The sequence below is a fragment of the Enterococcus sp. DIV1758 genome, from assembly GCF_051711985.1.
GTDB classification, from domain to species: domain Bacteria; phylum Bacillota; class Bacilli; order Lactobacillales; family Enterococcaceae; genus Enterococcus; species Enterococcus faecalis.
Genome location: NZ_JBIOOA010000001.1, coordinates 2,372,501 through 2,430,171, shown reverse-complemented (window position 1 = coordinate 2,430,171; position 57,671 = coordinate 2,372,501). Strand labels below are relative to the sequence as shown.

General features: G+C 38.3%; 55 protein-coding genes, 2 rRNA genes and 1 other annotated feature (2 of these 58 running past the window's edge). Of the genes, 47 read left to right on the top strand and 10 right to left on the bottom strand.

Annotation, left to right across the window (positions count from 1 at the left end; all coding sequences use genetic code 11):
- The 6 genes from IGJ52_RS11855 to IGJ52_RS11830 form a co-directional block, all read left to right on the top strand.
- Positions 1–223: the final stretch of a DUF916 and DUF3324 domain-containing protein gene (locus IGJ52_RS11855; RefSeq protein WP_002419331.1), read on the top strand. Its footprint begins 911 nt before the window's first position; only the last 223 of its 1,134 coding nucleotides appear in the window; the start codon falls outside the window, past its left edge; the stop codon is at positions 221–223.
- Complete coding sequence (locus IGJ52_RS11850; RefSeq protein ID WP_002419330.1) at positions 204–605, top strand: LPXTG cell wall anchor domain-containing protein; 402 nt, start codon at positions 204–206, stop codon at positions 603–605. Before IGJ52_RS11855 ends, IGJ52_RS11850 begins: the two co-directional genes overlap by 20 nt.
- A 46-nt stretch (positions 606–651) precedes the next feature.
- Positions 652–876, top strand: a complete 225-nt coding sequence (locus IGJ52_RS11845) for a hypothetical protein (RefSeq protein ID WP_002415869.1) — start codon at positions 652–654, stop codon at positions 874–876.
- 165 nt (positions 877–1,041) lie between these two features.
- Positions 1,042–3,051, top strand: a complete 2,010-nt coding sequence (locus IGJ52_RS11840) for a BglG family transcription antiterminator (RefSeq protein ID WP_438792127.1) — start codon at positions 1,042–1,044, stop codon at positions 3,049–3,051.
- 1 nt (position 3,052) lies between these two features.
- Positions 3,053–3,352, top strand: coding sequence for a PTS sugar transporter subunit IIB (locus tag IGJ52_RS11835; protein WP_002355095.1), 300 nt, complete (start codon positions 3,053–3,055; stop codon positions 3,350–3,352).
- 14 nt (positions 3,353–3,366) lie between these two features.
- Positions 3,367–4,734 (top strand): PTS ascorbate transporter subunit IIC, encoded by a 1,368-nt coding sequence (locus tag IGJ52_RS11830; RefSeq protein ID WP_002355097.1) that lies wholly within the window; start codon positions 3,367–3,369, stop codon positions 4,732–4,734.
- A gap of 64 nt (positions 4,735–4,798) precedes the next feature.
- Here IGJ52_RS11830 and IGJ52_RS11825 read toward each other — a convergent pair whose 3' ends face one another.
- A complete protein-coding gene (locus IGJ52_RS11825) occupies positions 4,799–5,773 on the bottom strand; it encodes an alpha/beta hydrolase (protein WP_033601105.1) in 975 nt (324 codons plus the stop codon).
- A gap of 211 nt (positions 5,774–5,984) precedes the next feature.
- Between IGJ52_RS11825 and rbsR the strand changes: the two genes are divergently transcribed.
- From rbsR to rbsU, 4 genes are all read left to right on the top strand, one after another.
- Complete coding sequence (gene rbsR, locus IGJ52_RS11820; RefSeq protein WP_002370032.1) at positions 5,985–6,980, top strand: ribose utilization transcriptional repressor RbsR; 996 nt, start codon at positions 5,985–5,987, stop codon at positions 6,978–6,980.
- Between the two features lie 91 nt (positions 6,981–7,071).
- Positions 7,072–7,989, top strand: a complete 918-nt coding sequence (rbsK, locus tag IGJ52_RS11815) for a ribokinase (protein WP_002381157.1) — start codon at positions 7,072–7,074, stop codon at positions 7,987–7,989.
- A gap of 15 nt (positions 7,990–8,004) precedes the next feature.
- Positions 8,005–8,400, top strand: a complete 396-nt coding sequence (gene rbsD / locus IGJ52_RS11810) for a D-ribose pyranase (RefSeq protein WP_002355102.1) — start codon at positions 8,005–8,007, stop codon at positions 8,398–8,400.
- A gap of 20 nt (positions 8,401–8,420) precedes the next feature.
- Positions 8,421–9,308 carry a ribose/proton symporter RbsU gene (gene rbsU / locus IGJ52_RS11805; RefSeq protein WP_002359154.1) on the top strand — a complete coding sequence of 296 codons (888 nt, stop codon included), beginning with the start codon at positions 8,421–8,423 and terminating at the stop codon, positions 9,306–9,308.
- A 19-nt stretch (positions 9,309–9,327) separates the two neighbouring features.
- Here rbsU and IGJ52_RS11800 read toward each other — a convergent pair whose 3' ends face one another.
- Positions 9,328–10,212: a LysR family transcriptional regulator gene (locus IGJ52_RS11800; RefSeq protein ID WP_002365269.1), complete on the bottom strand. Its 885-nt coding sequence runs from the start codon at positions 10,210–10,212 to the stop codon at positions 9,328–9,330.
- A gap of 107 nt (positions 10,213–10,319) precedes the next feature.
- On the opposite strand from IGJ52_RS11800, the gene IGJ52_RS11795 reads away from it, so the two are divergent.
- From IGJ52_RS11795 to IGJ52_RS11765, 7 genes are all read left to right on the top strand, one after another.
- Entirely contained in the window at positions 10,320–10,901 is a 582-nt protein-coding gene (locus IGJ52_RS11795) for a DapH/DapD/GlmU-related protein (protein WP_002355105.1), read from the top strand.
- Complete coding sequence (locus IGJ52_RS11790; RefSeq protein WP_010816787.1) at positions 10,901–11,638, top strand: SDR family oxidoreductase; 738 nt, start codon at positions 10,901–10,903, stop codon at positions 11,636–11,638. Before IGJ52_RS11795 ends, IGJ52_RS11790 begins: the two co-directional genes overlap by 1 nt.
- Before the next feature lie 181 nt (positions 11,639–11,819).
- Complete coding sequence (locus tag IGJ52_RS11785; protein WP_002355107.1) at positions 11,820–13,133, top strand: NCS2 family permease; 1,314 nt, start codon at positions 11,820–11,822, stop codon at positions 13,131–13,133.
- Positions 13,134–13,292: 159 nt separating this feature from the next.
- On the top strand, positions 13,293–14,507 hold the full coding sequence (gene thiI, locus IGJ52_RS11780) for a tRNA uracil 4-sulfurtransferase ThiI (RefSeq protein ID WP_002359156.1): 1,215 nt from the start codon (positions 13,293–13,295) through the stop codon (positions 14,505–14,507).
- Between the two features lie 129 nt (positions 14,508–14,636).
- A complete protein-coding gene (locus tag IGJ52_RS11775) occupies positions 14,637–15,284 on the top strand; it encodes a redox-sensing transcriptional repressor Rex (protein ID WP_002365189.1) in 648 nt (215 codons plus the stop codon).
- Positions 15,285–15,347: 63 nt separating this feature from the next.
- Complete coding sequence (gene tpx / locus IGJ52_RS11770; RefSeq protein ID WP_002367321.1) at positions 15,348–15,836, top strand: thiol peroxidase; 489 nt, start codon at positions 15,348–15,350, stop codon at positions 15,834–15,836.
- A gap of 49 nt (positions 15,837–15,885) precedes the next feature.
- Positions 15,886–16,125 (top strand) — a binding site (T-box leader).
- A gap of 102 nt (positions 16,126–16,227) precedes the next feature.
- Positions 16,228–18,870: a valine--tRNA ligase gene (locus tag IGJ52_RS11765; protein WP_002415875.1), complete on the top strand. Its 2,643-nt coding sequence runs from the start codon at positions 16,228–16,230 to the stop codon at positions 18,868–18,870.
- A 46-nt stretch (positions 18,871–18,916) separates the two neighbouring features.
- On the opposite strand, the gene IGJ52_RS11760 is transcribed toward IGJ52_RS11765, so the two are convergent.
- Positions 18,917–19,516: a TVP38/TMEM64 family protein gene (locus IGJ52_RS11760; RefSeq protein ID WP_002355114.1), complete on the bottom strand. Its 600-nt coding sequence runs from the start codon at positions 19,514–19,516 to the stop codon at positions 18,917–18,919.
- A complete protein-coding gene (locus tag IGJ52_RS11755; RefSeq protein ID WP_438792126.1) occupies positions 19,509–22,073 on the bottom strand; it encodes a YfhO family protein in 2,565 nt (854 codons plus the stop codon). Before IGJ52_RS11755 ends, IGJ52_RS11760 begins: the two co-directional genes overlap by 8 nt.
- Before the next feature lie 248 nt (positions 22,074–22,321).
- Here IGJ52_RS11755 and IGJ52_RS11750 point away from each other — a divergent pair, with 248 nt between their 5' ends.
- The 4 genes from IGJ52_RS11750 (at position 22,322) to IGJ52_RS11735 (ending at position 25,396) form a co-directional block, all read left to right on the top strand.
- Complete coding sequence (locus IGJ52_RS11750; RefSeq protein ID WP_438792125.1) at positions 22,322–23,644, top strand: bifunctional folylpolyglutamate synthase/dihydrofolate synthase; 1,323 nt, start codon at positions 22,322–22,324, stop codon at positions 23,642–23,644.
- Entirely contained in the window at positions 23,628–24,287 is a 660-nt protein-coding gene (locus IGJ52_RS11745) for an HAD family hydrolase (RefSeq protein WP_002385286.1), read from the top strand. The genes IGJ52_RS11750 and IGJ52_RS11745 overlap by 17 nt, the downstream gene beginning before the upstream one ends.
- A gap of 56 nt (positions 24,288–24,343) precedes the next feature.
- The gene (gene radC, locus IGJ52_RS11740) at positions 24,344–25,042 is read left to right on the top strand and encodes a RadC family protein (protein WP_002419144.1); all 699 of its coding nucleotides are present in this window, start codon (positions 24,344–24,346) and stop codon (positions 25,040–25,042) included.
- A gap of 153 nt (positions 25,043–25,195) precedes the next feature.
- Complete coding sequence (locus IGJ52_RS11735; protein ID WP_002355121.1) at positions 25,196–25,396, top strand: cold-shock protein; 201 nt, start codon at positions 25,196–25,198, stop codon at positions 25,394–25,396.
- A gap of 105 nt (positions 25,397–25,501) precedes the next feature.
- Here the strand turns inward: IGJ52_RS11735 and rnjA are convergent, their stop codons facing one another.
- The 3 genes from rnjA to IGJ52_RS11720 form a co-directional block, all read right to left on the bottom strand.
- Positions 25,502–27,187, bottom strand: coding sequence for a ribonuclease J1 (gene rnjA / locus IGJ52_RS11730; protein ID WP_002355122.1), 1,686 nt, complete (start codon positions 27,185–27,187; stop codon positions 25,502–25,504).
- A 1-nt stretch (position 27,188) separates the two neighbouring features.
- Positions 27,189–27,401 (bottom strand): DNA-directed RNA polymerase subunit epsilon, encoded by a 213-nt coding sequence (locus tag IGJ52_RS11725; protein ID WP_002355123.1) that lies wholly within the window; start codon positions 27,399–27,401, stop codon positions 27,189–27,191.
- A 304-nt stretch (positions 27,402–27,705) separates the two neighbouring features.
- On the bottom strand, positions 27,706–28,092 hold the full coding sequence (locus tag IGJ52_RS11720; RefSeq protein ID WP_002355126.1) for a YbaN family protein: 387 nt from the start codon (positions 28,090–28,092) through the stop codon (positions 27,706–27,708).
- A 228-nt stretch (positions 28,093–28,320) separates the two neighbouring features.
- Here IGJ52_RS11720 and efrA point away from each other — a divergent pair, with 228 nt between their 5' ends.
- From efrA to IGJ52_RS11625, 19 genes are all read left to right on the top strand, one after another.
- A complete protein-coding gene (gene efrA / locus IGJ52_RS11715; protein WP_010707113.1) occupies positions 28,321–30,048 on the top strand; it encodes a multidrug efflux ABC transporter subunit EfrA in 1,728 nt (575 codons plus the stop codon).
- Positions 30,045–31,814, top strand: coding sequence for a multidrug efflux ABC transporter subunit EfrB (efrB, locus tag IGJ52_RS11710; RefSeq protein WP_192445242.1), 1,770 nt, complete (start codon positions 30,045–30,047; stop codon positions 31,812–31,814). Before efrA ends, efrB begins: the two co-directional genes overlap by 4 nt.
- A gap of 242 nt (positions 31,815–32,056) precedes the next feature.
- Positions 32,057–32,548, top strand: coding sequence for a gamma carbonic anhydrase family protein (locus tag IGJ52_RS11705; protein ID WP_002367316.1), 492 nt, complete (start codon positions 32,057–32,059; stop codon positions 32,546–32,548).
- A gap of 13 nt (positions 32,549–32,561) precedes the next feature.
- Positions 32,562–33,713, top strand: coding sequence for a non-hydrolyzing UDP-N-acetylglucosamine 2-epimerase (gene wecB, locus IGJ52_RS11700; RefSeq protein WP_438792124.1), 1,152 nt, complete (start codon positions 32,562–32,564; stop codon positions 33,711–33,713).
- A 74-nt stretch (positions 33,714–33,787) separates the two neighbouring features.
- Positions 33,788–34,465 carry an HAD family hydrolase gene (locus IGJ52_RS11695; RefSeq protein ID WP_174092496.1) on the top strand — a complete coding sequence of 226 codons (678 nt, stop codon included), beginning with the start codon at positions 33,788–33,790 and terminating at the stop codon, positions 34,463–34,465.
- A 207-nt stretch (positions 34,466–34,672) separates the two neighbouring features.
- Complete coding sequence (mltG, locus tag IGJ52_RS11690) at positions 34,673–36,058, top strand: endolytic transglycosylase MltG (protein WP_002419146.1); 1,386 nt, start codon at positions 34,673–34,675, stop codon at positions 36,056–36,058.
- A 260-nt stretch (positions 36,059–36,318) separates the two neighbouring features.
- Complete coding sequence (gene greA / locus IGJ52_RS11685; protein WP_002355133.1) at positions 36,319–36,798, top strand: transcription elongation factor GreA; 480 nt, start codon at positions 36,319–36,321, stop codon at positions 36,796–36,798.
- A gap of 150 nt (positions 36,799–36,948) precedes the next feature.
- Entirely contained in the window at positions 36,949–37,680 is a 732-nt protein-coding gene (gene liaF / locus IGJ52_RS11680) for a cell wall-active antibiotics response protein LiaF (protein ID WP_002381168.1), read from the top strand.
- Positions 37,677–38,780, top strand: coding sequence for a sensor histidine kinase (locus IGJ52_RS11675; protein WP_002365182.1), 1,104 nt, complete (start codon positions 37,677–37,679; stop codon positions 38,778–38,780). The genes liaF and IGJ52_RS11675 overlap by 4 nt, the downstream gene beginning before the upstream one ends.
- On the top strand, positions 38,755–39,387 hold the full coding sequence (locus IGJ52_RS11670; protein WP_002355137.1) for a response regulator: 633 nt from the start codon (positions 38,755–38,757) through the stop codon (positions 39,385–39,387). The genes IGJ52_RS11675 and IGJ52_RS11670 overlap by 26 nt, the downstream gene beginning before the upstream one ends.
- 103 nt (positions 39,388–39,490) lie before the next feature.
- A complete protein-coding gene (locus tag IGJ52_RS11665; RefSeq protein ID WP_002355139.1) occupies positions 39,491–40,156 on the top strand; it encodes a potassium channel family protein in 666 nt (221 codons plus the stop codon).
- A gap of 54 nt (positions 40,157–40,210) precedes the next feature.
- Complete coding sequence (locus IGJ52_RS11660) at positions 40,211–40,540, top strand: HesB/YadR/YfhF family protein (protein WP_002355140.1); 330 nt, start codon at positions 40,211–40,213, stop codon at positions 40,538–40,540.
- Between the two features lie 203 nt (positions 40,541–40,743).
- The gene (locus IGJ52_RS11655) at positions 40,744–41,682 is read left to right on the top strand and encodes a glycosyltransferase family 2 protein (RefSeq protein ID WP_002355141.1); all 939 of its coding nucleotides are present in this window, start codon (positions 40,744–40,746) and stop codon (positions 41,680–41,682) included.
- Between the two features lie 209 nt (positions 41,683–41,891).
- The gene (locus IGJ52_RS11650) at positions 41,892–42,962 is read left to right on the top strand and encodes an ABC transporter ATP-binding protein (protein ID WP_002375727.1); all 1,071 of its coding nucleotides are present in this window, start codon (positions 41,892–41,894) and stop codon (positions 42,960–42,962) included.
- Complete coding sequence (locus IGJ52_RS11645) at positions 42,962–43,837, top strand: carbohydrate ABC transporter permease (protein ID WP_002355143.1); 876 nt, start codon at positions 42,962–42,964, stop codon at positions 43,835–43,837. The genes IGJ52_RS11650 and IGJ52_RS11645 overlap by 1 nt, the downstream gene beginning before the upstream one ends.
- 4 nt (positions 43,838–43,841) lie before the next feature.
- The gene (locus IGJ52_RS11640) at positions 43,842–44,660 is read left to right on the top strand and encodes a carbohydrate ABC transporter permease (RefSeq protein ID WP_002355144.1); all 819 of its coding nucleotides are present in this window, start codon (positions 43,842–43,844) and stop codon (positions 44,658–44,660) included.
- Positions 44,644–45,933, top strand: a complete 1,290-nt coding sequence (locus tag IGJ52_RS11635; RefSeq protein ID WP_002359171.1) for an MBL fold metallo-hydrolase — start codon at positions 44,644–44,646, stop codon at positions 45,931–45,933. The genes IGJ52_RS11640 and IGJ52_RS11635 overlap by 17 nt, the downstream gene beginning before the upstream one ends.
- 23 nt (positions 45,934–45,956) lie before the next feature.
- Complete coding sequence (locus tag IGJ52_RS11630) at positions 45,957–47,237, top strand: extracellular solute-binding protein (RefSeq protein WP_002359172.1); 1,281 nt, start codon at positions 45,957–45,959, stop codon at positions 47,235–47,237.
- 97 nt (positions 47,238–47,334) lie between these two features.
- The gene (locus IGJ52_RS11625) at positions 47,335–48,888 is read left to right on the top strand and encodes a bifunctional metallophosphatase/5'-nucleotidase (RefSeq protein WP_438792123.1); all 1,554 of its coding nucleotides are present in this window, start codon (positions 47,335–47,337) and stop codon (positions 48,886–48,888) included.
- A gap of 63 nt (positions 48,889–48,951) precedes the next feature.
- On the opposite strand, the gene IGJ52_RS11620 is transcribed toward IGJ52_RS11625, so the two are convergent.
- Together IGJ52_RS11620 and IGJ52_RS11615 are read right to left on the bottom strand one after the other, a co-directional pair.
- Positions 48,952–49,914, bottom strand: coding sequence for a phosphoglycerate dehydrogenase (locus tag IGJ52_RS11620; protein WP_010715421.1), 963 nt, complete (start codon positions 49,912–49,914; stop codon positions 48,952–48,954).
- Between the two features lie 148 nt (positions 49,915–50,062).
- Positions 50,063–51,073: an NAD(P)/FAD-dependent oxidoreductase gene (locus tag IGJ52_RS11615; RefSeq protein ID WP_002368301.1), complete on the bottom strand. Its 1,011-nt coding sequence runs from the start codon at positions 51,071–51,073 to the stop codon at positions 50,063–50,065.
- A 204-nt stretch (positions 51,074–51,277) separates the two neighbouring features.
- Between IGJ52_RS11615 and IGJ52_RS11610 the strand changes: the two genes are divergently transcribed.
- Together IGJ52_RS11610 and IGJ52_RS11605 are read left to right on the top strand one after the other, a co-directional pair.
- Positions 51,278–51,868: a peptidylprolyl isomerase gene (locus IGJ52_RS11610; protein ID WP_002361120.1), complete on the top strand. Its 591-nt coding sequence runs from the start codon at positions 51,278–51,280 to the stop codon at positions 51,866–51,868.
- 164 nt (positions 51,869–52,032) lie between these two features.
- Positions 52,033–52,239 carry a DUF3955 domain-containing protein gene (locus IGJ52_RS11605; protein ID WP_002355151.1) on the top strand — a complete coding sequence of 69 codons (207 nt, stop codon included), beginning with the start codon at positions 52,033–52,035 and terminating at the stop codon, positions 52,237–52,239.
- Positions 52,240–52,272: 33 nt separating this feature from the next.
- Here IGJ52_RS11605 and IGJ52_RS11600 read toward each other — a convergent pair whose 3' ends face one another.
- Positions 52,273–53,439, bottom strand: coding sequence for a MalY/PatB family protein (locus IGJ52_RS11600; RefSeq protein ID WP_438792122.1), 1,167 nt, complete (start codon positions 53,437–53,439; stop codon positions 52,273–52,275).
- Between the two features lie 183 nt (positions 53,440–53,622).
- Between IGJ52_RS11600 and IGJ52_RS11595 the strand changes: the two genes are divergently transcribed.
- The 5 genes from IGJ52_RS11595 to IGJ52_RS11575 form a co-directional block, all read left to right on the top strand.
- Positions 53,623–53,991, top strand: coding sequence for a CvfD/Ygs/GSP13 family RNA-binding post-transcriptional regulator (locus IGJ52_RS11595; protein ID WP_002365178.1), 369 nt, complete (start codon positions 53,623–53,625; stop codon positions 53,989–53,991).
- A 64-nt stretch (positions 53,992–54,055) separates the two neighbouring features.
- On the top strand, positions 54,056–54,427 hold the full coding sequence (locus tag IGJ52_RS11590) for a hypothetical protein (RefSeq protein WP_002385270.1): 372 nt from the start codon (positions 54,056–54,058) through the stop codon (positions 54,425–54,427).
- A complete protein-coding gene (locus IGJ52_RS11585) occupies positions 54,411–54,659 on the top strand; it encodes a hypothetical protein (protein ID WP_002415841.1) in 249 nt (82 codons plus the stop codon). Before IGJ52_RS11590 ends, IGJ52_RS11585 begins: the two co-directional genes overlap by 17 nt.
- A 434-nt stretch (positions 54,660–55,093) precedes the next feature.
- A 16S ribosomal RNA gene (locus IGJ52_RS11580) occupies positions 55,094–56,654 on the top strand.
- Between the two features lie 226 nt (positions 56,655–56,880).
- Positions 56,881–57,671 (top strand): 23S ribosomal RNA (locus tag IGJ52_RS11575); it runs 2,122 nt beyond the window's last position.
- Together the 16S and 23S rRNA genes form the textbook arrangement of a ribosomal RNA operon.

The following is a 57,671-nucleotide window of genomic DNA, read 5'->3' as shown; positions in this document are numbered from 1 at the left end:
CAAGAAATTAAACAAAGAAGCAGTAGTGAAATTGGTCCTACCGACTTGGTGGAATCAAGCTTTTTATGGATTGTTAGCTGCAACAATTGTGAGTCTAATTCTAGCTATTTGGCGTTTTACACAACAGAAAGCAATACTAAAACAACAAGCCTATTTACAACAAGAAAAACAGGCAGCCTTGAAAAATAGACAAGGAGTGCGCGATGATGACAGCGAAAAGTAAAGGGTCACTTCTGGTGACATTAGGAATGCTTTTAATCATCGCCAACGCGAGTCTGACCGCTTCTTCTGAGAGCTTTGCAGAAGAAGCGGGACAAACGAATATCGGTGTGACGCTTTATAGAGGGAAGGCACCCCTAAAAACGGAAGGTGATACTAAGTCAACAGAACAACCAGTCACTAATAAAGATAAAAAAACGTCACAACAACAAGACAAAGTGATCAGAAAAAACACTGCTAAGACGAATCCGACTATTGCACAGACGTCCTTACCAAGGACAGGTGAACGAAATAGCACATGGCTTTACAGCCTTGGTATTGCCTGTTTACTTGTAGCACTAATAAGTTTCTATTATTTGAATAAAAAAAGGAAAAAGGAAAAATAATGTGCTGTTTTTATAAACAGAGTCAATTGTAGAAGGAGGAATATAGATGGAGATTACGATGTGGATTTGGATTTGTGCTGGCTTGGCCGTCCTTTGTTTTGCTTTATTTTTACTGTTCTTAGTAAGTAGCATGAATTTTGTTCATCAAGCAAAGCCTAAGCAGTCTTTAGTAAAACAATCAATGTTTAGTTGGCTGCTTCTGGTGATGTGTGGTGGCTGGGTAGCAATAGCTATCTTGCTGAATATCGCATTACAAACACAATTAACATAAAGACAACCCGTTGTAAGTTTTTGAGAAACTTGCAACGGGTTTTTGTTAACTTTAAAATAAAGAACGGTACAATTTATCAAAAAAGTACAGTAGACATTTGTACCCAACTTAGATAGAAAATAAAGCGCTATCATTATATGATGATTACAGGAGGAGGACACAGCTGTGAATTATAAAATAAGTTATCTCCTTGACGAGTATGCAGGGCAAAAAATTGCGCTCTCTTTGGCTCAACAAATAACCGATCTTTCGCAACGAGAATTAGTGACACAACTTTCGACAATAGGCGGAGAAGTTCAAAAGAATACCGTCAGCATTCCAAACCTTTCCGCAAATGAATGGGGAAAACAACTTTTTCAACAACGTCAAGTGATTTATAGCGAAACAGAAAGACAAGCACTCATTTTTTTACTCACTTATTCAGAAATCGAAGAACTATCGGTGTATCATTACCAAAATTTTTTAGATGTTTCGAAAGGTACTATTTTAGCGGACATCAAAAAAGTACGACACCAACTAGCGACTGAAAACATTGCTTTATCCTACGAACGAAAACGAGGGTTTTACCTAGAAGGAGATGAATTTCGGATTCGTCGTTTCGGGAAAAATTGGCTTGCCCGCCTCTTACAACAAAAGTCGGGCACCTTCGCTTTATTTTGCTGGCTCAGCCAGCATCAAATGAGCCAATACGCAAAAATGCGTGACGGCATTCAATTAGCCGTCCAGGAAGCACAGCTTCAACTGGTACCCAGCAGATTGGATGAAATTAGTTACTTTCTTGCTTTCTCTCAAAAAAGATTAGGCAAATATAAAACAGTCGTCTGGCCTGAGAACCAGTTAATTCAGTCCTTACGCGCTTATCCCGTCAGTCGTCGTATTTTAAGTGATTTAGTTGGGCCAGTGGCGAATGTAGAAACTGAGAGTCTTTTTTTAACGATTTGTTTAATGACAGCCTTGCAAGGAGAATTGCGAGATACGAAGTTAGAGTTTTTATTAGATATTTCTGGTGAAATTATTCGGAAAATGGAATTATTGGCCGTCGTTCAATTTGAACAGCCTCGTGAATTGCTCATGAATGTGTATTATCATCTGGTTCCTGCTTATTTTCGGATTAACTATGGCTTTTACTTACCGAATGTTTTAATCAAGGATATTCGACAATCGTATCGGTCGCTTTATCATCTTTGTGAACAAGCGTTAGCTCCTTTAGAAAAATTAACGAAACGTTCAATCCCGTCAGAGGAAATTGGTTTTTTTACCATATTATTTGGTGGAGAAATTTTCGGCCAAAAAAATGAACAGCGGCAAGAAAAGCTAAAAGCGCTAATTGTTTGTCCCAGTGGTATCAGTTCTTCGTTGATTTTGCAATCGGAATTGCGTCGGCTATTTCCAATGATTGAATTTAAAGAAACAAATGCGGTGAGGGAAATAGAGAATGTGTCTGAAAAAAGCTATGACATCATTTTCTCAACGGTCCCTATTGAAACAGCCAAAAAGGTTTATCTTACCAAGCCCATTATGAGCTCTTTGGAGAAAAATCAATTGATGCACCAAGTTCAATCAGATTGTCTATTGCCAGGTATTTCCATGCCAGATGTTAAAGATATTTTAGATGCGTTAAAACCTTACATTTCCTTAAAAAAAGGAGTCACAGAAGCGCAGTTATATCGTGTCTTGCATCGTAAAATGAACAAAATTTTAGAAAAAGAGGAGGATCTGCGTCCAATGTTATCGGAATTATTAACAACAGAAACAGTCCAAGTCCTGCCTGAAGTTGCAGACTGGCGAGCGGGAATTACAGAAGCTGCCAAGCCGTTATTAAAAAATGGCAGTATTACGGAAAAGTACATTGATGCAATGATTCAAAAAGTCGAATCGTTTGGGCCATTTATCCATATCTGTCCAGACGTAGCATTGCCTCATGCGCGACCAGAAGATGGCGTTAATCAGTTAGGCATGTCATTACTAAAAATCCAAAAAAGTGTCGATTTATTGGAAGATCCTAAGCATGAAATTCACCTTTTTATTTGTTTAGCTGCTTCAGATAACGAAACACATTTACGGGCCTTATCTAGTCTGACAAAAATTCTATCAAAAAAAGAATCATTACATCGCTTAGTGGCGGCTGAAACCGTCCCAGAAATATTATCAATTATCCAAGAAGGAGAGAAATAAGATGAAGATTTTTACAGTTTGTCAAAGTGGTTTAGGAACAAGTTTTATGGTGCAAATGAATATCCAACAAATTTTAGAGGAAGTCGGTGTTGATACAGATAATTTTCAAATTGATCACACAGATGTCGGGAGTGCCAGTGGTGATATGGCTGATTACTTCTTTGTCGAAAAAACATTGCAAGATGCTTTAGGGTCAATTCCTGATGAAAAAATCATTCCTTTAAATGCGATTATTGATTACGATGAAACGAAGGAGAAAGTCTTGAAAGTTTTAGATGACAATGGCATTGCACATCAATAAGAAGGAGGAAAAACATGGAAACTTTATTGAATTTATTTGTTTCAATTGTTAGTCAGCCAGCGATTCTGGTTTCATTAATTGCTTTGTTGGGATTAGTTTTACAGAAAAAGAAATTTTCTGATGTTGTTCAAGGAACGTTGAAAACATTCGTCGGCTTCTTAGTTTTAATTGGTGGCGCAGGGCTATTGGCGAACTCATTAACGCCCTTTGCGGAGATGTTCCAAACCGCATTAAATACACAAGGCGTGGTGCCTAGTAATGAAGCGGTTGTAGCGATTGCCTTGCAACAATATGGGACACCAACTGCTCTGATTATGTTGGTGGGCATGGTTGTTAATATTCTGTTGGCGCGTTTTACACGTTTTAAATATATCTTTTTGACAGGTCAAGCGATGATGTACGTTTCGTGTTTGACAGCCGTTATTTTAGTTGGGGCCGGTTTTAGCGTTAGTTTGCCAATGATTCTTTTAGGTGGTTTATTTGAAGGAACTTTATTAACAGTGACACCTGCTCTTTGTCAGCCCTTTATGAAACAAATTACTGGAAATGATAAAGTAGCAATGGGGCATACAGGGAATATTGGTTATGCTGCAAGTGGCTTTATTGGAAAAGTCTTTGGGAATAAAGAAAAGTCAACGGAAGATATTAAAATTCCTAAAAGTTTTGGTTTTTTAAGAGACTCAACCATCTCAATTATGATTTTGATGTCGATTGTCTATGTGATTTTGGCTTTGCTGGCTGGGACAGGCTATGTCGAGCATGAGTTAAGCAATGGCGAAAATGCGATTATCTTTTCATTAATTCAAGCAGGAACCTTTACGGCTGGTTTCGTAGTGGTTTTACAAGGTGTGCGGATGGTTTTAGGAGAAATTGTACCAGCTTTCCAAGGAATTGCTAAAAAATTAGTGCCTAATTCTAAACCAGCACTTGATGTTCCAATTATCTTTCCTTATGCGCCAAATGCTGTCTTGATTGGGTTCTTTGTGAGCTTTATTGTGGGAACTATTTCAATGTTAGCGATGGTTGGTCTGAATACCACCGTGATTATACCAGGCGTTGTTGGGCACTTTTTCTGTGGTGCCGCGGCAGGCGTTTTTGGAAATTCCACAGGGGGACGTCGGGGAGCGATTTTAGGGGCTGCGTTTAATGGCTTATTAATTAGTTGGTTACCGTTATTTATTTTACCAGTCTTGGGTGATCTACAGTTAGCATCCTCAACGTTTGCGGATACAGATTATTTAATCCCAGGCCTATTTTTAGGTAAATTAGGTGAGGCAGGTCCGAGTCTTTTAGTAGGAGGAATCATTGCTTTTGTAGTGGTTGTTCTTTTGGCTAGCGCTGTTTTGACTATGCGGGAGAAAAAAGTCGCCGAAGAAAACTAAGTGTTTTGTTCTAAAAAAAGGCAAGTGGGACAGAAGTCGTTTTGACTTCTGTCCCATTTGCCTTTTACCATTGTTCTTGGATAAACTGTGCAATTTGTTTCCGCACTTGTCGTCCTTCGGGCAAGTATTGTTTCATTGCGAAAACGTGTTGCATGCCAGGCACCAATCGGCAAGTATCTTGTGGTCGTGGCCCTAATTGTTTTAAAAATTGGTGATAGGAAGGACAAAAAACTTCATGTGTGCCGCCCACGAAAAAAAGTGGCGGAAATTTTTGATAATCAAAGGACAAGCAATTTAAAGAAAGCGTGGAGTGATTAGCCGTGTCATCAATCTCTTGGGCAATTAATTGTAAATAGTTCATGCCAATCATTTTGTCCTTTTTTTGATAACTTTTGGCAACAGGAATGTCTAAATGTCCATCTAACCAAGGAGAAATTAAAACAGCAGCTTTGGGTAAGCGTTCAGGGAAATCGATGGCTAAATTCTGCAATACGTTTAAAACCAATGTGCCACCAGCAGAATCACCTAATAAAATAACGTCTTCGGGATCATAATGCTGTAAAATTTCTTGATAAGCAGCATAGCAATGATCATAAATATCAGCAAAAGACTTATTTGGTGCTAATGGATATACAGGGATAAAATAATCTGTTGCAAAAGAGAGATCTTCAATTAGTTTATAACTAAAGTCTAATTGGCTATAGGCGAGATTCAATGTAAAGCCCCCACCATGCAGGTACAGTACAGCTTTCTTGGTAGGTGCAATAACGGAGTTTGACATGCGATACATCGTAGGAAATTGAGTCATTTCTTGAAGAGGAAAAAGATGACGTAAATGTTTTGGCAAAGTCACTTGTTCATTTAATGATCGTTGCCAATGATAAAAAGCCTTGGTGACTTTCGGATTTCGTTCAAGTCGAGCAATTTGGGAAAGACGTAAAGAATCTTCAAAAAGACAGGCTTTTAAGGATTTTTGACGAGAACGTGCGTGAAATAAATATGCGCTAGCTAACAACAAACCAATCGATTTCTTTTTCAATTAAGGCCCTCCATTCAGCAAAAAGTAAATCATTTTTTCTACAGTATAACATTTTAAAAGTAGAACAACGAAATTTGTTGAAGGGATGAAAGGACGGTTTAAACGAATGTACGTATTTATTTGTGGTTGCGTAAAGTAAATGATTGTAGTAAATTAAATGAGATTAAGAGGTCCGGTGAATGGGCGCGTTCACGGCAAGGAGAGAAGTAGGATGACAAATAAAAAGGTTACAATTAAAGATGTTGCCAATGACTCAGGTGTCTCCATTACTACCGTTTCACAAATTTTAAACGGGAATGGGGCACGGTTTAGTGGGAAAACGGTCGAAAAAGTATTGGCTGCAAAAGAGCGATTAAACTATCAGCCCGACTATTTTGCGCAACGTATGGTGATGAAAAAAAGTAAGACGATTGGCGTAATCGTACCTGATATTACCAACCCATTTTTCGCGCAATTGATTCGAGGAATTGAAAGTGTTTTATACAAAGAAAATTTTATACTGATGTTATGCAATGCGGACCAAGATGTTACAAGAGAACATGAATATTTAACAGAGTTGATTCGTCGTAGTGTCGATGGCTTTGTGATTGCAAGTTCTGAAATTTCCAATCAAACGATTAATGAAACGCTACGTGCGAAAAAGATTCCGTTTATTGTACTTGACCAAAAAAAAGCAGAAGGCTTTAGCGATGCTGTTTTGACAGACGATTATAGAGGTGGGCAACTAGCAGCAAAGCATTTACAAGAGCAACGACATAAACAGGTCGTCGTGGTAATGCCACCACATGCGCCAGTCAATATTCAGCAACGTTTAAAAGGTTTTTGTTCTGTTTATACGGAAAAGGTCCAGTTGATCGAAACAGAATTATCAAAAACCGGCGGCTACCAAGCTGTCCCCGAAATTTTAAAAACAGAGAGCACCGGAATTTTTGCTATCAATGATGAAATTGCTTTTGGTTTATATCGAGGATTAGCAGAAGCGGGCAAAAAAATTCCTGAGGATTATAGTATTATTGGTTATGACAATGTTGATATGTGCGAGTATGTTTCGCCGCCGCTAACAACAATTGCTCAACCTGTTTTTCAATTGGGGCAAACTACGGCGACTTTATTATTGGAAAGAATCCATCAGCCTGCAAAAGATTGGGAGGAGCAAACCTTGCCTGTCCAACTGATTGAACGATTTTCGACAGCACCCTTGAAATAGCTTTCAAGGTGTGCTATATTTTTGTTGTGGAATTAAAACGTTTTACTAAAACGTTTTAATTAGAATGAAAAAATAAATTTTATTGAGGTGGATGAAAATGAACGCGGTTACAATTATCGGAAGTATCAATTTAGACACAACATTAAGAGTCAAAGAAATGCCAAAACCAGGCGAAACAATTCACGCCATTGAACATTTTACAGCGGGTGGTGGTAAAGGAGCAAACCAAGCAGTCGCAGCGAAACGTTCAGGCGCAGAAACATATTTTATTGGTGCTGTGGGAAATGATGGCGCTGGAGCTATGATGACTGATTTAATGAGTCAAGATGAAATTAATTTAACTGGGGTCACCACTTTAGAGAAAACAGCTACTGGCCAAGCCTTTATTATGGTAGATAACGCTGGTGAAAATAGCATTATGATTTACGCAGGAGCCAATAACGCCTTTACGCCAAAACAAGTACAGGAACATCAAGAAATTATTGAAAAAAGTGATTTTGTGATTGCCCAATTTGAAAGTGCGATTGATAGTACGATTGCAGCGTTTAAAATTGCTAAAAAAGCAGGCGTCAAAACGATTTTAAATCCCGCACCTGCGTTAGAACAAGTTCCTGAAGAATTACTAAACGTGACAGATATGATTGTACCAAATGAAACAGAAACCGAAATTTTAACAGGCATTAAAATCACAGATGAAGCTAGTATGCGTAAAGCCGCAGAAGCACTTCATCAATTAGGGATTGAAGCAGTAATTATTACAGTAGGTAGTAAAGGCGCCTTTTATGACGTTAATGGACGAAGTGGTATTGTGCCTGCTTTTAAAGTGAAAGCGGTTGATACAACGGCTGCTGGCGATACTTTTATTGGCGCATTAAGTAGTATATTAGAGAAAGACTTTAGCAATTTGGAAGAAGCTATTCGTTATGGAAACAAGGCGTCCTCGTTGACTGTTCAACGTTTTGGAGCCCAACCTTCGATTCCTTATCAACACGAATTGGCAGACAAATAAAAAGGAGCGAGCGACATGAAAAAAACAAAAGTTATTAATTCAGATATTTCCCGCGTCATCGCACAAATGGGTCATTTTGATAAATTAAGTATTGGTGATGCAGGCATGCCTGTGCCTCGGACTACAGAAAAAATTGATTTAGCTGTTACTAATGGTGTCCCTAGTTTTATGGAAGTTTTAAACAATGTTCTTGAGGAATTGGCAGTTCAACGAATTTATTTAGCAGAAGAAATTAAAACAGAAAATCCTGATATGTTGACAGCAATTAAAACTCGTTTACCAGAAACTCCCATCAGTTTTATTCCTCATACAGAAATGAAACAAGAATTAAACAACTGCCATGCATTTATTCGGACAGGGGAAATGACCCCTTACGCAAATATTTTATTAGAAAGTAACGTTGTCTTTTAAACGAGAGAGGAGAAATAGAGATGAATGCGACTGCATTATTAATCGGTTTAGGACCGCTTCTAGGTTGGGGGCTTTTCCCAACAATCGCTTCCAAAATTGGTGGTCGTCCAGTGAATCAAATTCTTGGTACCAGTTTAGGAACATTAATTTTTGCCGCTATTTTTTCAATGATTAATGGTTTAGCTTTTCCAACGGGCATGGATTTATTCTTTTCAATTTTATCTGGTGTCGGTTGGGCCTGTGCGCAAATCATTACGTTTAAATGCTTCACGATGATTGGGTCATCACGTGCTATGCCAGTAACGACCGCGTTCCAACTTTTAGGTGCTTCTCTCTGGGGTGTCTTTTTCTTAGGAAACTGGCCAGGTGCGACAGCCAAATTGTTAGGCGCATTTGCCTTAGTGTTAATCATGATTGGTGCCAAAATGACGGTCTGGTCGGAAACGGAGTCCGCTGAGAGTGCTGGGATTATGAAAAAAGCAGTTCTTCTATTAGCCGTTGGTGAAATCGGCTATTGGGCGTACTCTGCAGCACCCCAAGCGACGGCAATTGATGGCATGCATGCCTTTTTACCACAAGCAATAGGCATGGTAATTGTCGCAGTTATTTATTCAGCAGTTGTCACTATTAAGGGTGGGGAAACATCTCCATTTATAGAAGCTGTTTCTTACAAACAAATTTTTTCAGGCTTTTTCTTCGCCTTTGCAGCGTTAACTTATTTAATTTCAGCGCAGCCAGATATGAACGGCTTGGCAACGGGCTTTATTCTATCCCAAACATCAGTTGTGCTTGCAACGTTGACAGGTATTTGGTTCTTAGGTCAAAAGAAAACAGCCAAGGAAATGACCGTAACGATTATCGGCTTAGTTTTGATTTTGGCAGCAGCTACGATCACAGTGATGATTTAAAAAAGTATTCAACGACCTATTATTCAGGGCGTTGAATACTTTTTTTTATTTGTTCTAAAAATAATGCAGCAGCTGTGGAAAGAACCGTATTTTTGCGCCAAATTAAACTAATTTTGGCTGTTAAAGCAGGATATAGCGGGATAAAACGTAAATTTGTTTGCTTTGTTTCTAGAATACCATCAATGCTTAGGGCGCTACCTAGCCCAGCTTCTACCATCAGTGAAGCGTTGTAAAGTAAGTTGTAGGTCCCAACGATTCGGAACTGATCTAGACTTGCTTCGAGCCAATCAGAGAGTTGGCTCGGAACTTGTGCTTGTCGAGAAATAAATAAAGGTTCTTCTTTTAAATCGGCTGCAGTAATAACATTTTTAGTGGCTAAGGGATGGTCCTTTACAGTAATTAAGCCCCATGTATCTACAATTGGTAATGTTAAATAGCTATATTTTTGTTTAGGTGCAGGCTCAATAATTAAACCAAAATCTAATAATCCTTTGTCTAGCCGTTCTATTACATCATCTGCATTCCCACTGTATAAATGAAGGTGAATATCAGCTGAGTGCTGGCTTGTTATTTGTTGTAGTGCATTCGCTAAAAAAGACATAGCTTTTGTTTCGCCGCCACCAATCGTGATTTCGCCATTAATGAATTCATTTTGCGACAAGTTGGTGACTGTTTTATTCGCTAAGCTTAAAATATCTTGCCCTTGTTTAGCTAAATATTCTCCTTCAGGTGTTAGTTGTATTTGTCGATTTCCTCGTATAAATAATGTCACGCCTAATTCTTCCTCTAATTCTTTTAATTGCTTAGATAATGTTGGTTGTGATACATGCAATTGTTTGGCTGCGCCACTAATCGTTTTTTCTTGGACCACTGCTAAGAAATAGTGAATCACTCGTAATTCCATTACTTTCCCTCCTATAACTAAAACGCATACTTATCTATTTATTATAAGTATTAGACAGAGGAGTTGTCACGTATTACGATAAATTTAGCAAAAGGAGGCGATTAGGAATGCTTACAAAAAATCTCCAAGAACTAATTGCAACAGGTAGCATTGATAAAGATGAACCACTATTTCAACTTATTCATCAGATTCAAGAGGAAAATAGTCGCTATTTAATAGAATTAAATCAACAAGCCTACACACATAATGAAGTAAGGAATCTTCTTGCCACGATTATCCAAGACAAAATTGACGAAACCGTTACGATTTTATTGCCTTTTTATACAGATTTTGGACGCAATATACATTTTGGTAAAAATATTTTTATTAATCGGGCAGCTATGTTTGTTGATTTAGGGGGCATTATAATTGAAGACAATGTTTTAATTGGGCCGCGCGTTAATCTCTTAAGTGTCAATCATCCGGAACTGCCAATGAAACGGCGAGGTGTATTGCTAGCACCAATTACCATTAAAAAATTTGCGTGGTTAGGCGCGGGTGTCACTGTTTTACCAGGTATTACGATTGGTGAAAATGCTATCGTAGCAGCTAATGCGACTGTAACTAAAGATGTGCCAGCTAACGCTATTGTTGCAGGAACACCAGCTAAAATTATTCGTTGGATTCAGGAAGATAAGGAGGAAATATAATGAAATCATTATCAGAAAAAGTTATTATTATCATGGGCGCTTCCAGTGGCATCGGTGAGGCAACAGCCCGTTTACTTGCCAGAAAAGGAGCGAAGTTAGTCATTGCAGCACGTCGACAAGAACGTTTAATTGCTATAAAAAAAGAACTTCCTGAAGCAACGATTCTCGTGCAACAAGCAGATGTAACGAAAGAAGAGGAAGTTCAGCGTGTAATCAAGCTTACAATGGAAAAATATGGACGAATTGATGTTCTTTTTAACAATGCAGGAGTTATGCCAACGGCGCCTCTTATTGAAGCACCAAAAGGAGAATGGCGTCAAATGCTAGATATTAATATTATGGGTGTTTTAAATGGCATTGCGGCAGTTCTTCCAATTATGGTTGAACAAAAATCAGGGCAGATTATTGCTACTGATTCTGTGGCAGGACATGTCGTTTATCCAGATTCGGCTGTCTACTGTGGAACAAAGTTTGCTGTTCGAGCAATTATGGAAGGATTGCGACAAGAACAAAGAGAGAATAACATTAAATCAACGATTATTTCACCAGGTGCTGTACAAACAGAACTTTATCAAACAATTTCTAATCGAGTAGTAGCTGAAACGTTACATCTAGAACAGTTAAGTTGGGGCTTAAAGGCGGAAGACATTGCGCAAGCGGTGGTCTTTGCCATAAACACGCCAGATCGTATGTCAATCAGTGAAATGGTTGTTCGCCCGACAACACAAACGATTTAATTTAAAAAGTATTCCTAGAAAGGAATACTTTTTTTTAATCGTGATTGTTCGTTTTTTACAGAATTTAGAATTTGATATTTACTTATTTGTTGGTTTATTATATGATTAAACACGTTGTTTCATTAATAAATTGAATATTTTACGAACATTGTAAAATATTTAGATTTTAGGAGGACGGAACATGAAAGAAAAAATAAGTTCATATTTTGAACTTGAACAATTGAATACGAATATGAAACGAGAAATGTTAGCTGGTTTCACCACATTTATCTCAATGGCGTATATTTTGTTCGTTAATCCAACCGTACTTGGTGCTTCTGGCATGGACGAAGGCGCTGTTTTTACTGCCACCGCTTTAGCGAGTGCCTTAGGTTGTATTTTAATGGGTGTGTTGGCGAAATATCCGATTGCGACAGCACCAGCTTTAGGAATTAATGCATTCTTTGCTTATTCAGTCTCTGTTGGTATGGGGATTCCTTGGCAAACGACATTAGCAGGCGTTTTTGTGGCTTCATTGATATTTATTTTAATTACAATTTTTAAATTACGCGAGCTAATTATTGATGCAATTCCTGCAGACTTGAAATTTGCCATTTCAGGTGGGATCGGGTTGTTTATTGCTTTTCTTGGTTTAAGCCAAGGTGGCTTAATTGTGGCTAATGATGCGACACTCGTTGGCTTAGGACCTTTGAACGTTGGCTCAACGTGGGTCACCATTGTCGGCTTAGTCGTAACTGCAATTTTGTTAGTTCGTCGAGTGCCTGGTGGTATTTTTATTGGGATGGCAATTTCAACGATTGTTGGTTTAGCGACAGGGGTTATTCCAATGCCTGATAAGATTATTTCAAGCGCGCCAAGTTTAGAACCAACATTTTTAGTGGCGTTAGGACATGTGAAAGATATCAATACGATTCAAATGTGGGTCGTGGTTTTAACGTTCCTATTAGTAACATTCTTTGATACGGCTGGTACGTTGGTGGGCTTAGCCAATCAAGCAGGTTTTATGAAGGACAATAAAATGCCGCGTGTGGGGAAAGCTTTAGCCGCTGATTCAACAGCGATGTTAGCTGGTTCTCTACTAGGGACATCGCCAGTTGGCGCATATGTCGAATCATCTGCGGGGATTGCTGTGGGTGGTCGTTCAGGAATCACAGCTATTACAACCGGGATTTTATTTATTTTCAGCTTGCTATTTTCTCCTTTGTTAGCAGTTGTCACTTCGCAAGTTACAGCACCAGCGTTGATTATTGTTGGCGTTTTGATGGCACAATCCTTAAGCAAAATTAAATGGAACGAGATGGAAATTGCAATCCCTTCCTTCTTAATCTTGTTAGGAATGCCATTGACATATAGCATTTCAGATGGGATTGCCTTAGGCTTTATCTTCTATCCAATTACAATGATTGCGGCAAAACGTGGGAAAGAAGTTTCACCAATTATGTATGGCTTGTTCTTTGTTTTTGTCGGATTCATGTGGATCCTGAATGCGCAATAAGTAAGAGAGAAAGTTATCAAATAGTTGATTCATAAGACAATGAACTTATGAATCAACTATTTTTTTTCGACTAAGCACTAGAAAAACGCCCCTTATTTGATGTATAATTTGCAAAGACATTGACCTGTGAAGATACAGGAACAGAGAGGAATTAATTGAGTGAAATATACAGAAATTATGGTTCGCTATGGCGAATTATCAACTAAAGGAAAAAATCGTAAAACGTTTATCATGCAGTTAGCACAAAATGTGAAACGTGCGTTAGCTGATTTTCCAGCATTGAAAATCCATGCAGATCGAGACAGAATGCATATTTTATTAAATGGGGAAGATAGTGAAGAAGTGATTCCGAAACTAAGTAAAGTGTTTGGGATTCAAAATTTTTCGCCAAGTATTCGTATTGAAAAAGAAATGCCAGCGATTCGTGCAATGGTTCAAGAGGTTGTTCGGGAAGTTTATACGCCAGGTAAGACGTTTAAAATTACTGCTAAACGTTCGGACCATTCATTTGAACTTGATTCAAATGGCTTGAATCAAGAATTAGGTGGGGCTGTTATTGAAGCCATCCCGGAAATTCAAGTACAAATGAAAAAGCCTGATATCAACTTAAGAATTGAAATTCGTAAAGATGCGGCGTATTTATCTTATGAAACGATTCGTGGTGCGGGTGGATTGCCAGTGGGCACCAGTGGTCGTGGTATGTTGATGTTGTCAGGAGGCATTGATTCACCAGTTGCAGGTTATTTAGCTATGAAACGTGGCGTGGAAGTGGAAGCTGTCCATTTTGCTAGTCCACCTTATACAAGTGAACAAGCGTTACAAAAGGCCAAAGATTTAGCTGAAAAATTAGTCCCTTATGTAGGAACTATTCAATTTATTGAAGTGCCCTTTACAGAAATTCAAGAAGAAATAAAACGAGTTGTTCCCCAAGGCTACTTAATGACCATTACACGACGTTTAATGTTACGCTTAACAGATGCAATTCGTGAAATGCGGAAAGGTTTAGTCATTATTAATGGTGAATCGTTAGGACAAGTGGCTTCGCAAACACTTCAAAGTATGGTAGCAATTAATGAGGTTACCTCAACACCGATAATTCGCCCCGTTGTTTCAATGGATAAGACAGAAATTATCGAAATTGCCGAAAAAATTGACACGTTTGAATTAGCCATCCAACCCTTCGAAGATTGTTGTACAATTTTTGCGCCACCGCAACCGAAAACACGACCTCGCTTAGATAAAGCGCAAGATTATGAAGCGCGCTTAGACTTGGAAGGTTTAATGGCTCGGGCCTTAGAAGGGCTCAAAATTACAGAGATTTCAGCAGAAACAGCGAAAGATAAACAAGAAGACGAATTTGCAGATTTTCTATAAGAAATAAATACAGTGACGGTCGCTTAGACGTCACTGTATTTATTTTGTACTTATTTCACAAACAAGTTGCTCGGAGAGGGGAACCGTGATAAACTGAATATGTGAAGTAGGTAACAAGGAGGACAGAGGATGGAGAAAAAAATGCCTAAAGCAACGGCAAAACGTTTGCCGGTTTATTTACGTTATTTAAAAATGTTAGGGGATTCTGGTGTTAAACGTATTAAATCACGAGAGTTTAGTGAAATGATCCAGATTCCTTCTGCAACGATTCGGCGTGATTTTTCCCATGTTGGTGAACTGGGCCGAAGCGGTTATGGTTACGATGTGCCGTATTTAATTGAGGTATTTAGTAATATTTTAAATACGCAAGAAGAAAAAAGAATTGCTCTGATTGGTTGTGGCAATTTAGGCAAGGCATTATTAAAAAATAATTTTAGACGCAACGAGAATTTGAATATTGTTTGTGCTTTTGATAATGATTCAGCTTTAGTTGGCACCACGATTAATGGATTATTAGTTCATGATATGTCTGAGTTAGAAGCATTCGTTCGACAAGAAGGGGTCACGGTAGCCATTTCTACAGTGCCAAGTCACCATGCCCAAAAAGCCATCGACAAAATTGTTCAAGCGGGTGTGACTGCGATTTTAAATTTTGCGCCAGACCGTGTCAGTGTGCCAGCCAACGTTAGTGTGCAGTATATTGATTTAACAACGGAACTGCAAACACTGATTTATTTTAATGAAACTTTTTCACTAGCAAATAGCCCAAAGCAATAAAATTGTCTTCATAAAAATCCTCTACTATACTTATTATTGAAAGTGGAAAAGGAGGATTTCAGAATGAATGTTACAAGAAAAGGGCACGTATTAGAATTGACAGGTGAACAGCCCGAAGTTGGCACAAAAGCCCCCGTCTTTTCTTTGAAAAATTTAAACAACCAAGAAATCAACTTGGCAGATTATAAAGGTAAAACGGTTTTAATTAGTGTGGTTCCTGATATCGACACACGTGTTTGTTCACTGCAAACGAAACGTTTCAATCAAGAAGCGGCGAAATTAGACGGTGTTCAGATTATCACGATTTCCAATAACACAGTTGAAGAACAAGCAAATTGGTGTGCCGCTGAGGGTGTCGAAATGGAAATGCTTCATGATACTGAAGACTCATTTGGTGCAGCTTATGGTTTGTATATTCCAGAAATGGGCCGTTTAGCACGTGCTATTTTTGTGATTGACCCAGAAGGAACGTTAGTTTATGAAGAAATCGTCTCAGAAGTTTCGTCGGAACCCGATTATCAACAAGCGTTAGAAGCTGCAAAAAAAGTGTAATCCCTCTAGATTACAAATTGACTTTGCTTGCGCTTCATTGTAGAATGAAGCAAAGACAGCGAACAAGAGGAGTATCATTGGCGTCGTTTTAGAGAAAAAGTCGTTCAGGTGCAAGACTTTTACACAACCAGTGAGAAGGTAGCTTGTGAGTCAATGGTTTGAACACAGTACGTTAGTAGAACGATTCGTTTCGTGAACGTTATCTCACGAATGAGTGGCATTTGAATGAATTCAATTCAAATGCAATTTAGGTGGTACCGCGTAAATAAGATGAATCTACGCCCTAAAATACGAAAGTATTTTAGGGCGTATTTTAGTGTTTAGCTCAAAAAACTCATTTGTAAAATAATTACCGCTCCAAATCGCGTATTTTAAGAAAGAAGGGGAAAAAATGTCAGAAGAAAAAAACTTACCAACGAAATATCAACCGACAGAAATCGAAGCTGGCCGTTATCAAAAATGGCTAGATCAAGATTTATTTAAACCAAGTGGCGACAAAAAAGCGAAGCCCTATTCAATTGTTATTCCACCACCTAATGTAACAGGGAAGCTACACTTAGGGCATGCTTGGGATACAACATTACAAGATATGATTATTCGCCAAAAAAGAATGCAAGGCTTTGATACGTTATGGCTACCAGGAATGGACCATGCCGGAATTGCCACGCAAGCAAAAGTAGAAGAGAAACTAGCACAACAAGGAGTTTCACGTTACGACTTAGGTCGTGAAAAATTTGTTGATCAAGTGTGGGAATGGAAAGAAGAATATGCTTCTCACATTCGTGAACAGTGGGCAAAAATGGGTCTTTCTTTAGATTACAGCCGTGAACGTTTCACTTTAGATGAAGGGCTATCTGAGGCTGTTCGTAAAGTGTTTGTCTCTCTTTACGAGAAAGATTTGATTTACCGTGGTGAGTATATCATTAACTGGGATCCGAAAGCGAAAACAGCATTGTCTGATATTGAAGTAATCCATAAAGATATTGAAGGAGCTTTTTACCACATGAGCTACCCATTATCAGATGGTTCTGGTGTTGTTGAAATTGCGACAACGCGTCCTGAAACAATGTTGGGAGATACGGCGATTGCGGTCCATCCAGAAGATGAACGGTATCAGGAACTTATTGGTAAGACAGTTGTCTTGCCATTAGTCGATAAAGAAATTCCAATTATTGCAGATGACTATGTAGATATGGAATTTGGAACAGGGGTTGTAAAAATCACACCTGCCCATGATCCAAATGACTTTGAAGTCGGTAATCGTCATGACTTACCTCGAGTAAATGTTATGAACGAAGACGGCACGATGAATGAACTGGCTGGAAAATATGAAGGAATGGATCGTTTTGCTGCACGTAAAGCGATTGTCTCTGACTTGAAAGAACTAGGTCGCTTAATTAAGATCGAAACAATGAATCACAGCGTGGGCCATTCAGAACGAACAGGCGTTGTCGTGGAACCACGTTTATCGACCCAATGGTTTGTAAAAATGGGACCACTAGCTGAAAAAGCAATGAAAAATCAAGAAACAGAAGACGCTGTTGAATTTTATCCACCACGCTTCAATCAAACATTTTTACGTTGGATGGAAAATGTACATGATTGGGTTATTTCGCGACAATTATGGTGGGGCCATCAAATTCCTGCTTGGTATCACAAAGAAACGGGCGAGATGTATGTTGGAATGGAAGCACCAGCCGACAGTGAAAACTGGGTTCAAGATAGTGATGTCTTAGATACATGGTTTAGTTCTGCATTATGGCCATTTTCAACGATGGGCTGGCCGGACGAAGCAAGCGAAGATTATCAACGTTACTTCCCAACAAGCACATTAGTTACTGGCTATGACATCATCTTCTTCTGGGTGAGTCGTATGATTTTCCAAAGTTTAGAGTTTACAGGTGAACGTCCCTTCCAAAATGTCTTAATTCACGGCTTAATTCGTGATGAGCAAGGACGCAAAATGAGTAAATCATTGGGGAATGGGATTGATCCAATGGATGTCATCGAAAAATATGGTGCAGATGCGTTACGTTGGTTCTTATCAAATGGTTCAGCTCCAGGTCAAGATGTTCGTTTTAGTTATGAAAAAATGGATGCTTCTTGGAACTTTATCAATAAGATCTGGAATGCAAGTCGCTTCGTTATCATGAATGTAGAAGGTATGACTGCTGCAGATATTGACTTTAGTGGTGAAAAGACTGTCGCTGATCGTTGGATTTTAACGCGCTTAAACGAAACAGTCGCCCGTGTGACAGAATTATTTGATCGTTTTGAATTCGGTGAAGCAGGTCGTCAATTATACAACTTCATCTGGGATGATTTCTGTGATTGGTATATTGAAATGAGTAAAGAGATTCTTTACGGAGACAATGAAGTAGCTAAACAAACAACACGGAGCATCTTGGTGTACACATTGGATCAAATCTTACGCTTATTGCATCCAATTATGCCGTTTGTAACAGAAGAAATTTGGGAAAAAATTCCGCATCAAGGTGAGTCATTGGTTGTGGCAGAGTATCCAGTTGTGCATGAAGAATTTAACGATGAAGCAGCAGCTCGAGGAATGGAAGTTCTGAAAGAAGTCATTCGTTCAGTTCGGAATATTCGAGCAGAAGTGAATACACCACTTTCTAAACCAATTACCTTGTTAATTAAAACAAACGATACAGAAGTAGAAGAATTTTTAACAGCTAATACTAGCTACTTAGAACGCTTCTGTAACCCAGAGGAATTAGTCATCAGTCGTGAAATAGAAGCGCCAGAATTAGCCATGTCCGCTGTATTAACAGGCGCAGAACTATTCCTACCATTAGCTGGGTTGATTAATATCGAGGAAGAAATTGCTCGCTTAGAAAAAGAATTAGACAAATGGACAAAAGAAGTCAAACGTGTGCAAGGCAAGCTTTCAAATGAACGTTTTGTGTCAAATGCACCAGATGAGGTCGTGGAAGCAGAACGTGCAAAAGAAAAAGACTACCTTGAAAAACAAGAGGCTGTCAAAGAACGGATTGCCCAATTACGTTCAATCTAAAAAAGAAAAGACAACAAAACCAAACGTTGGTTTTGTTGTCTTTTTATTATAATTTGCCAAATAATTGAAACAAATACAACATTAAATAGCTGTAAGTAGCCACAGACCAGAATTTCAATAAAAGAACAATTTTCATGAATTCCTTTAAAGATATATCTGTAATTCCCGCCACTAAACAAACAATATCATCTGGAGCGAAGGGGACTAACATAGTAAAGATTAAGAGCTTTTTGACATTGTGTTCATTTTTGTCTAAAATCTCTTCAAATTTTTTGTATTTATTGGGTGAAAGGATTATTTTTACAAAGCTACGTCCATAGTAACGAACCAGTAAAAAGCCAATAAACTCACCAATAATCAACCCAAGATAGCTATACAAAAGGCCTTGCAAATTGCCAAACATCAACATTCCTGCAACAGAAGAGATTCCTCCAGGTAGAATAGGAATAATCACTTGGACGATTTGTAAAAGAATGAAACACAGAACCGCATAGTTACCAAACTGTTTAATAAAAGCTTGCAAGGAAGCAACAGAATGAAAAATTCCTCTGGAATATCCCCATAAAATTAAGCCGAAGAAAAGCACCAGTCCAACTAGGGGTAACCACCGAATGAGTCCATTTAAAAATTTTTTCTGATTAGTCATGAGTGGCCTCCTGACGTTTTCGACGGTATTTTTTAAACCCAAGATAACCAGCCGTCCCCAGTAAAATCGTTCCGCTGACGGCAGTGCCGAGATAAATCATTCTTGGATGATAGGCAAAGGTTAACTGCTGTTTGCCAGCTGGGACTTCAACAGCTAAAAAGCCACCTAGAATGCGTTGTGTTTTTAATGGTTCTTTTTGTAGCGACGATTTGACTTGCCAATCTTGGTCATAAGGAATGGACGTATACAGTAACTGAGTGTCATTTCCAGGTACATTCAGTGCGCCATTTAAATGGCCTTTTTTAGTTGCATTCACGTGAAGAGCTTGTTGGCGTAATTTGTCAACCGCAAGATTAAAGGCTGTTTGGTCTAAAGTTTGAAGCTGCCAATTAGTTAAATCAACCACTTGTTCAGCAGTTAGTGACAGGGTCACGGTAGTTCCTTTTTCAAAATGCCCTAAATTGAACAGCTGATTGGTTGCAATATAAATTGGCGTCGAGATAACTTGTTGGTTTACCTTCAATTGTGTAACCTTTTTCCATTTTAAATTCGGAATATAAAGATGCAAGTCGCCAGTGCTATTCACTTTAAAGGTTGCTTCAATTGTTTCGTTGGTATGATGAGGTTCATTTATCAACGAAGCTGTTTTAAAGTAAGGTTTATCCGTCGGCACGAGCATTTGCAGGAGTTCTTCTTGGGCATCTAAAGGATTATTTTTTGCTAATTTTAACTTGGTTAATGCGGTTGGCGCCAAAAAGCCCATACCGATCGCTTCATCATTTTCCATGATTTTCGTGGAACCAACTGTTTTTAGCAATTTTTCACTCGTAGGTTTTTCAATTGGTAAAAAGTCATATTTCACATTTAAAAGTAAATTGGTTAGTTGTGAATTATCCACATAAGCAATCCGGCGATCATTTTTTCGATACAAACCTAGCGCACTTAATGTGTCTTGGGTAGTGGCAGTTAAAGTCGAAGTATAGCTAGAAACGCCAGCGTAGCCATAAAGTAAAGGATTGTTGTAGCCGTTATTGATTTCACGGAACCCTGTTTCTTTGGAAGGAATGACTTGTTTCATGCGATAAAGTTCTGGTGCTGAGGCCATTTTTTCATCGATTAATTGGCTGTGTTTTCGGTAATCTTGGGCAAATGTTGCTTGGCTACCAAAGGGCATATGTTTAAAAGAAATCCAGAAATTCGTTGTTAATTCCGTGCTGACAAGTAAGAATAAAGCCACGACTACATAGTTTCTTAAGGCCTTTTTGTGTGCTAAACGCAAGCAAACGAAAATCAACCAAATAAAAAGTAAACTTAGCCATAAATAATTGATCGAAATTAAGAGATTCTTTTGTGGACCATAATACAAAGATCCGTAGCCAATGACTAACAGCAGACTAAAAATAATAGGTGCGGACCAAGGAATGGTCACTCTTTTAAGCCAAGCTTCATAGGCAAAGACAATCAATAAAAAGCTAAAGAAAAAGACATTTCGGTAAGGGAACCCAGCTGGGCTTTGAAACATGTGCCACACAGTGTTAAAGGCTTCTAACCAAAAGCTTAAAAAGAGAATGAATAAAAGAATTGCTGAAGCTATTCTTTCTTTTAACGCAATTTGTTTCGTTTGAAAATAGGCAACACAGAGGAGTGTCACAAATAATCCAGCAAAAACGGTTGGTAAATGGTCTAAACGCAACTCATAATTAATAGAACCTAAGCCTAATTGCGAGAAGAACGAAGTGTTGAACTTAGGCGTTAAAAAGAACGTCGAGACATCAAAATCTGCTTTTTTTGTATAGAGCATCCCTTCTGCTGCAGGTAATAATAAAAAGCTAGTTGCAGTTCCTGTTAAAAAAGAAACGAGGATGAATAACGGACTTTGTTTAAAAAATTGCCGAATAGCATGGGCTTGGGTATTCTTTTTAAAGAACCAATAGATACTGTACAAAACAGCAAAGAGACAAATCATATAACCCATGTAGTAATTCGTCACAATGGCTAAAAACAGGGTTATACTGTATAAGCCCCATTTGCGTTGATCCCATAAACGTTGGAGTCCCAATAAGATAAGCGGGAATAGAATCAGTGCATCCAACCACATAAAGTTTTGGCTATAGACGGTGACAAAGCCACAGAAACTATAGGAGGTTGAAAAAAGTAACGTGGTGCCATCAACTTTTTGATAGGTGTATTTTAAATAGCTAAACATCGTAGTACCCATCAAGGCAAGTTTTAAGGTAATAATCCATAAAATTGCTATAGGTAATTGTTCATAAGGAAAAAAGAAAGCCAACACATTAAAAGGGCTCAGTAAGTAATAGGCTGCCAAAGGAACAATCGACTCACCAATCTCATTGGAAAAAGAGTAGAATGTAGTTATTCCCTCGTGAAAAGAGCGTTTTAAAAAACTCAAGAAAGGCATGTATTGTGTGCCTAAATCACTAACTAATAAGTTGTTGTCACCAAAAGGCGCAAGTTGTAATGTCATCCATACAAGCAACAGAAGTAAAAACGGCAAGAAAAAACTTCCTAACCATAAAAGCTTCGATTTGTTTTTCATCAAAATAAGTCCACCTTTATAAAAAAATCATGAATAAGCGTGTTGAACGCTCTAAAAATAGTTTTTAATTGGCTGGCTGGAACGAACCATCCAGAATGTTAGTTTACCATAAGTTCATTAATGTATCCGCTAATAACGCAAAATTATGAAAAATGCAAAAAGTTTTCAAGAAAAAGTTTCAATTGGTTATTAGTGAAAAAGTCACCTAACTTAGTTATAATGTAGAAGAAGACAAGGAGTTGGACAAGATGCAATTAACAATAGAAGAAGCCATTGAATGGATTCATAGCCGGTTATCCTTTGGTTCAAGACCTGGTTTGGATCGGATTAATGCGTTATTAGAAAAAATTGATCATCCAGAAAACAAAGTGTCAACGATTCATATCGCAGGAACCAATGGTAAAGGCTCAACCGTGACATATTTACGCTGTCTATTAGAAGAAATGGGCTTGAAAGTCGGAACCTTTACCTCTCCTTATATTGAATCATTTAATGAAAGAATTGCGATAAATGGTCAACCAATTTCAGACGAACAATTGATTACCTATGTGGAAAAGTATCAACCAATCATTAAAGAATTAGACCAAATCACTGAAGTGGCTGGAATTACAGAATTCGAAACATTGACAGGAATGGCCTTGGACTATTTCGTGAATGAACAAGTGGATATCGCCGTTGTTGAAGTTGGCTTAGGTGGATTACTTGATAGCACCAATGTCGTGAAGCCATTATTGACGGGAATTACGACAATTGGGAAGGATCACACAGAAATTTTAGGTGAAACAATTGCTGAAATTGCCTATCAAAAAGCGGGTATTATTAAAGAAAAAGTCCCAGTAGTAACAGGCAATATTTGTGCTGATGCGCTAGCAGTCATTGAAAAAGTCGCACAAGAAAAACAGAGTCCAATTTTTCGTTTTGGCAAAGAGTATCAAGTGGAATATCTACATCCTGACACACAATGGGGGGAAATATTTAATTTCTATGGAGAAATGGGCAAACTGACAAAGATTAAAGTTCCCTTGTTGGGGCGTCACCAAGTAGAAAACGCGGCGGTAGCTATTCAATTATTTGACAAGTATTGCCAACTACAACATTTGCCGTTTAAAGAACGAGACATTACTCAAGGGTTAGCTAAAGCGCAATGGCCAGCTCGAATGGAACGTCTTAGTGATGAACCGTTGATTGTTTTAGATGGTGCCCACAATGATCACGCAGTAAAACGCTTAGTTGAAAACTTGCGCAAAGAGTTTCCACAACACACGATTCATATTTTATTTTCAGCTTTAGCAACTAAAGATGTGGATGAGATGATTCAGGACTTAAAGCAAGTATCGAATGCGCATCTTTACTTAACTAGCTTCGATTATCCTAAAGCTATTGCACTTACAGAAATGGAAAAATATGAAGACGATTTAACAGAAATTGTGTCTTTATGGCAATTTGGCTTAGGCGAAATTTTAGAAAAAATGTCGACAGATGATTTATTATTAGTAACAGGTTCATTATATTTTGTTTCTCAAGTAAGAGAATTACTTTTAACTATAGGAGGAAATGATGAAGAAATTTGATGGCGTAATTTTTGATATGGATGGGTTGCTTTTTGATACGGAGTTGATTTACTATACATCTACTCAAAAAGTAGCAGATGCAATGGGGTTACCATATAGTAAAGAAGTCTATTTAGACTATGTTGGGATTTCCGATGAAGAAGTACAAGAGAATTACCGACGTATTTATGCATCTTATGGTCACGACACAGTGGAAGAATTTATCCGCCGTTCTTATGATGATACCTTGCAAGAGTTTCGATCTGGTAACGTCCCTTTAAAACCAGGGGTGGTGGAATTTCTCGACTTTTTAGATGATCAAAAAATTCCTCGATTGGTTGCTTCAAGTAACGTCCGTCCAGCAATTGAAATGTTATTAAGCCATGCTGGGATTCAGGATCGTTTTGTAGGGATCGTTTCAGCAGAGGATGTTAAACGAGCAAAACCGGACCCAGAAATTTTTCAAAAAGCTCGTCAACTTTTAGGAACAGAAGCCCCGAAAACCTTGATTTTCGAAGACTCATTTCATGGGGTAAGTGCGGCTCATAGTGCGGGCATTCCAGTGATCATGGTACCTGATTTATTGCAACCAACTGAAGTTATCCAAGAGAAAACATTACATGTCTTGGAGAGTTTACATCAAGCGCCACATTATTTAAAATAATAAAAACAACACTCCTTTGCGTAGTTTATTAATGACTAGCAAAGGAGGTTTTTTTTATGCAAGTATCGGATCTGTTTATTCGCGATATGCCGAGTGATTGTTTACCACGAGAACGGCTCTTAGCGATAGGAGAAAAAGCATTATCGAATCAAGAGTTGTTGGCGATTCTGTTACGAACTGGCTCAAAAGAAGCAGACGTGATGACTGTTGCCGCAACGCTATTAAAACAGTTTAAGCAACTTTCTTATTTGCAGCAAGCCACGTTGAACGAGTTAATGGCTATTAAAGGTATTGGACAAGTGAAAGCCATTGAATTACGTGCGGCCATTGAATTGGGGTGTCGAATTTATCAAAGTAGTCAAATCAAATTTGGCAAAGTTACGTCCAGTCAACAAGTCGCTCAACGATTACTCCAAGAGATGAAGGGGCTGCAACAAGAACATTTAATTTGTATTTACTTGAATACCAAGAATGACATTATCCAACAGAAAACGATTTTCAAAGGATCACTGAATCAAAGTATTGCTCATCCACGCGAAATTTTTCGGGAAGCGGTTAAATATTCTTCTGCTCGCATACTATTAGCTCATAATCATCCATCTGGCAATCCGACACCGTCTCCACAAGATATTCAATTTACCAAACGAATGGAAGAATGTGGCGAAATGATGGGGATTCAATTGTTGGATCATATTATTGTTGGTGATAGCGGATACATTAGTTTGAGAGAAGAGAATTTTTTTGCTTCAGAATGAGGACAATTCTTGCAAAAATATTTTATCACGTGTAAAATGAAAGGGTAATCTTGTTTGGAATTATGTAGACTTTTTAAATTTTTTTAAATATTCTATTGGAAGCGAGCAAAGTTACGACTATTTATGTGCAAATGCACGAGGAGGAACAAAAGAATGGAACAAGGAACAGTAAAATGGTTTAACGCAGAAAAAGGTTTTGGGTTTATCTCACGCGAAGACGGAAGCGACGTATTCGTACACTTCTCAGCTATCCAAGGTGATGGTTTCAAAACTTTAGAAGAAGGTCAAGCAGTGACTTTCGATGTTGAAGATTCAGACCGTGGCCCTCAAGCAGTTAACGTAGAAAAAAACTAATAAAAAATAATCCAAAAACACCTAACGCATGTTAGGTGTTTTTTTGTTAGAAAAAATAGAGAAGAAAAATGGACAAACATTTTTCTTCTCTATTAAATGAGAGCTTTATTGATCACTAACTGTGGCAGTCATAATCATTGGCAGAATCATTGGATGACGTTCTGTTTGTTCAAACAAGAAAGGCTGTAAAGCGGTCGTCATGGCTTCGCCTAATTTTGCTTCGGTACAGTTTTTATCTTTCATTGCTTCACGTAAAGCATTGAATAAAAGACGTTGGCCTTCATGAATCATATCACCAGACTCACGCATGTAGACAAAACCACGGGAAAGAATGTCTGGACCAGCCATAATTTCTTTATTTTTAATATCAACTGTTGCTACCGCTAAAACTAAACCTTCTTCAGATAAGATACGACGATCCCGTAAAACAACATTCCCGATATCGCCGACACCATTTCCATCAACGTACACGTCATTAGCATTGAAGTGACCAGCAGGACGTGCGCTATCAGCCGTTAAAGCTAAGACATCGCCGTTGCCCATGATAAAGCAATTTTCTTCAGGAACCCCTGTATCTTGAGCGAGCGAAGCATGGATTTTTAACATTCTAAATTCACCATGAACAGGCATGAAATATTTAGGCTTCATCAAGCGAAGCATTAATTTTTGCTCTTCTTGTCCACCGTGACCAGAAGTATGGATATTATTGATTTTTCCGTGGATAACTTCCGCACCGGCTTCAGATAATAAGTTGATTAAACGGTTAACGCTTGTCGTATTCCCAGGAATTGGTGAACTTGAGAAAACAACCGTATCGCCTGGTTGAATACTAATTTGGCGATGTGTACCGTTAGCAATCCGACTAAGCGCGGCCATAGGTTCTCCTTGAGAGCCAGTACATAAAATCATTGTTTCATTTGCTGGCAATTGATTCAGTTCCGCCGCATCGACAAACGTTCCTTTTGGCACTTTGATGTAGCCTAAGCGTTCGCCATTGACAATGGCATTTTCCATGCTACGACCAAAAACAGCAATTTTGCGACCGGTTTTCACGGCTGCATCAGCAGCTTGTTGTAAACGGAAAATGTTTGAAGCAAAACTGGCAAAGATAATCCGACCATCAATTTTTTCAAAGATTTTTAAAATAGAGGTCCCGATTGTTTTTTCGGATTTTGTAAAGGTGGGTATTTCAGCATTGGTACTGTCTGAAAGAAGACAAAGGACGCCTTCTTCACCTAATTTTGCCATTCTGTGCAAGTTAGCTGGCTCGCCAACGGGTGTAAAGTCAAACTTAAAGTCACCTGTTGCGACAATGTTACCAGAAGGCGTTTTAACCACAACGCCCAAGGCATCAGGAATACTGTGAGTCGTCCGGAAAAAGCTAATCGCTGTTTTTCTAAAACGAATCACCGTATCTTCATTAATTTCGTGTAATTCCGCTTCTCGCAATAAACCATGTTCATCTAGTTTGTTGGTAATTAAAGCCAAGGCTAGTGGTCCCGCATAGATTGGGATATTCGCTTGACGTAAAAGATAAGGAACGCCACCAATATGGTCTTCGTGACCGTGGGTAATAACGAGTGCTTTGACTTTATGCAAATTTTGAACGATGTAGCTATAATCTGGAATCACGTAGTCAATCCCAAGTAAATCATCTTCTGGGAATTTGATCCCAGCATCAATAATGATAATTTCATCTTGGAATTGTACCCCATATGTGTTTTTTCCAATTTCGCCTAAACCACCGATTGCAAAAACGCCAGTTTCGTTATTTTTTATGTTTACTTTCATGTTAAAACTCCGTTAGAGTGAAGTCCGCATGTTCTTGCTCGTAAGCAAGATGTTTTTCGTCTAATAATTGAACGTATTCAATATTGTATGGGGTATTTTCTTCAACTAATTGGCGCACGATTACATCGCTATCGGCTTCCATGTAAAGAGATTTTGTGTCTTCTCTTTTTGGGTTTCTGATTTTTGTTTCTTGATAGTATACTTTGTAAATCATCGATTCATTTCTCCTTCAGCTACTAATAGTAGCAATTTATAGTTTTTTTCATTTTAAGACAGAAAATTAAACACAACAAAACGAGGTGCTGATCACCTAAAAAAGAATGCTCATCAAAAACATCTGTTAATGATGAAATGAAGCCTCGACTTTGCTTCATTCTGGGTATTTGATTTTATGTGTTCTTTTTCAACCGTCCCGTGTGTTGTGAATAACAACAATTAAGCTTATTTTATCATAGAATGATAAGGAAGTATAGAAACACTCACTGGACTTTTAAAAAAAACAAACTTCTTGTTTCACCTTATTCTTGATCCAGTTCGAGTGCCTTTTTTTTAGGACGCCAATACCAACTTAAGCCAATCACGTGAGCTAAATAAACAATCGCTAAAGTCGTAGTCATCAACGTATTTCGGACAATTAAACACGGAATGGCAAATAAAAGAAACATGGAAATAAATAGTTTCCATTTGCCTTTACGAGTAATTTTTTTCTCAAAGAAGGCTTCTTGGATATATTTTTGATAATAAGAAGAAGCTAAAAATTTGTTATAAAGTTTATCTGAACTACGCATCCAAAAAAAGGCCGTTAATAAATAAAAACCAGTGGTGGGTAAAAGCGGCAAAAAGATTCCTAACGTGCCTAAAGCAAACGTACAGGAACCGAGAAAAATGAAGAATAATTTTTTCATTCAAAGGGTCCTTTCAGTTTTTCCCAATTATGGCACAATCAAAAGGAAGTAGCAATTTTAATCGTATAAGTAAATCATTAAAATTATCTATTTTTTAGAAAATCTAAAAGAGAAAGGATAGAAAGAGAAAGGCTGTTTTTTCTAGCCAGACAGCTTGTATTACCGATTTCTTTTTGATACAGTGGGAGTACTAGAAAATTTAAAGTAAGATAAGAAGGAGATGATTAATTGAAGTTAATGTGGCGTTACACAATGCGTTATAAGAAATTACTTTTCGCTGATTTTATTTGTGTGTTTGGTTTTATTTTAATTGAATTAGGCTTGCCGACCATTTTAGCACGAATGATTGACAAAGGAATTATTCCTAAAGATATGGACTATATTTATCAGCAAGGGATTTGGATGGTTGTAATTACGATTATTGGTGTCGCAATGAATATTTTGCTGGGGTACTTTGGTGCCAGAATTACAACAAACATTGTTCGTGATATTCGTGATGATTTATTTGAAAAGATTCAAACTTTCTCACACAGTGAATATGAAAGTATTGGGGTTTCTTCCTTAATTACGCGAACTACCAATGATGCATACCAAATTATGCTCTTCATGGGAAATATTTTACGTCTTGGCTTTATGACGCCAGTGATGTTTATTGCCAGTCTTTACATGGTGATGCGAACGAGTCCGTCGTTAGGAATGTACGTTTTAGGTGCCTTGCCTTTTCTGCTGCTAGCAGTTGTCGGAATTGCTCGTTTGTCAGAACCGTTATCTAAAAAGCAACAAAAGAACTTAGATGGAATCAATGGGATTTTAAGAGAAAATCTTTCTGGATTGCGGGTAATACGCGCATTTGTTAATGAAAAATTTGAAGAATCTCGTTTTAATAAAGTCAATGAAACTTACACTAAAAGTTCAAAAAGTTTGTTTCGTTTAATGGCAGCAGCCCAACCAGGCTTCTTTTTCTTATTTAATATTGTGATGGTCTTAATCATTTGGAGCGGGACTGTTCAAATCAGCCACGGGGATTTAGAAGTTGGGAATTTAATAGCTTTTATTGAATATATTTTCCATGCGCTGTTCTCGTTTATGTTATTTGCCAGTGTCTTTATGATGTATCCTCGGGCTGCGGTTTCGGCTTCACGGATTCAAGAAGCCTTAGACATGGAACCAGCTATTCGTGAAGAAGAAGGCGTAACAGAAACAGCTACTAAAGGCTATCTAGAGTTTAAAAATGTAACCTTTGCCTATCCTGGACATGCGGAAAGCCCAGTTATCCGCAATGTAAGTTTTAAGGCGTCACCTGGTGAAACAGTGGCCTTTATTGGGAGCACAGGTAGTGGGAAATCAACATTAATTCAATTGATTCCACGGTTTTATGATGTATCAGAAGGTGAAATTTTAATCGATGGAGTGAACGTAAAAGATTACCAACTTAGTGCATTACGCAATAAGATTGGCTATATTCCACAAAAAGCGCTACTTTTTACTGGTACAATTGCTGATAATCTTCGCTACGGTAAGGAAGATGCGACGTTAGAAGAAATGGAACGAGCAATTGACATTGCTCAAGCTACAGAATTTGTTTCACAAAAACCGCAAGGCTATGATGAACCTCTTTCAGAAGGTGGCACGAACTTTTCTGGTGGTCAAAAACAACGTTTAGCTATCGCACGGGCGATTATTCGCAATCCGGAAATTTATATATTTGATGATAGTTTTTCTGCGTTAGATTATCAAACAGATGCAAATTTACGAGCGCGTCTGAAAAAAGAAACAACAGAATCCACTGTTTTAATTGTGGCACAACGTGTTGGAACAATTATGCATGCGGACCGCATTGTTGTTTTAAACGAAGGCGACGTGGTCGGAATTGGCACACATCGTGAATTACTTGAGACTTGTCCAATTTACTATGATATTGCGGCTTCTCAATTGTCAGAGGAGGAATTAGCATGAAACACGCCTTTTCTTCTATGAAACGAATCGGTCGCTATATTAAACCGTACCGAGTGACGTTTTATTTAGTTATTTTATTTACAATATTAACCGTTGCCTTTAATGCAGCGTTGCCTTATTTGACTGGATTACCAACGACAGAAATTAGCCGTAATATTGTGGCCGGTGAATCAATCAACTTTGATTATGTAATCCAATGTTTAATTTGGATTTTAGTTGTGGGAACAGGTTATTGTGTGGCACAATTTTTGTCAGGCTTTTTAATGACGAATGTCGTTCAACAATCCATGCGCGATTTACGTCGAGATATTGAAGAAAAAATCAATCGTTTGCCAGTTTCTTATTTTGATAAGAACCAACAAGGAAATATTTTGTCACGGGTGACGAACGATGTGGATGCTGTCAGCAATGCGATGCAACAAAGTTTTATCAACATTGTTTCAGCAGTCTTAGGGATTGTGATGGCTGTAGTGATGATGTTCTTAATCAATCCGCTGATGGCGATTTTTTCAGTGATTATGATTCCGTTGTCGCTGATTATTTCCAGAACAATTGTTAAAATCTCCCAGAAATATTTCCAAGGAATGCAAAATTCTTTAGGAGACTTAAATGGTTATGTTCAAGAAAATATGACTGGGTTCAGTGTCTTAAAACTATATGGTCGGGAAAAAGAAACCCTTGAAGGCTTTAAACAAGTCAATCATCGCTTAAATGGTTTTGGTTTCAAAGCATCCTTTATCTCAGGATTAATGTTGCCATTGGTTCAAATGACTGCTTATGGGACCTATATCGGGGTAGCTGTCCTTGGTAGTTACTATGTGGTTGCTGGTGTGATCGTAGTGGGGCAATTACAAGCGTTTATTCAATATATTTGGCAAATTAGCCAACCAATGGGGAATATTACGCAGTTGTCTGCAGCTTTACAAAGCGCTTCAGCTTCGACCATGCGGATTTTTGAAATCCTAGATGAGCCAGAAGAAGAACTTAACGAACAAGATGTTCCTTTGTCAGAACCTATTTTAGGCTCTGTTGAATTTGAAAATGTCAGCTTTAGTTATGACCCAGAAAAACCGTTAATTCGTAATTTGAACTTTAAAGTTGATGCGGGCCAAATGGTTGCGATTGTGGGACCAACTGGCGCTGGGAAAACAACCTTAATCAACTTACTGATGCGTTTTTATGATGTAACAGAAGGCGCCATTAAAATTGATGGCATTGACACGAAAAAAATGAACCGTAGTGATGTCCGATCTGTATTTGGAATGGTATTGCAAGATGCTTGGTTGTATAAAGGTACCATTGCAGATAACATTCGTTTTGGGAAGTTGGATGCCACGGATTATGAAGTTGTGGATGCAGCGAAAACGGCCAATGTGGATCACTTCATTCGGACAATGCCAGACGGGTATGAAATGGAAATCAATTCTGAGGGAGATAACGTTTCCCTTGGTCAAAAACAATTGTTGACCATTGCCCGAGCGGTAATTTCTGATCCGAAAATTTTGATTTTAGATGAGGCGACTAGTTCAGTCGATACACGCTTGGAAGCCTTAATTCAAAAAGCAATGGATCGTGTCATGGAAGGACGAACGAGTTTCGTTATTGCCCACCGCCTATCAACTATTCGTGAAGCTGATTTAATTCTTGTTATGAAACAAGGAGAAATCATTGAAAAAGGTACGCATCATGAGTTGCTGGAACAAGGTGGCTTCTATGAAAAACTATACAATAGTCAATTCGCTGAAGAAGGCGACTATGAGGAATAAAAAAGAGCCTGGGACAAAAATCACTTTGGATTTTTGTCCCAGGCTTAAAAATTGATAAACGGCGGGAACAGAAGCAACTCCTTCGGAAATAAGCCGAAATTATCCAAAAATTATAGAACAATTTTCGGAAATTCCTTCTTATTTCTCGGAGTTAAACGCTTCTGTCCCGACCTCTTTCTTGTCTTTTTTACTATGAAAGTGAGTAATTCTTGTCTATACTTAATGAAAAGAGGTGACAGAGTTTGAAAAAAGAGTATTTTATTGCTGCTAGTGCAGATGTCTATGGAAACGTACAACTAGCGAAGGATAGTAATATTTGGTTTCAGTCGGTCTTAAGAGGTGACAGTAACACAATTACCATTGGTGAAGGTAGTAATATTCAAGATGGCACGATTATTCATGTTGATGAAGATGCCCCGACAATTGTAGGCAAGTATGTAACAGTGGGTCATCAATGCATGTTACACGGTTGTAAAATCGGTGATGGTGCTTTGATTGGCATGGGTTCAACCATTCTAAATAACGCTATTATTGGAGAAAACAGCCTGATTGGTGCGGGCTCTTTAGTGACGGAAGGCAAAATTATCCCGCCAAATGTTTTAGCATTTGGTCGACCCGCGAAGGTTATCCGTCCGTTAACGGCAGCAGAAATAGCCAGTAATCATACGAACGCCTTACATTACGTTCAACGAGCAGAAGAATTTCGCCAACAAAAATACCCGAAACTAACATAGAATTAGGAGGAAAATGATGAAGAAAATTAAAGTAATGACGGTTTTTGGAACACGGCCAGAAGCGATCAAAATGGCGCCCTTAATCAAAGTTTTAGAAGAGCAAAGTGAAGGATTTGACTCTGTAGTAGTCGTAACAGCGCAACATCGCCAAATGTTGGATCAAGTGTTAGAAGATTTTCAAATTACACCGAATCATGATTTAAATATCATGAAAGATGGGCAAACCTTAACAGATATTACAAGTCGTGTTTTGAATTTATTAACTGAGGTTCTTGTGACAGAACAGCCGGATATTGTCTTGGTTCATGGCGATACAACCACGTCATTTGCGGCTGCATTGGCTGCTTTTTATCAACAGATTCCGCTGGGACATGTGGAAGCAGGATTGCGGACCTGGCAAAAATATTCTCCGTTTCCGGAAGAAATGAATCGTCAACTGGTAGACGTGTTAACGGATATTTATTTTGCCCCAACCACTCAAAGTAAGGACAATTTAATCAAAGAAAATCATCCAGAAGAACATATTTATGTAACTGGCAATACAGCGATTGACGCGATGGCGTACACTGTTGATGCCCACTATCAAAATGATTTATTGGAAAAAATCCCTACAGACCAACGCATCGTGCTAATTACAATGCATCGTCGTGAAAATTTAGGCCTGCCAATGGCAAATGTTTTTAAAGCTGTTCGTCGACTTGTAATGGAACATCCAGAAATTGAAGTCATTTTCCCTATGCACAAAAATCCCAAAGTCCGTGAAATAGTAGCGGAACACTTAGGTGAATTAGCTCGTGTGCATTTAATTGAACCATTGGATGTCAAAGATTTTCAAAATTTTGCAGCGAAAAGTTCTTTAATTTTAACTGATTCTGGCGGTGTGCAAGAAGAAGCTCCTTCCTTAGGTGTGCCAGTTTTAGTTTTACGAGATACAACGGAACGTCCAGAAGGCGTAGCGGCAGGAACATTGAAATTGGTTGGTACAGACGAACAAGAAGTCTATCAAGAGGCGAAAACATTATTGACTGATTCTGATGCTTACCACGCGATGGCGCATGCACAAAATCCGTATGGGGATGGTCAAGCTAGCCGTCGAATCGTTGAAGCCATTGCCTATGAAATGCAGCAATCAGATAAAAAACCAGATACGTTTACAGCAAAATAAATAAAAAGGCAGAGAAGCGCTGAAAAATGTGCTTCTTTTGCGTATCTTATTTTGAAGAATCAATTAGACAAAAAATGCTAGAAAGTAGTGAAGTGAAGATGTATCAAACGATTTTATTTGATTTAGATGGCACAATTACGGATTCTGGTAGCGGCATTATGCGTTCTATTTTATACGCAACAGAACAATTAGGCTGGCCAGCTCCTAGCGAGGAGACGTTACGTTCTTTCATAGGGCCGCCTTTATATGAGTCGTTTTTGCACATGGCGCCTTCAGCTGAAGCAGCGCAACAAGCCGTGAGTCATTATCGAGCGTATTATCAGAGAAAAGGTATGTTTGAAAATCATGTGTATCTAGGGATCCCAGAGGTACTAACAAGGTTAAAGGAAGCGGGAGCAAAGTTATACATTGCGACTTCCAAGCCAGAAGAATTTGCTAAAAAGATTATTACTCATTTTGATTTAGATCGTTATTTTACAGGCATCTATGGAGCGAGTATGGACGGTCATCGTTCTAAAAAAGCAGATGTGATTCAGTATGCATTAACGGAAGCTCAATTAGACCCAACCAAAGAAGCGATTATCATGGTTGGTGATCGTAATCATGACATTCTTGGTGCTCAACAAAATGGCTTAGATAGTATAGGTGTCTTGTATGGATTTGGTGAAGAAACAGAGTTACAAGAGGCGGGAGCGACATTCCTAGTACAATCGCCTAAAGACTTAGGTGCTATTTTGCTACAAAATTCCTAATAGAAAATGGATTTTCGATAAATTTAGGAGGATTTTAAGATTTATTATCGTTTCAATAGAAAAGCGCCATCATAGGCTTTAAACGTTGTCAATGATGAATTTTTTATCGGGGAATGACGGTCTTTTTATTAAAAACATTTAATTTTAAAGAGGTTTCATGTATAATAGTTTCAGTCATAAACGATAGAATAGTAAGGAGGGTTAGTTTTGGCTAATGATAACCAAAATAACCAAGATCCCAAATCTTCGCTTAGAGATCAAGTAACTGGGTCTTTAAAAGGTAGAAATGATGGCGATCAACCTGATTCCTCTGAAAAAAATGATAGGTCTCCCCAACCTTCATCTGATGAATCACAAGAAACAGCGAGCCGCACAACACAAACACGTGCAGGTTCTAGAGCTGCTCGAAGACGTGGGAAAGACAAGACAACACAGACAGTCGAAGAGCCAACCCTGATTGAAACAGACGAAAAGCCAACAAATACAAAAAAACAAACACGTAAAAAAGAAGATCGTTTAGTCGGTCGTATCGTGTTAATTGTAGTTTCTGTATTGGTTTTAATGATGGCAATCTTTGGGTTTACTTTTTATAAATATGTAGACGCTGGGCTACAACCACTAGACAAGAACAATAAGAAGCTTGTTCAAGTGCATATCCCAGAAGGATCTTCTAATAAGCAAATTGCTGCGGTTTTAGAAGAAAGCAACGTCATTAAAAGCGGAATGGTTTTTAACTACTACGTAAAATTTAAAAACTTAACAGATTTTCAAGCGGGCTATTATCAAATGTCTCCAAGCATGACACTCGATGAAATTGGTGAAATGCTAAAAGAAGGAGGCACGCCAGAACCAACTAAAATCGCAGATGGCAAAGTAACGATTCCTGAAGGCTACGATATAGATAAAATTGGCGAAGCCATTGAAAAAAATACGGATTTCAAGAAAGCAGATTTCATTGCATTAATGAAAAATGAAGACTTCTTCAATCAAATGAAGGCTAAGTATCCTGATTTACTTGAAAGTGCTGCAACCGCAGAAGGTGTTCGTTATCGCTTAGAAGGTTATTTGTTCCCGGCGACTTATGATTACTACAAAAAAGCAACACTTCCTGAATTTGTCGAACAGATGGTTGCTAAAATGAACACAGTAATGGAACAATATACGCCGACAATTCATGCAAAGAATTTAACCAATCAGCAAGTCTTAACGTTAGCTTCATTGGTTGAAAAAGAAGGAGTCAAAGAAGCAGACCGCAAACAAATTGCGCAAGTATTCTTTAACCGCTTGGCTGCTGATATGCCGATCCAATCAGATATTTCTATTTTGTATGCTCTAGGAGAACACAAAGAAACTGTAACGTATGCTGACCTGGAAGTGGACTCGTCTTATAACTTGTATAAAAATACTGGTTATGGACCAGGACCATTAGATAGCCCAAGTGAGGAGTCAATTAAAGCAGTCTTGAATCCGACACCAAGTGACTATTTATACTTTGTAGCAGATATTTCTACAGGAAAAGTATACTTCTCAAAAACATATGAAGAACATCAAGTATTAGTAGATCAGTATGTCAATAATTCAAGTAGTGAATAAAATGAAAACATAAAAGAGCTTGGTGAATCAATTTTGTATGATTCACCAAGCTTTTAGATACTCAAAAAGTAATCTGTTTAACAGAGAGAAAGAGTAGCAACTAGAAATTTATATAAATAAAATTTAGCAAAATCACAAAAATTCAATAATTATATTTACAATTTAGAAAAAGCGTGGTACTCTTTTGTGGATTGAAAGCGGAATTTTTTTCAATAACCAACCAAGAACTACGTATCGTTAAGCGAAAAAGGAGAATTAACATGGTAGAAAAAGTATATCCTATGACTCTTGAAGGAAAAGAAAAATTAGAACAAGAGCTAGAAGAATTAAAAACAATTAAACGTAAAGAAATCGTAGAGCGTATTAAAATCGCTCGTAGCTTTGGGGATCTTTCAGAGAACTCAGAGTATGAATCAGCTAAAGATGAACAAGCTTTCGTTGAAGGACGTATTACAACGTTAGAAAATATGATTCGTTTTGCAGAAATCATCGACAATGATGGCGTGGACCAAGACGAAGTTTCCATCGGTAAAACAGTTACTTTCCAAGAATTGCCTGATGGAGAAGAAGAGGAATACACAATCGTAGGAAGTGCCGAAGCCGATCCATTTTCTGGTAAAATTTCTAACGATTCACCGATTGCGCAAGCCTTAATTGGTAAACAATTAGGCGATCAAGTGATTATTGCAACCCCTGGTGGCGACATGACAGTTAAAATTACAAAAGTTGAAGCAAACTAAATAATTGAGCAGGGCAGGCAGCTTCCAAGGCCTGTCCTTTCGCAATCTATGACATTTAGGGCTAAAGTCCTATGGTAACCTGAGGCGCAAACCACTATGATTAAATAAAATAAACGAGTAAAATAAATGACAGAGGGAGGAGGCAAATCTATGAATAACCCTTGGCGCTTTTTTATCGTCGCAGAAGCATTACTTTTTATTCTGGCGTTATGGCAAATTGTACATAATCCTGGATTAGCTGTTTTATTAACAATTGGCGTTTTACTTGTGGCCTACGTTTCCAGGAAAGCATCTAAAACACATTTTAACAACTTTCAATTCGTCCTCGGCGTTGTTTTTATTGTCATTGGTGCAATGAACAGCACGGCTGTTTGGTTTATGTTGATTTTTGGCGTACTCTTTATCGGCTTAAAAGGCTTTGAGATTTCAGGCGTGGATATAGCTGAACGAGCACCTTGGCGTAAAAAACAAATGATTATGGTAGAGACGGCGGCAAAAGAACCTAAAAATGGCAAACGATTTAAACGCCGCTGGTTTGCCAACGAACGCATTGGTAACAATATCTATGAATGGGATGACATCAATATTGATTTAATCTCTGGGGACACCATTATTGATTTAGGTAATACGCTACTACCGAAAGAAGACAATATTATTATTATTCGTAAAGGTTTTGGCCGCACGCGAATTCTAGTGCCGTTAGGTGTAGCTATTTTGTTAGAACATTCAACTTTTTACGGAACGGTACGTTTTGAAGAAGAAAAATATCAATTGAAAAACGAATCATTAAAAATTTACAGCAATGATTATGATACCAATCTTCGTCGTTTGAAAATTATGACGAACACTTTAGTAGGAGATGTTGAGGTGATCCGTGTATGACCGATCGGATTTCAAGACGCATGATTTCATTATATGCGTCCCTTAGCACCTTTATTGTTATCTTAATTACATTGTTTTCATATTTTCATTCGATTAAACAAAACCGGTGGCTATTAGAGCTTCTTCAGAGAAAAGTCTTTTATCTACCACTAATTGTGCACATTGTTCTCATATCCTTACTAATAGGCTTATTGACCTTTTTACTGATTTCATTGGTTCAAAAAGGGCAATATGGACGGATTGAAGAAAAACTTCGGTTATTGGCCAATGGCAATTATGAAAGTCCAGTCTTAAACAAACCAACGACCAGTGAAAATCAAGATCATTATCTAACCGAAGTCGAACAAGATATTTGGTCGATTAAAAATAAATTATTAGAGATGTCTAAAGAATTGCAATTATTAAACAGTCGGCCGCAATTAATGGATGGGCAAACAAAAGAAGAAATTTTAGAGAACGAGCGGCATCGTTTGGCGCGGGAGTTGCATGATTCAGTCAGTCAACAACTTTTTGCAGCCATGATGATGTTGTCTGCCTTAAATGAACAAGCACAACGAACAGAAACCCCGGAACCATATCGTAAACAACTAGCCATGGTGGCAGAAATCATTAATGCCTCCCAATCGGAAATGCGCGCGTTACTATTGCACTTGCGTCCTATCAGTCTAGAAGGAAAAAGTTTGCGTAAAGGTATTGAACAATTACTGAAAGAACTACAAACAAAAATTAAAATTGAATTGATTTGGGATGTTGAAGATGTTCATTTAAATAGCAGCATTGAGGATCATCTTTTCCGAATTGTGCAGGAATTACTTTCCAATACCTTAAGACATGCCAAAGCAAAGGAATTAGAGGTATACTTACACCAAGTCGATAAAAACGTGTTATTGCGTATTGTTGATGATGGTGTCGGCTTTGATATGAAGGAACAAAGTAATAAAGCCGGTAGTTATGGCTTAAATAATATTCGAGAACGTGTTGTCGGCATGGGCGGTACAGTTAAAATTATTAGTTTTAAAGGGCAGGGAACCAGCGTTGAAATTAAAGTTCCTGTCATAAAGGAGGAAACTGCAAGTGATCAAAGTAATGTTAGTGGATGACCATGAAATGGTCCGTTTAGGCGTTTCATCATATTTATCTATTCAAGAGGATATAGAAGTCGTAGGCGAAGCAGAAAACGGTAAGATTGGCTATGAAAAAGCATTGGAACTACGTCCAGATGTTATTTTGATGGATTTGGTAATGGAAGAAATGGACGGCATTGATTCAACAAAAGCGATCTTGAAAGATTGGCCAGAAGCCAAGATTATTATTGTGACGAGTTTTATTGATGATGAGAAAGTGTATCCGGCGATTGAAGCTGGTGCAGCGGGCTACCTATTAAAAACATCAACAGCACATGAGATTGCTGATGCAATTCGGGCGACTTATCGCGGAGAGCGTGTGTTGGAACCTGAAGTGACGCATAAGATGATGGAACGGTTAACAAAAAAACAAGAGCCGGTGTTGCATGAAGATTTGACAAATCGAGAACACGAAATTTTAATGTTGATTGCACAAGGTAAAAGTAATCAGGAAATAGCTGATGAACTCTTTATCACTTTGAAAACAGTTAAAACACATGTTTCAAACATTTTAGCAAAACTAGATGTGGATGATCGGACCCAAGCGGCGATTTATGCTTTTCAACATGGTTTAGCCAAATAAATATCAGATAAATCCATAAATAAATTCTAGGAAATCCTTCTAGGAATTTATTTATGGATTTGTTATACTAATTTTAACGAACAGACAGGAGCGGTCAGAAGAAATGAAACAAAATTTTGCAATTATTGGTTTAGGACGTTTTGGCGGCAGCATATGCCAAACTTTGGTGGAAGCTGGTCAAGAAGTTTTGGCCATTGACAGCAGTGAAGACCGTGTCAATGAATATATGAATATTGCAACGCATGCAGTGGTGGCTAACGCCCAAGATGAAATGACGTTGCGTTCTTTAGGGATTCGGAATTTTGATCACGTAGTGGTGGCAATTGGTGAAGATATTCAAGCGAGTATTTTAGTGACGCTAATGGTTAAAGAGATGGGGGTTCCCAATGTCTTAGCCAAAGCAGTCAATGAATATCATGCCCGTGTCTTAGATAAAATTGGGGCAGACATGGTCGTTCACCCAGAGCGAGATATGGGTATTCGAATTGCTCACAAACTTGTTTCACGCAATATTTTAGATTATATTGAATTATCTAGCGAATTTTCATTAGCTGAGGTTAGGGTCACCAATCCTAAATTTTACAATAAAACCTTAGCAGAATTAAATTTCCGTCAACGATTTGGTTTAACTGTGGTAGCGATTCGCCGCTCGAAAACAGAAGTAATTGCTTCGCCAGATGCTTCTGAAATTGTTCGAGAAAACGATAATTTATTAGTTATCGGTGATACCGCAGATGTTGATTTATTAGATGAAAAAATGAATGGCTAAGCACTTTATTCTCTAAAAGCACTGCGCTGTGCTACAATAAATGGCGACAGAGATGTGAAGGAGGAACAAAGAATGAAATTAGAAGTGACACCGAAAGCCCAACAATGGTTTAAAGAAGAAACCGGGGTTCAGCCTGAGACAGGCATTCGTTTTTTCGGAAAAATTTACGGAAAAACACCTGTTCATGATGGTTTTTCCATTGCGATGTCTGTAGAAGCGCCAGATGAGCCAATGATTAAAGAGAACCTAGATGGGATTACCTATTTTATTGAAGAAACAGATGATTGGTTCTTTAAAGGCTATGATTTGATTGTTGATTATGATGAAAAGAATGATGAACCGCGTTATCAATTTGAAGCAAACCAAGAAGATTTAACAAAATAATTTTAGTGCTAAACAAAAGAGGCTGAAATAGTGCGTAGGACTATTTCTGTTGCTTTCGTTTAACCGCTAGTCAGCCTGAGAAAAAATCGTTTTGGATTTTTTCTCAGGTTCTTTCTATTTAAGTTATTTTTAGTTGGATATCGTTATTTAATAAGGCTATTATATGGTATAATGATAATTAACTGAAGTGTGGAGGAAATAAAATGTTATCAATTGTTGTCCCTTGTTATAATGAGGAAGCAGCGATTCCGCTGTTTTTTGAAGAAGTAGAAAAAATTAGCCAGCAACTGTCTCATTCAGTAGAATATATATTTGTGAATGATGGCTCAAAAGATAAGACGTTAGCTGTTTTAAGACAGCTTTATCGCGAACATCCAGAGAAGGTCCGTTATCTTTCTTTTTCACGAAATTTTGGGAAAGAAGCAGGTTTATACGCTGGTTTAAAAGAAGCAACAGGTGACTTGGTGACAGTCATGGATGTTGATTTACAAGACCCGCCTGAGTTATTACCTCAAATGATTGAGATGATTGAAACCAGTACAGATTTAGATTGTGTTGGCACACGACGCATAACAAGAGACGGCGAACCGCCCATTCGTAGCTTTTTTGCTCGGATGTTCTATAAACTCATTAATCGAATTGCTGAGACAGAAATGGTGGATGGTGCCCGTGACTTCCGTGTCATGACCCGACAAATGGTCGATGCGATTTTAGAGTTATCTGAGTATAATCGTTTTTCAAAAGGGATTTTTAGTTGGGTCGGCTTTAAAACAGAATATATTGAATTTAAAAATCGAGAACGAATTGCTGGAGAAACCTCTTGGTCTTTCTGGAGTCTATTAAGTTATTCAATTGACGGGATTGTCAATTTTTCAGAAACACCATTGAATATTGCTTCATACGTTGGCGCCTTTTCGTGTATTGGTTCTGCACTAGCAATGTTAGTGATTATCTTTCGAACATTAGTTAATGGTGATCCAACAAGCGGCTGGCCTTCAATGGTTTGTATTGTACTTTTTGTAGGTGGTTTGCAACTCTTATGTTTAGGAATTATTGGCAAATATATCGGCAAAATTTTCTTAGAAACGAAAAAACGACCAATTTATATTGTAAAGGAATCAGAAAAAGATTCTAAAAAATAACCAAAAAAGTAGAGAATTTTTCTCTGCTTTTTTGTTATGCGTTAAAAAAAGTGTAAACAGGCTTTTCAGAAAAACAACATTTTTTACATAAAAAATACATTAACTTTACCTATTTTTATCTTAATGAAACAGCTTTGCTCTCGCGGTTGCAAGAAATAAATGTTAAAATCAAAAGGTATGCTATTAAATGTTTTTTTGGAGGTTGGGTCATGATAGAAGTTATCGACTTGAAAAAAGTATTCGATAATGGGTTTGAAGCGTTAAAATCGGTCAATTTTACGATTGAGCAAGGGGACTTGGTTTGTTTGTTAGGACCAAGTGGGTGTGGGAAATCCACAATTTTAAACTTAATTGCAGGTTTATTACATCCAAGTGATGGAGATATTCAGTTTCGACAGCAATCGGTTGTCAAAACAGCACCAAAAGATCGGAACATCGGGTTCGTTTTTCAAAACTATGCCTTATATCCACATATGACTGTTTTAGAAAACGTAATGTTTCCTTTGACAGTAGGGAGCAAGAAAGTTCCTAAAACAGAGGCACAAGCTATTGCCGAAGAATATATGAAACTAACGAATATTGAAGAGTTAAGCCATAAAAAGCCAGGCACACTTTCTGGTGGTCAACAACAGCGTGTTGCGATTACCCGGGCGTTAGTTCAAAAACCAGATGTTTTATTATTAGATGAGCCTTTAAGTAACTTGGATGCACGTTTGCGTTTGAAAATTCGTGAAGAAATCCGCCGCTTGGTGAAAGAAGTAGGGATTACAACAATCTTTGTAACGCACGACCAAGAGGAAGCGCTATCAATCAGTGATAAAATTATTTTATTAAACGAAGGGGTTATTCAACAAAATGATGAACCTCAAAACCTTTACTTAGAACCAAATAACTTATTTGTTGCTCAGTTCATAGGTAACCCAATTATTAATTTATTGTCTGTTGAAGTGAAAGACGGCAAAATGTACCATGAAAGTTTTGAAATTCCGCTTGAGCGTTTTGAGCAAGCACGCTTTAAAATGCCGATGACTGATGGGAAATATACGTTTGCTTCTCGTCCAGAAGATGTGGTACCAGCTGAAACAGGTCTCTTTACCACAACGACAGATTTAGTGGAATTGATTGGTCGAGAACGTATTTTACGATTTACATTAGGAAATGAACAAGTGAAATCAATTGTAAGTGTAGAAGAAGCGATTGAAGAAGGAGACACTTTATCTTTTGATTTTTCATATAAAAAAGTATTTATCTTTAACGAAGCGGGAGACCGGGTTTACTAATGAAAAAATACAATCCAGAAAATCAACCAAAAGCATGGCTCTTCCTTCTGCCATCATTAGGAATCATTTTACTGTTTAGCGTTTATCCGCTGTTTCGTTCTTTGTGGATGAGCTTCCAAAAAGGTTCCTTAATTAACCAACGCTACGCTGGTTTAGAAAATTATCAACGTGTATTGAATGATCCAATCTTCTATAAAGCGTTAAAAAATACAGCGCTCTATGCATTTGCTGTGGTACCGATTGCCTTGATAATTTCCCTAGCAATTGCTTGGATTATCTTTGAAAAAGTTAAACATAAGAGTTTCTTTGAAACGATTTTCTTTATGCCTTATGTAACGAGTACGATTGCCATTGGGATTGTCTTCCGTTACTTCTTTAATGGCGATTATGGAATTGTCAATTACGTCTTAGGTTTTTTCGGCATTCCTTCTGTCAACTGGCTAGATAATGTTCAAATGAGTATGCCAACATTGATTATTTTTGGGGTTTGGACGAGTTTAGCATTTAATATTATTATTTTGTTGGCGGGCTTGAGAAATATTGATGAAGAACACTTTAAAATAGCGAAAATGTTTGGTGCCTCAGACGGCGAAATTTTCCGACGTATTACGTTTCCGCAACTAGTCCCGACCATTGCCTTTTTATTAACGGTCAATTTAATTGGCGCCTTTAAAGTTTATACACAAGTTTATGCTTTATTCGGTGGTCGTGCGGGGATTGCCAATAGTGCCACAACCGCAGTGTACTATATTTATGACAAATTCCACATTGCAGGGCGTCCCGGAATTGCGATGGCCGCCACAGTGATTTTATTTGTGATTATTTTAGTGGTCACTTTCTTACAAAATAAACTCTTAAAGAAAGTGGGGCAATAAGCCAATGAAAAAAGTTTTAACGATTATCGCATTTGTTTTCTTAGGCATTTTAGCCGTTATTACGTTATTTCCATTTGTCTATATGATTTTAGCTGGTTTAATGAGTTACTCTGAAGCGACCAGCATGCCGCCAACCATGTTTCCAAAACAACCACAATGGCAAAACTACACAGAGGTCTTTCAAAAAGCACCCTTTCTTCGGTATTTCTTGAACACAGTCTTTGTTTCAGGCGTTACAACGATTGCTACGGTAGTCACCGCCGTTTTAGCTTCATTCGCGTTAACGAGTTTGAAGTTCCGTTTTAAAAATGTGGTCATTGCTTTGATGATTTCGTTGTTAATGGTTCCATATGAATCTATTATCTTTACCAATTATCAAACGATTGCGCAATTAGGTTTGTTAAATACTTACAGCGCCTTAATTATTCCATTTTTAACTAGTATTTTTTATATTTACTATTTAAACGGGTATTTAAAAGGTATTCCTGATACTTTTTACAAGGCTGCCAAGATTGATGGCGCTAGTGATTTAGAATATATTTGGCGTATTTTAGTACCAATGTCAAAACCAGCGTTAGTAACAGTAGGGATTTTAACATTCATTTCTAGTTGGAATTCTTTCTTGTGGCCATTGTTGGTGACGAACGAGAAAAAATACCGTCTATTGAATAATGGACTATCGGCCTTTGCGACAGAGAGCGGTAGTGACGTACATTTACAAATGGCTGCTGCAACATTAACCGTTATTCCAATTTTAATTATTTACTTGATTTTCAGAAAAGAAATTATCAGAGGAGTTGCAAAAAATGGAATCAAAGGCTAAAACAACTGTGACTTTTCACAGTGGCATTTTAACAATTGGAGGAACCGTGATTGAAGTGGCGTATAAAGATGCCCATATCTTCTTTGATTTTGGTACAGAATTTCGACCAGAATTAGATTTGCCCGATGATCACATTGAAACCTTAATTAATAATCGTTTAGTGCCAGAATTAAAAGACTTATATGATCCACGTTTAGGTTATGAATATCATGGTGCAGAAGACAAAGAGTATCAACACACAGCTGTTTTCTTATCTCATGCCCACTTAGATCATTCACGCATGATTAATTATTTAGACCCAGCTGTTCCGTTGTACACCCTAAAAGAAACAAAAATGATTCTAAATAGTTTAAATCGAAAAGGTGATTTTTTGATTCCATCACCGTTTGAAGAAAAGAATTTTACCCGAGAAATGATTGGTCTTAATAAAAACGATGTGATTAAAGTTGGCGAAATTTCAGTGGAAATCGTACCTGTCGATCATGATGCGTACGGTGCTTCGGCATTACTGATTCGCACGCCTGACCATTTCATCACATACACAGGTGATTTGCGCTTACATGGCCATAATCGTGAAGAAACTTTAGCTTTTTGTGAAAAAGCCAAACATACTGAATTATTAATGATGGAAGGCGTAAGCATTAGCTTCCCAGAACGTGAACCAGATCCAGCGCAAATAGCGGTTGTCAGTGAAGAAGATCTTGTTCAGCACTTGGTTCGTTTAGAACTAGAAAACCCGAATCGACAAATTACCTTTAATGGTTATCCAGCAAACGTAGAACGTTTTGCTAAGATTATTGAAAAGTCACCACGTACAGTCGTTTTAGAAGCAAATATGGCTGCGTTGTTACTTGAAGTATTTGGAATAGAAGTTCGTTATTATTATGCTGAATCTGGTAAAATACCAGAATTGAATCCAGCGTTAGAAATCCCGTATGACACGTTACTAAAGGACAAAACAGACTATTTGTGGCAAGTTGTGAACCAGTTTGACAACCTCCAAGAAGGTAGTTTATACATTCACAGTGATGCGCAACCGTTAGGGGACTTTGATCCACAGTATCGCGTGTTTTTAGATTTGTTGGCTAAAAAAGACATTACTTTTGTCCGTTTAGCTTGTTCAGGACATGCAATTCCAGAAGATCTGGATAAAATTATTGCATTGATTGAACCTCAAGTATTGGTTCCAATCCATACGTTAAAACCAGAAAAACTGGAAAACCCGTATGGTGAAAGAATATTGCCAGAACGTGGCGAGCAAATTGTTTTATAAATTTTTTTAAGGGAGAGAAAAAAATGAAGTTCAAAACTCTAGCAACAACAGTGTTAGCAACCGCAGCTATTTTCGCATTGGGGGCTTGTGGTAACGGTAATGGGGCCAAAGAATCAAACGATATTGTGAAAGAAGTGAAGGAAGATACGACAATCACTTTCTGGCATGCAATGAATGGGGTTCAAGAAGAAGCGTTAACAAAATTAACGAAAGACTTCATGAAAGAAAATCCAAAAATTAAAGTGGAATTACAAAATCAATCTGCTTACCCTGATTTACAAGCCAAAATCAATTCGACTTTAACTTCACCAAAAGATTTACCAACAATTACGCAAGCGTACCCAGGCTGGTTATGGAATGCTGCACAAGATGAAATGTTAGTGGACTTAAAACCATATATGGATGATGACACAATCGGTTGGAAAGATGCAGAGCCAATTCGTGAAGTATTGTTAGACGGCGCCAAAATCGACGGCAAACAATACGGCATTCCATTTAATAAATCGACAGAAATGTTATTCTATAATGCTGATTTGTTGAAAGAATATGGTGTTGAAGTACCGAAAACATTAGAGGAATTAAAAGAAGCTTCTAAAACAATTTACGAAAAATCCAACAAAGAAGTCGTTGGTGCTGGTTTTGACTCGTTAAATAACTATTACGCAATTGGAATGAAAAACAAAGGCGTTGATTTTAATAAAGACTTAGATTTAACAAGCAAAGATTCACAAGAAGTCGTGGACTATTACCGTGATGGTATCGAAGCAGGTTACTTCCGCACAGCTGGTTCAGATAAATATTTATCTGGCCCATTTGCAAACAAAAAGGTAGCAATGTTTGTCGGTAGTATTGCTGGTGCTGGTTTTGTTCAAAAAGATGCTGAAGCTGGTGGCTATGAATACGGTGTTGCACCACGTCCTGAAAAAATCAACTTACAACAAGGAACAGATATTTATATGTTCGATAGTGCTACGCCAGAACAACGGACAGCGGCATTTGAATTCATGAAATTCTTAGCAACGCCTGATTCACAATTGTACTGGGCACAACAAACAGGTTATATGCCAATTTTAGAATCTGTTTTACACAGTGATGAGTACAAAAACTCTAAGACAACCAAAGTACCTGCACAACTTGAAAACGCAGTAAAAGATTTATTCGCTATCCCAGTAGAAGAGAATGCTGATTCAGCCTATAATGAAATGCGGACAATTATGGAAAGTATTTTTGCTTCATCAAATAAAGACACGAAAAAATTATTGAAAGATGCAACGTCACAATTTGAACAAGCATGGAACCAATAATCAATAAATAAACAGACGTGGGAGGTTGGGATCTGAGTCGTTATGGCTCGTGTTCTAACCTTCCTGTTCTTTTGGGCGGAAGAAGGAGAGAAACAAAATGCAAATAAAAATTTTAGCAACAAGTGATATGCATGGGTATATTATGCCGACAAGTTATAGTGAAAAAAAGATGGATTTGCCTTTTGGAACCGCAAAAGCAGCAACCATGCTGAAAAAGTTACGTGCGTCTGCCAAAGGACCAGTTTTTCAAATTGAAAATGGGGATTTTATTCAAGGTTCGCCGCTTAGTTACTACGTAAGAAAAGCAGAAACACATTCAGTGGAAGCCATCACTAAAATCATTAATCAAATGAATTATGATGTTAGCATTTTAGGTAACCACGAATTTAATTACGGTTTAGATTATTTAAAGGAAACGATTGCCAGTTATCAACAGCCAGTTTTAGCTGCCAATATTCTTGGTAAAGATGGACAACCTTATTTCGGTCAGCCGTATGTCATCATAGAAAAACAAGGGGTTAAAGTAGCCATCCTTGGCGTGACGACTCAATATATTCCTCATTGGGAACAGCCGGCAACAGTCAAAGATTTAACGTTTAAAAGTGTCGTTGAAACAGCGGCGGAATACGTGCCAAAACTGCGGGAAGAAGCGGACCTAGTTGTTGTCGCTTACCATGGCGGTTTTGAAAAAGATTTAGAAACAGGGGAACCCACGGAATTACTAACAGGAGAAAATGAAGGCTACGATTTATTGGAAAAAGTTCCTGGGATTGATGCCTTAGTCACTGGTCACCAACATCGAGAAATTGCTACAAAACTGAATGGAATACCTGTGATTCAACCAGGTTTTCGAGGAGCTTTCGTTGGAGAAATTACTTTAGAAATTGAACCTATGGCTAAAGGCTATCGCGTTATTGAAAGTGACGCAGCTATTCATCCTGTTGGAAACGAACAACCAGATGCAGAAGTTTTAGCTTTGACAACAGCGTTACATGACGAGGTAGAAGAGTGGCTTGACCAACCAGTGGGAAATGTGGAAGGGGATATGACGATTCAAAATCCGAATGCCGTACGCATCAAAGAACATCCATATATAGAATTTATTAATAACGTCCAAATGGCTTCAAGCGGAACGGATATTTCAGGGACTGCACTTTTTAACAATGAAGGCAAAGGGTTTAATAATCAAATTACGATGCGCGATATCATTACCAACTATATTTATCCAAATACCTTGGCTGTATTGCGTGTCACTGGACAAGACCTCCGTGAAGCGTTAGAACAAAGCGCTACTTATTTTGTGTTAGAAAAAGGTCAACCAATTTTTAACCCGAAATATGTCGATCCAAAACCACAATACTATAATTATGATATGTATGAAGGTATTGAGTATACGCTTGATTTAAGACAACCGTTTGGTGAAAGAGTGACGAAACTTAATTATCATGGTAAAGCAGTGCAAGCAGAAGATGTTTTGGAAATCGTGACAAATCAATACCGAGCAGTCGGTGGCGGAAACTATCAAATGTTCCAACCTGAAAAAATTATTCGAGAAATCCAAATTGATATGACGGAACTGATTGCAGAATATTTAAAAAAACATCCAATCATTCAAGCATCGACAAATGATAACTTCAAGGTTATCTGGTAAAAAAAGCAAAAAAAGCCTTCAACCATGCAATTACTTGAAAGATGGTTGAAGGCCTTTTTTGAGTTAATAGCCTTTTTTTAAGGAAACTTGGTTTTTGACGAGGGTTTGATCTGTCACAAATTGATTTAAGTTTGGAATAAAAATCGCCAGTAATTTTGATTTGAACTTCGGTGTCATGCCAGAAATATGAGGTGTTAATAAAACATTCTGCATCTCCCATAAAGGGCTATCTTCGGGAAGAGGTTCTTCTTCAAAGACATCTAAGGCAGCAAAAGCAATGGTTTTATTGTTTAAGGCAGTTATCAAATCGTTCGTTGCTACTGAGGCGCCGCGACCAACATTTACGAAAATTGTTTCAGGAGCCATTTTTTCAAAAAGTGCCTGATTGTATAAATGTTTTGTTGTTTCAGTCAAAGGAAGAATGTTCACAACAATGGACATTTCATGGATAATTTTACTCATATTCTTCTGTGAATAGCATTCAATGAAGCCTTCCGTCACATGTCCAGAGGTATTCACGCCATAAACTTGAAGATTTAAACCTTTAGCAAATTTAGCTAATTGTTGTCCGATTTGCCCAGTGCCTACGATTAACATTTTTTGCCCAGAAAGTTGTTGATAGGAAGGGGCTGTTTGATTCCATGTGTGTTGCATTTGTTGTTGGATACTTTCTTGCAGTCCGCGGGTATGTGCTAATAAAACGCCTAAAACATGTTCTGAGATAGAAACACTATGGATTCCGCTACCATTAGACAACAGAATGCCTTTTTCTCTTAATTTATCAAAATCCATATAATCAGCACCAGCAGAAATGAGCTGAATCCATTTTAGGTGACTAGTATCAGAGGCTAATAAACGCGGACCAATTTCTTTATGCCAGCCTAACATAATTTCGATGGCCTCTTCTTCAGCAGAGGATAAATAATCGGTAGATGTTTTAACTAGATAATTGGGTGCCACAGCTTTCACTTGTTCCAGTTGTTCTTCGTTGAATACTTCATTTAAATAAATAATTGGTTGGTTCATCTTTCTTCCTCCTAGCACTTTTTATTGTATCAAAAATAAATTTAAAAGAGAAAAAGAAAGGCTTTTCAGTAAAGCAGAAAGCCAAGGATAAAAATCCGATTTAGATTTTTGTCCTTGGCTTAAAAACTGCTAAAGTCCAGTGCTAACCTTATTTAGGTACGCCGTTTTCAAATAAACTTGTACTATGAACTGGTTGACGTCGAGCATCGGGCCGTAAGTAATGTAAAGCATTATTTACGGCAGTAGGTGCCTCACCAAAGCCTGTAGCGATTAATTTCACTTTTCCCTCATAGGAACAGATATCCCCTACAGCGTATACACCAGGAATGTTAGTTGACATATCGGAATGAACATTAATAGCATTTCTAGAAACGTCTAATCCCCATTCTTTGAGGTGTGTTAAAGAAGAAGTAAAGCCATAATTGATAATTAAATCATCCAGAGGGAGATCCAATGTTTGGTCACCTTTTGTCTCCGTTAATTGGATGCCTGTGAACGTTTCGTTTTCCTTTAAAATATCACTAATGATATAAGGAGTTCTGATAGAAACACTAGATTTTTCCAGTTGTTCCACGCTATGTTCGTGGCCGCGAAATTGTGGGCGACGATGGATAATAGATACTTCTTCTGCGACGTTTTCTAGCATTAAAGCCCAATCAATTGCGGAATCGCCGCCACCAGCAATCGCAACTTTTTTGCCAGCGAATTTTTTCATGTCAGTCACATAATAATGGATTGACTCACCTTCAAAGGCTTCAACATTTTCGATAGCTAAACGTCGAGGTTGGAAAGCGCCGTTACCAATCGCAAAGATAACCGTTTTAGAGTAATGTGTGCCTTTAGTTGTGTCTAAGCGCAGAAGTCCATCTGCTTCCTGTGCAAGGTGTGTGACCTCTTCTTCCAAGCAAACATCGTGCTGAAATGGCTGCATCTGTTTTTCCAAATTGGCAATTAACTCACCGGCTTTAATAGCAGGGAATCCAGGAATATCATAAATATATTTTTCGGGATACAGCATTGTTAGCTGACCACCTAATTGCGGCAGGCTATCAATGATTTTCGTTTTTGCTTTACGAATTCCCGCATAAAAAGCGGCAAATAATCCAACAGGACCGCCGCCGATAATCGTTAAATCATAAATATCTTTTTCATCAGACATTTGAAAATTCCTCCTAATTCATTTAGGGTTGAGACAACTATTGATCGTTTTGCGAACACTTCACAAAATAGCACGGCTTTTCGAAAAAAGCAAGTTTGGCTAACGAATCAAAGCATTCTTTAATCATTGGAAAAAGATCATAGCAATTTTTGGCATTTTTCGATATGATGGAACTATAAAATAATTATCTAGGAGGACATTCTCATGTCACAATTTCCACAATTAGATTTAGAAAATGCTAAAGGCCCAAAAGCGGTCATTAAAACAAACCGAGGCGACATCACTGTTCAATTATTCCCAGAACAAGCGCCTAAAACGGTTGAAAATTTTGTTGAATTAGCGAAAAAGGGCTACTATGATGGCGTTATTTTCCATCGTGTGATTCCTGATTTTATGATTCAAGGCGGTGACCCAACCGGAACAGGAATGGGCGGCGAAAGTATTTATGGAGAAGCATTTGAGGATGAATTTTCTCGGGATGTTTTCAATTTGCGTGGCGCATTATCAATGGCAAATGCTGGTCCTAACACAAATGGTAGCCAATTCTTTGTTGTTACTAATCAAAATGTTCCAGCTCAAATGATGAGTCAGTTAGAAGATGCTGGTTTTCCAGAAGAAATTATTGAAGCCTACAAACAAGGCGGAACACCTTGGTTAGACTTCCGTCATACTGTTTTTGGTCATGTTGTTGATGGTATGGATGTAGTGGATGAAATTGGTGGAGTCCAACGGGATGCCCAAGACCGTCCAACATTTGACGTCGTGATGGACACAGTTGAAATCATTGGTGAATAAGTTTAACCAATTGAAAAAGAGAGTATCAACGAGGGACAAATTCGTTGGTACTCTTTATTTTTTTCTTAAAACGACTAACTTTTTTTTAAAAGCATCCAAATCGCTTCTTTTAATGAAGTCTTTATAGGATACTGAGTGAAAGAATAGAAGGAGAGGAAGCGAATTTGTTAGAAAAATACAGATATCCAATGGCCTTGGCTTTGTTTGCAGTAATACTCCCATTTATAGGAACGTTTTTTACGTATGTAGATCAGCAAGGAATCGTTCATGAACCAGGATTTTATACAATAATAATTGGAGAAATTTTACTTCTATTTTCAGGTATCTGGTTCGTCAGAGTTTATTTAGCTAAACGCAAAAGAAAGAATTAAAAACAGCTGTCCTAAAAACTAGGACAGCTGTTTTTAATTAAAGGCTTTTTTGATACGTAAAAGGCCTTCTTCGAGAGTTTCTCTTGAACAAGCTAAGTTTAAACGCATGTGTTGAGAACCTTGGGGACCAAAACTAATTCCTGGATTTAGAACCACTTTCCCCTTATGAATTAAGGTATCGCGAAGTTCCCGATCCGTTAGCGAATAAGAACTAAAGTCTAACCATAAAAGATAGGTTCCTTCAGGCTCCATTACACGAACGCTAGGCAGCTCTTCACGGAAAAAGGAAAGGGCAAAATCAATATTTTCTTTTAAATAATCAAGTAACGCCGTTAGCCATTCTTCCCCTGTTTGATAGGCAGCTGCCGTTCCCACGTAGCCAAAAGTATTGATACCGCCTTGATGATTTTTGTCTTGTAAAGATACGAAAGATTGCCGTAGTTTTTCATTAGGAATGAACAGCATTGAATTTTTAATCCCCGCTAAATTAAAGGTTTTCGTTGCCGCTGTTAAGGTAACAGTGAATTCCTTAAATGCTTCATCAGCGACAGTGAAGGAAGTGAAGGTATTCGGTTTGAAAATCAAATCCTGATGAATTTCATCGCTAACCACAGTTACTTGGTGTTTTTGGCATAAACGGCCAATTGCTAGCAATTCTTCTTTTGTCCAAACACGTCCACCAGGATTATGGGGATTACAAAAAAGTAACAGCTTCACCTTTTCTTCGATTATCTGTTGTTCCATTTTAACCAAATCAACTTCATAATGTCCGTTAACTTCTAGTAAAGAATGTCGCACAAGTCTACGCTCATTTTGTTTTACCACATCTGCAAAAGGGGGGTAGACTGGATCACAAATCATGATAGAATCAGCAGGTGCTGTATACGCTTGAACGGCTGTGGCCAAGCTGGGTACCACGCCACTATTAAATAAAATTTCTTCTTTTTCAACAATCAATTGATGGTGTTGCTGTTGCCAATCTTGAATTGCTTGATACAGTTCATTAGGTGCCACTGCATATCCTAGAATACCCTGTTCAATAACTTGTGACAAAGCATCAAGAATAGGCTGATGCACTTTGAAATCCATATCAGCAACCCATAAAGGTAGTAAATCTTTTTCGTGGTAACTCGTTTCAACGGTGTCCCATTTAACACAATTCGTGTGGCGACGATCAATGGTTTCATTAAAATTAAACATAAGATAACTCCTTTTCTTCTATATAAAGTCTTACTTCCTATAGTATAGTAGATTTTGCTTAAAAGATGAAACAATAGTTTTAACAACTAGGGAAGAAATAATGCACAAACGTTGAAAAAATGCTATTATTTTAAATGAGTAGAAACGGAAAAAGAAATTTATCGTATGAAAAGAGGAAATTTGATGAAGTACAAAATTGGTATGGTACTTTCTGGCACAATTACCGGACTTCAACCATATGGCGCATTTGTTTCTTTAGACGAAGAAACACAGGGACTGATTCATGTTTCGGAAGTACAAGCTGGCTTTACCAAAAATATCCATGGACTCTTAACCGTTGGACAAAAAGTAACCGTTCAAGTTATTGATGTTGATGAATATTCTCAAAAGATTAGCTTATCTTTACGGACCCTTGAAGACAAAGTTCATTCAGTGAATCATCGACGCAAAAAATATTTTACGGATAAGAATAAAAAAATTGGCTTTGCAACCTTAGACAAAGAACTTCCAGAATGGATTGATGAAGCAATGGATAAATTGCTTGAAAAATAATTCTGTATTTTTTCAGAAAGTGTGTTACAATTTCTTTGGTTAGTGAATCTAAAAATTAATTGAGGTGGATGTCGTGTCTAACAAAAAAGTCGCTGGAACAATCATACTGAACTTAAACGATGGTAGTAAAAAATTTTTGATGCATCCAATAGGTGAAGCGATTGAGTTTGCGATGGCAAAAGTTTCTGATGAGATGACGGGTTTAGCTAGTATGCTACAATGGTTCAAAGAAGAGGTTCAATTGGACGTTACTTCAATTAGCTTAGTAGAATTAACTAACGCGCATATCAATAAAGAAAATGTTCCGCTGTTTGTCTTCGAGATGGATGAACAAGCACTTAAAAATGAAATGGATAAAGACTATACATGGGTAGCACCTGCAGAATTAAAAACGATTTGGTCAAAATATCATATTGAAGGTGTTCCAATGTTTTAAACAAAAAAGAAAGAATCTGTCGATAATCGAACAGATTCTTTCTTTTTTTATGTTGTACGTAAAAAAGTTAATCGAACTATTTCAAATATATGATTCAGATTGTTCGATTTTTAGCAAGGGATTAAACTGTTTTGATAGACAATTAGGATTTAAAAAGTTTAAAAACGAAATAATTGAAAAGAATGAAAACAGATTGAAAACTTCTTTTAATTTTTTTGAAAAAAAGTGTTGACCAAACATAAAAATCTTGATATATTATTACATGTCGCAAGGCGAGTCACACAGCTGAGCGATTCAGAAATCAATAATTAAATAACAATTCTTGATTTCAAATCTCTCGAAAAAAGTTTGAAAAAACAACAAAAAAGTTGTTGACAAATAACAAACGAGATGATAAGATATAGAAGTTGTCGCAACGGACAACAACGACCGAGCAAAACAACTTGAAAAAACTTTTTTAAAAAAGTTCTTGACATTCAAACGAAAGTTTGTTATGATATAAAAGTTGCTGCGAGGAAACGTAGACCTTTGAAAACTGAACAAAGAATAGACGAACCAAATGTGTAGGGCGTCTTGATTCAATTCAAGACAACAAACATTTTTAACAAGCAAGCAATATGCTAGCAAACAAATTGAGCTTAACAATCGCAAGATTGTTCTAACTTTTATTATGAGAGTTTGATCCTGGCTCAGGACGAACGCTGGCGGCGTGCCTAATACATGCAAGTCGAACGCTTCTTTCCTCCCGAGTGCTTGCACTCAATTGGAAAGAGGAGTGGCGGACGGGTGAGTAACACGTGGGTAACCTACCCATCAGAGGGGGATAACACTTGGAAACAGGTGCTAATACCGCATAACAGTTTATGCCGCATGGCATAAGAGTGAAAGGCGCTTTCGGGTGTCGCTGATGGATGGACCCGCGGTGCATTAGCTAGTTGGTGAGGTAACGGCTCACCAAGGCCACGATGCATAGCCGACCTGAGAGGGTGATCGGCCACACTGGGACTGAGACACGGCCCAGACTCCTACGGGAGGCAGCAGTAGGGAATCTTCGGCAATGGACGAAAGTCTGACCGAGCAACGCCGCGTGAGTGAAGAAGGTTTTCGGATCGTAAAACTCTGTTGTTAGAGAAGAACAAGGACGTTAGTAACTGAACGTCCCCTGACGGTATCTAACCAGAAAGCCACGGCTAACTACGTGCCAGCAGCCGCGGTAATACGTAGGTGGCAAGCGTTGTCCGGATTTATTGGGCGTAAAGCGAGCGCAGGCGGTTTCTTAAGTCTGATGTGAAAGCCCCCGGCTCAACCGGGGAGGGTCATTGGAAACTGGGAGACTTGAGTGCAGAAGAGGAGAGTGGAATTCCATGTGTAGCGGTGAAATGCGTAGATATATGGAGGAACACCAGTGGCGAAGGCGGCTCTCTGGTCTGTAACTGACGCTGAGGCTCGAAAGCGTGGGGAGCAAACAGGATTAGATACCCTGGTAGTCCACGCCGTAAACGATGAGTGCTAAGTGTTGGAGGGTTTCCGCCCTTCAGTGCTGCAGCAAACGCATTAAGCACTCCGCCTGGGGAGTACGACCGCAAGGTTGAAACTCAAAGGAATTGACGGGGGCCCGCACAAGCGGTGGAGCATGTGGTTTAATTCGAAGCAACGCGAAGAACCTTACCAGGTCTTGACATCCTTTGACCACTCTAGAGATAGAGCTTTCCCTTCGGGGACAAAGTGACAGGTGGTGCATGGTTGTCGTCAGCTCGTGTCGTGAGATGTTGGGTTAAGTCCCGCAACGAGCGCAACCCTTATTGTTAGTTGCCATCATTTAGTTGGGCACTCTAGCGAGACTGCCGGTGACAAACCGGAGGAAGGTGGGGATGACGTCAAATCATCATGCCCCTTATGACCTGGGCTACACACGTGCTACAATGGGAAGTACAACGAGTCGCTAGACCGCGAGGTCATGCAAATCTCTTAAAGCTTCTCTCAGTTCGGATTGCAGGCTGCAACTCGCCTGCATGAAGCCGGAATCGCTAGTAATCGCGGATCAGCACGCCGCGGTGAATACGTTCCCGGGCCTTGTACACACCGCCCGTCACACCACGAGAGTTTGTAACACCCGAAGTCGGTGAGGTAACCTTTTTGGAGCCAGCCGCCTAAGGTGGGATAGATGATTGGGGTGAAGTCGTAACAAGGTAGCCGTATCGGAAGGTGCGGCTGGATCACCTCCTTTCTAAGGAATATTACGGAAATACACATTTCGTCTTTACTTTGTTCAGTTTTGAGAGGTCTACTCTCAAAACATTCGTTCATTGAAAACTGGATATTGAAGTAAAAAGAATCAAAACAAACCGAGAACACCGCGTTGAATGAGTTTTTTAATAAGTTCAATTGCTTATTTATTGATTAACCTTCTATCGCTAGAAGAAGTGATCAAGACCCAACCGTAAGGTTGATAAGGTTAAGTGAATAAGGGCGCACGGTGGATGCCTTGGCACTAGGAGCCGATGAAGGACGGGACTAACACCGATATGCTTTGGGGAGCTGTAAGTAAGCTATGATCCAGAGATTTCCGAATGGGGGAACCCAATATCTTTTATAGGATATTACTTTTCAGTGAATACATAGCTGATTAGAGGTAGACGCAGAGAACTGAAACATCTTAGTACCTGCAGGAAGAGAAAGAAAATTCGATTCCCTGAGTAGCGGCGAGCGAAACGGGAAGAGCCCAAACCAACAAGCTTGCTTGTTGGGGTTGTAGGACTCCAATATGGTAGTCTGTTAGTATAGTTGAAGGATTTGGAAAATTCCGCTAAAGAGGGTGAAAGCCCCGTAGACGAAATGCTGACAACACCTAGGAGGATCCTGAGTACGGCGGAACACGAGAAATTCCGTCGGAATCCGCGGGGACCATCCCGCAAGGCTAAATACTCCCTAGTGACCGATAGTGAACCAGTACCGTGAGGGAAAGGTGAAAAGCACCCCGGAAGGGGAGTGAAATAGATCCTGAAACCGTGTGCCTACAACAAGTCAAAGCTCGTTAATGAGTGATGGCGTGCCTTTTGTAGAATGAACCGGCGAGTTACGATTGCATGCGAGGTTAAGTCGAAGAGACGGAGCCGCAGCGAAAGCGAGTCTGAATAGGGCGAATGAGTATGTAGTCGTAGACCCGAAACCATGTGATCTACCCATGTCCAGGTTGAAGGTGCGGTAAAACGCACTGGAGGACCGAACCCACGTACGTTGAAAA

Coding starts and splice junctions, on each gene's coding strand:
- IGJ52_RS11850 (WP_002419330.1), top strand. CDS start 204: ATGATGACAGCGAAAAGTAAAGGGTCACTTCTGGTGACATTAGGAATG.
- IGJ52_RS11845 (WP_002415869.1), top strand. CDS start 652: ATGGAGATTACGATGTGGATTTGGATTTGTGCTGGCTTGGCCGTCCTT.
- IGJ52_RS11835 (WP_002355095.1), top strand. CDS start 3,053: ATGAAGATTTTTACAGTTTGTCAAAGTGGTTTAGGAACAAGTTTTATG.
- IGJ52_RS11830 (WP_002355097.1), top strand. CDS start 3,367: ATGGAAACTTTATTGAATTTATTTGTTTCAATTGTTAGTCAGCCAGCG.
- rbsR (WP_002370032.1), top strand. CDS start 5,985: ATGACAAATAAAAAGGTTACAATTAAAGATGTTGCCAATGACTCAGGT.
- rbsK (WP_002381157.1), top strand. CDS start 7,072: ATGAAAATGAACGCGGTTACAATTATCGGAAGTATCAATTTAGACACA.
- rbsD (WP_002355102.1), top strand. CDS start 8,005: ATGAAAAAAACAAAAGTTATTAATTCAGATATTTCCCGCGTCATCGCA.
- rbsU (WP_002359154.1), top strand. CDS start 8,421: ATGAATGCGACTGCATTATTAATCGGTTTAGGACCGCTTCTAGGTTGG.
- IGJ52_RS11800 (WP_002365269.1), bottom strand. CDS start 10,212: ATGGAATTACGAGTGATTCACTATTTCTTAGCAGTGGTCCAAGAAAAA.
- IGJ52_RS11795 (WP_002355105.1), top strand. CDS start 10,320: ATGCTTACAAAAAATCTCCAAGAACTAATTGCAACAGGTAGCATTGAT.
- IGJ52_RS11790 (WP_010816787.1), top strand. CDS start 10,901: ATGAAATCATTATCAGAAAAAGTTATTATTATCATGGGCGCTTCCAGT.
- IGJ52_RS11785 (WP_002355107.1), top strand. CDS start 11,820: ATGAAAGAAAAAATAAGTTCATATTTTGAACTTGAACAATTGAATACG.
- IGJ52_RS11775 (WP_002365189.1), top strand. CDS start 14,637: ATGGAGAAAAAAATGCCTAAAGCAACGGCAAAACGTTTGCCGGTTTAT.
- tpx (WP_002367321.1), top strand. CDS start 15,348: ATGAATGTTACAAGAAAAGGGCACGTATTAGAATTGACAGGTGAACAG.
- IGJ52_RS11765 (WP_002415875.1), top strand. CDS start 16,228: ATGTCAGAAGAAAAAAACTTACCAACGAAATATCAACCGACAGAAATC.
- IGJ52_RS11760 (WP_002355114.1), bottom strand. CDS start 19,516: ATGACTAATCAGAAAAAATTTTTAAATGGACTCATTCGGTGGTTACCC.
- IGJ52_RS11755 (WP_438792126.1), bottom strand. CDS start 22,073: ATGAAAAACAAATCGAAGCTTTTATGGTTAGGAAGTTTTTTCTTGCCG.
- IGJ52_RS11750 (WP_438792125.1), top strand. CDS start 22,322: ATGCAATTAACAATAGAAGAAGCCATTGAATGGATTCATAGCCGGTTA.
- IGJ52_RS11745 (WP_002385286.1), top strand. CDS start 23,628: ATGATGAAGAAATTTGATGGCGTAATTTTTGATATGGATGGGTTGCTT.
- radC (WP_002419144.1), top strand. CDS start 24,344: ATGCAAGTATCGGATCTGTTTATTCGCGATATGCCGAGTGATTGTTTA.
- IGJ52_RS11735 (WP_002355121.1), top strand. CDS start 25,196: ATGGAACAAGGAACAGTAAAATGGTTTAACGCAGAAAAAGGTTTTGGG.
- rnjA (WP_002355122.1), bottom strand. CDS start 27,187: ATGAAAGTAAACATAAAAAATAACGAAACTGGCGTTTTTGCAATCGGT.
- IGJ52_RS11725 (WP_002355123.1), bottom strand. CDS start 27,401: ATGATTTACAAAGTATACTATCAAGAAACAAAAATCAGAAACCCAAAA.
- IGJ52_RS11720 (WP_002355126.1), bottom strand. CDS start 28,092: ATGAAAAAATTATTCTTCATTTTTCTCGGTTCCTGTACGTTTGCTTTA.
- efrB (WP_192445242.1), top strand. CDS start 30,045: ATGAAACACGCCTTTTCTTCTATGAAACGAATCGGTCGCTATATTAAA.
- wecB (WP_438792124.1), top strand. CDS start 32,562: ATGATGAAGAAAATTAAAGTAATGACGGTTTTTGGAACACGGCCAGAA.
- IGJ52_RS11695 (WP_174092496.1), top strand. CDS start 33,788: ATGCTAGAAAGTAGTGAAGTGAAGATGTATCAAACGATTTTATTTGAT.
- greA (WP_002355133.1), top strand. CDS start 36,319: ATGGTAGAAAAAGTATATCCTATGACTCTTGAAGGAAAAGAAAAATTA.
- liaF (WP_002381168.1), top strand. CDS start 36,949: ATGAATAACCCTTGGCGCTTTTTTATCGTCGCAGAAGCATTACTTTTT.
- IGJ52_RS11675 (WP_002365182.1), top strand. CDS start 37,677: ATGACCGATCGGATTTCAAGACGCATGATTTCATTATATGCGTCCCTT.
- IGJ52_RS11665 (WP_002355139.1), top strand. CDS start 39,491: ATGAAACAAAATTTTGCAATTATTGGTTTAGGACGTTTTGGCGGCAGC.
- IGJ52_RS11655 (WP_002355141.1), top strand. CDS start 40,744: ATGTTATCAATTGTTGTCCCTTGTTATAATGAGGAAGCAGCGATTCCG.
- IGJ52_RS11650 (WP_002375727.1), top strand. CDS start 41,892: ATGATAGAAGTTATCGACTTGAAAAAAGTATTCGATAATGGGTTTGAA.
- IGJ52_RS11645 (WP_002355143.1), top strand. CDS start 42,962: ATGAAAAAATACAATCCAGAAAATCAACCAAAAGCATGGCTCTTCCTT.
- IGJ52_RS11640 (WP_002355144.1), top strand. CDS start 43,842: ATGAAAAAAGTTTTAACGATTATCGCATTTGTTTTCTTAGGCATTTTA.
- IGJ52_RS11635 (WP_002359171.1), top strand. CDS start 44,644: ATGGAATCAAAGGCTAAAACAACTGTGACTTTTCACAGTGGCATTTTA.
- IGJ52_RS11630 (WP_002359172.1), top strand. CDS start 45,957: ATGAAGTTCAAAACTCTAGCAACAACAGTGTTAGCAACCGCAGCTATT.
- IGJ52_RS11625 (WP_438792123.1), top strand. CDS start 47,335: ATGCAAATAAAAATTTTAGCAACAAGTGATATGCATGGGTATATTATG.
- IGJ52_RS11620 (WP_010715421.1), bottom strand. CDS start 49,914: ATGAACCAACCAATTATTTATTTAAATGAAGTATTCAACGAAGAACAA.
- IGJ52_RS11615 (WP_002368301.1), bottom strand. CDS start 51,073: ATGTCTGATGAAAAAGATATTTATGATTTAACGATTATCGGCGGCGGT.
- IGJ52_RS11610 (WP_002361120.1), top strand. CDS start 51,278: ATGTCACAATTTCCACAATTAGATTTAGAAAATGCTAAAGGCCCAAAA.
- IGJ52_RS11600 (WP_438792122.1), bottom strand. CDS start 53,439: ATGTTTAATTTTAATGAAACCATTGATCGTCGCCACACGAATTGTGTT.
- IGJ52_RS11595 (WP_002365178.1), top strand. CDS start 53,623: ATGAAGTACAAAATTGGTATGGTACTTTCTGGCACAATTACCGGACTT.